The sequence below is a fragment of the Acidobacteriota bacterium genome (assembly GCA_021161905.1).
GTDB lineage: Bacteria > Acidobacteriota > B3-B38 > Guanabaribacteriales > JAGGZT01 > JAGGZT01.
The window spans coordinates 1-57,671 of record JAGGZT010000064.1 but is presented as its reverse complement, the minus strand read 5'-3'; the positions used below and the strand labels follow the sequence as shown (position 1 = coordinate 57,671).

Annotated in this window: 47 protein-coding genes and 2 pseudogenes (1 of these 49 running past the window's edge); 35 read left to right on the top strand and 14 right to left on the bottom strand. The window is 51.0% G+C overall.

Annotated elements, in window-relative coordinates; translation table 11 throughout:
• The 14 genes and pseudogenes from J7L64_08985 to J7L64_08920 form a co-directional block, all read left to right on the top strand.
• A protein-coding gene (locus J7L64_08985) for a YicC family protein (GenBank protein MCD6452476.1) crosses the window boundary here: on the top strand, window positions 1-738 show its 3' portion. It extends 144 nt beyond the left edge of the window; only the last 738 of its 882 coding nucleotides appear in the window; its start codon lies off the left edge, out of view; the stop codon is at window positions 736-738.
• Between the two features lie 29 nt (window positions 739-767).
• Window positions 768-1,010 carry a DUF370 domain-containing protein gene (locus J7L64_08980; GenBank protein ID MCD6452475.1) on the top strand — a complete coding sequence of 81 codons (243 nt, stop codon included), beginning with the start codon at window positions 768-770 and terminating at the stop codon, window positions 1,008-1,010.
• Window positions 1,011-1,012: 2 nt separating this feature from the next.
• Window positions 1,013-1,666 (top strand): guanylate kinase, encoded by a 654-nt coding sequence (gmk, locus tag J7L64_08975; GenBank protein ID MCD6452474.1) that lies wholly within the window; start codon window positions 1,013-1,015, stop codon window positions 1,664-1,666.
• Window positions 1,667-1,678: 12 nt separating this feature from the next.
• Window positions 1,679-1,900: a DNA-directed RNA polymerase subunit omega gene (rpoZ, locus tag J7L64_08970; protein ID MCD6452473.1), complete on the top strand. Its 222-nt coding sequence runs from the start codon at window positions 1,679-1,681 to the stop codon at window positions 1,898-1,900.
• Window positions 1,901-3,102 (top strand): annotated as a pseudogene (gene coaBC / locus J7L64_08965) (bifunctional phosphopantothenoylcysteine decarboxylase/phosphopantothenate--cysteine ligase CoaBC).
• Window positions 3,099-3,755 (top strand): uracil-DNA glycosylase, encoded by a 657-nt coding sequence (locus tag J7L64_08960; GenBank protein ID MCD6452472.1) that lies wholly within the window; start codon window positions 3,099-3,101, stop codon window positions 3,753-3,755. The pseudogene coaBC and the gene J7L64_08960 overlap by 4 nt, the downstream one beginning before the upstream one ends.
• On the top strand, window positions 3,745-5,868 hold the full coding sequence (gene priA, locus J7L64_08955; GenBank protein MCD6452471.1) for a primosomal protein N': 2,124 nt from the start codon (window positions 3,745-3,747) through the stop codon (window positions 5,866-5,868). The genes J7L64_08960 and priA overlap by 11 nt, the downstream gene beginning before the upstream one ends.
• Before the next feature lie 23 nt (window positions 5,869-5,891).
• Entirely contained in the window at window positions 5,892-7,436 is a 1,545-nt protein-coding gene (gene guaA / locus J7L64_08950) for a glutamine-hydrolyzing GMP synthase (protein ID MCD6452470.1), read from the top strand.
• A 3-nt stretch (window positions 7,437-7,439) separates the two neighbouring features.
• A pseudogene (locus J7L64_08945) lies at window positions 7,440-10,921 on the top strand (DNA polymerase III subunit alpha).
• A gap of 67 nt (window positions 10,922-10,988) precedes the next feature.
• The gene (locus J7L64_08940; GenBank protein MCD6452469.1) at window positions 10,989-11,951 is read left to right on the top strand and encodes an acetyl-CoA carboxylase carboxyltransferase subunit alpha; all 963 of its coding nucleotides are present in this window, start codon (window positions 10,989-10,991) and stop codon (window positions 11,949-11,951) included.
• A gap of 108 nt (window positions 11,952-12,059) precedes the next feature.
• Window positions 12,060-13,010: an ABC transporter ATP-binding protein gene (locus J7L64_08935; protein ID MCD6452468.1), complete on the top strand. Its 951-nt coding sequence runs from the start codon at window positions 12,060-12,062 to the stop codon at window positions 13,008-13,010.
• Window positions 13,007-13,777, top strand: coding sequence for an ABC transporter permease subunit (locus tag J7L64_08930; protein MCD6452467.1), 771 nt, complete (start codon window positions 13,007-13,009; stop codon window positions 13,775-13,777). The genes J7L64_08935 and J7L64_08930 overlap by 4 nt, the downstream gene beginning before the upstream one ends.
• A gap of 2 nt (window positions 13,778-13,779) precedes the next feature.
• Window positions 13,780-15,354, top strand: coding sequence for a GldG family protein (locus J7L64_08925; protein MCD6452466.1), 1,575 nt, complete (start codon window positions 13,780-13,782; stop codon window positions 15,352-15,354).
• The gene (locus tag J7L64_08920) at window positions 15,351-17,108 is read left to right on the top strand and encodes a DUF4340 domain-containing protein (GenBank protein ID MCD6452465.1); all 1,758 of its coding nucleotides are present in this window, start codon (window positions 15,351-15,353) and stop codon (window positions 17,106-17,108) included. The genes J7L64_08925 and J7L64_08920 overlap by 4 nt, the downstream gene beginning before the upstream one ends.
• Here the strand turns inward: J7L64_08920 and maf are convergent.
• A complete protein-coding gene (gene maf / locus J7L64_08915; protein MCD6452464.1) occupies window positions 17,092-17,676 on the bottom strand; it encodes a septum formation inhibitor Maf in 585 nt (194 codons plus the stop codon). The two genes, J7L64_08920 and maf, sit on opposite strands and share 17 nt — an antisense overlap.
• Before the next feature lie 69 nt (window positions 17,677-17,745).
• On the opposite strand from maf, the gene J7L64_08910 reads away from it, so the two are divergent.
• A complete protein-coding gene (locus tag J7L64_08910) occupies window positions 17,746-18,672 on the top strand; it encodes a hypothetical protein (protein ID MCD6452463.1) in 927 nt (308 codons plus the stop codon).
• A 48-nt stretch (window positions 18,673-18,720) separates the two neighbouring features.
• Here J7L64_08910 and tatC read toward each other — a convergent pair whose 3' ends face one another.
• Window positions 18,721-19,551 (bottom strand): twin-arginine translocase subunit TatC, encoded by an 831-nt coding sequence (gene tatC, locus J7L64_08905; protein MCD6452462.1) that lies wholly within the window; start codon window positions 19,549-19,551, stop codon window positions 18,721-18,723.
• Window positions 19,551-19,790, bottom strand: a complete 240-nt coding sequence (tatB, locus tag J7L64_08900; protein ID MCD6452461.1) for a twin-arginine translocase subunit TatB — start codon at window positions 19,788-19,790, stop codon at window positions 19,551-19,553. The genes tatC and tatB overlap by 1 nt, the downstream gene beginning before the upstream one ends.
• Window positions 19,791-19,935: 145 nt before the next feature.
• On the opposite strand from tatB, the gene J7L64_08895 reads away from it, so the two are divergent.
• The 11 genes from J7L64_08895 (at window position 19,936) to waaC (ending at window position 30,887) form a co-directional block, all read left to right on the top strand.
• On the top strand, window positions 19,936-21,174 hold the full coding sequence (locus J7L64_08895) for an O-antigen ligase family protein (protein ID MCD6452460.1): 1,239 nt from the start codon (window positions 19,936-19,938) through the stop codon (window positions 21,172-21,174).
• A complete protein-coding gene (locus J7L64_08890; protein MCD6452459.1) occupies window positions 21,171-22,697 on the top strand; it encodes a S41 family peptidase in 1,527 nt (508 codons plus the stop codon). Before J7L64_08895 ends, J7L64_08890 begins: the two co-directional genes overlap by 4 nt.
• Window positions 22,694-23,377: a deoxyribonuclease V gene (gene nfi, locus J7L64_08885; GenBank protein ID MCD6452458.1), complete on the top strand. Its 684-nt coding sequence runs from the start codon at window positions 22,694-22,696 to the stop codon at window positions 23,375-23,377. Before J7L64_08890 ends, nfi begins: the two co-directional genes overlap by 4 nt.
• Before the next feature lie 70 nt (window positions 23,378-23,447).
• A complete protein-coding gene (locus tag J7L64_08880; protein ID MCD6452457.1) occupies window positions 23,448-24,728 on the top strand; it encodes a 3-deoxy-D-manno-octulosonic acid transferase in 1,281 nt (426 codons plus the stop codon).
• Window positions 24,729-24,746: 18 nt separating this feature from the next.
• Window positions 24,747-25,832, top strand: a complete 1,086-nt coding sequence (gene lpxK / locus J7L64_08875; GenBank protein ID MCD6452456.1) for a tetraacyldisaccharide 4'-kinase — start codon at window positions 24,747-24,749, stop codon at window positions 25,830-25,832.
• A complete protein-coding gene (locus tag J7L64_08870) occupies window positions 25,829-26,731 on the top strand; it encodes a hypothetical protein (GenBank protein ID MCD6452455.1) in 903 nt (300 codons plus the stop codon). Before lpxK ends, J7L64_08870 begins: the two co-directional genes overlap by 4 nt.
• A complete protein-coding gene (gene waaF, locus J7L64_08865; GenBank protein ID MCD6452454.1) occupies window positions 26,721-27,791 on the top strand; it encodes a lipopolysaccharide heptosyltransferase II in 1,071 nt (356 codons plus the stop codon). Before J7L64_08870 ends, waaF begins: the two co-directional genes overlap by 11 nt.
• Window positions 27,778-28,350 (top strand): D-glycero-beta-D-manno-heptose 1,7-bisphosphate 7-phosphatase, encoded by a 573-nt coding sequence (gene gmhB / locus J7L64_08860; GenBank protein MCD6452453.1) that lies wholly within the window; start codon window positions 27,778-27,780, stop codon window positions 28,348-28,350. Before waaF ends, gmhB begins: the two co-directional genes overlap by 14 nt.
• Window positions 28,347-29,372, top strand: coding sequence for a bifunctional hydroxymethylpyrimidine kinase/phosphomethylpyrimidine kinase (locus tag J7L64_08855; protein MCD6452452.1), 1,026 nt, complete (start codon window positions 28,347-28,349; stop codon window positions 29,370-29,372). The genes gmhB and J7L64_08855 overlap by 4 nt, the downstream gene beginning before the upstream one ends.
• Window positions 29,347-29,847, top strand: a complete 501-nt coding sequence (locus J7L64_08850) for an adenylyltransferase/cytidyltransferase family protein (protein MCD6452451.1) — start codon at window positions 29,347-29,349, stop codon at window positions 29,845-29,847. Before J7L64_08855 ends, J7L64_08850 begins: the two co-directional genes overlap by 26 nt.
• Window positions 29,844-30,887, top strand: coding sequence for a lipopolysaccharide heptosyltransferase I (gene waaC, locus J7L64_08845; GenBank protein MCD6452450.1), 1,044 nt, complete (start codon window positions 29,844-29,846; stop codon window positions 30,885-30,887). Before J7L64_08850 ends, waaC begins: the two co-directional genes overlap by 4 nt.
• Here the strand turns inward: waaC and J7L64_08840 are convergent.
• The 9 genes from J7L64_08840 to J7L64_08800 all read right to left on the bottom strand — a co-directional run bounded on the left by J7L64_08840 (window position 30,874) and on the right by J7L64_08800 (window position 42,891).
• On the bottom strand, window positions 30,874-31,932 hold the full coding sequence (locus tag J7L64_08840; GenBank protein ID MCD6452449.1) for an asparaginase: 1,059 nt from the start codon (window positions 31,930-31,932) through the stop codon (window positions 30,874-30,876). The genes waaC and J7L64_08840 overlap by 14 nt on opposite strands.
• A gap of 23 nt (window positions 31,933-31,955) precedes the next feature.
• A complete protein-coding gene (locus J7L64_08835) occupies window positions 31,956-33,479 on the bottom strand; it encodes an Rne/Rng family ribonuclease (GenBank protein MCD6452448.1) in 1,524 nt (507 codons plus the stop codon).
• A 2-nt stretch (window positions 33,480-33,481) separates the two neighbouring features.
• The gene (locus tag J7L64_08830; GenBank protein MCD6452447.1) at window positions 33,482-36,058 is read right to left on the bottom strand and encodes a TIGR03960 family B12-binding radical SAM protein; all 2,577 of its coding nucleotides are present in this window, start codon (window positions 36,056-36,058) and stop codon (window positions 33,482-33,484) included.
• Between the two features lie 51 nt (window positions 36,059-36,109).
• Window positions 36,110-37,198 (bottom strand): rod shape-determining protein RodA, encoded by a 1,089-nt coding sequence (rodA, locus tag J7L64_08825; protein ID MCD6452446.1) that lies wholly within the window; start codon window positions 37,196-37,198, stop codon window positions 36,110-36,112.
• Window positions 37,195-39,027 (bottom strand): penicillin-binding protein 2, encoded by a 1,833-nt coding sequence (mrdA, locus tag J7L64_08820; protein ID MCD6452445.1) that lies wholly within the window; start codon window positions 39,025-39,027, stop codon window positions 37,195-37,197. The genes rodA and mrdA overlap by 4 nt, the downstream gene beginning before the upstream one ends.
• Complete coding sequence (gene mreD, locus J7L64_08815; GenBank protein ID MCD6452444.1) at window positions 39,024-39,506, bottom strand: rod shape-determining protein MreD; 483 nt, start codon at window positions 39,504-39,506, stop codon at window positions 39,024-39,026. The genes mrdA and mreD overlap by 4 nt, the downstream gene beginning before the upstream one ends.
• Window positions 39,503-40,324, bottom strand: a complete 822-nt coding sequence (mreC, locus tag J7L64_08810; GenBank protein ID MCD6452443.1) for a rod shape-determining protein MreC — start codon at window positions 40,322-40,324, stop codon at window positions 39,503-39,505. Before mreC ends, mreD begins: the two co-directional genes overlap by 4 nt.
• Before the next feature lie 20 nt (window positions 40,325-40,344).
• Window positions 40,345-41,355: a rod shape-determining protein gene (locus tag J7L64_08805; protein MCD6452442.1), complete on the bottom strand. Its 1,011-nt coding sequence runs from the start codon at window positions 41,353-41,355 to the stop codon at window positions 40,345-40,347.
• 66 nt (window positions 41,356-41,421) lie between these two features.
• Window positions 41,422-42,891: a FecR domain-containing protein gene (locus tag J7L64_08800; GenBank protein MCD6452441.1), complete on the bottom strand. Its 1,470-nt coding sequence runs from the start codon at window positions 42,889-42,891 to the stop codon at window positions 41,422-41,424.
• 158 nt (window positions 42,892-43,049) lie between these two features.
• On the opposite strand from J7L64_08800, the gene J7L64_08795 reads away from it, so the two are divergent.
• The 3 genes from J7L64_08795 (at window position 43,050) to J7L64_08785 (ending at window position 45,891) form a co-directional block, all read left to right on the top strand.
• Window positions 43,050-44,978, top strand: a complete 1,929-nt coding sequence (locus J7L64_08795) for a peptidyl-prolyl cis-trans isomerase (GenBank protein ID MCD6452440.1) — start codon at window positions 43,050-43,052, stop codon at window positions 44,976-44,978.
• Window positions 44,979-45,041: 63 nt separating this feature from the next.
• The gene (locus tag J7L64_08790) at window positions 45,042-45,290 is read left to right on the top strand and encodes a hypothetical protein (protein MCD6452439.1); all 249 of its coding nucleotides are present in this window, start codon (window positions 45,042-45,044) and stop codon (window positions 45,288-45,290) included.
• 55 nt (window positions 45,291-45,345) lie between these two features.
• On the top strand, window positions 45,346-45,891 hold the full coding sequence (locus J7L64_08785) for a DUF4382 domain-containing protein (protein ID MCD6452438.1): 546 nt from the start codon (window positions 45,346-45,348) through the stop codon (window positions 45,889-45,891).
• Here J7L64_08785 and J7L64_08780 read toward each other — a convergent pair.
• Both J7L64_08780 and J7L64_08775 read right to left on the bottom strand, forming a co-directional pair.
• Entirely contained in the window at window positions 45,885-47,189 is a 1,305-nt protein-coding gene (locus tag J7L64_08780; GenBank protein ID MCD6452437.1) for a hypothetical protein, read from the bottom strand. The genes J7L64_08785 and J7L64_08780 overlap by 7 nt on opposite strands.
• A complete protein-coding gene (locus J7L64_08775; GenBank protein ID MCD6452436.1) occupies window positions 47,159-50,233 on the bottom strand; it encodes a hypothetical protein in 3,075 nt (1,024 codons plus the stop codon). The genes J7L64_08780 and J7L64_08775 overlap by 31 nt, the downstream gene beginning before the upstream one ends.
• Before the next feature lie 359 nt (window positions 50,234-50,592).
• On the opposite strand from J7L64_08775, the gene J7L64_08770 reads away from it, so the two are divergent.
• From J7L64_08770 to J7L64_08745, 6 genes are all read left to right on the top strand, one after another.
• Entirely contained in the window at window positions 50,593-52,635 is a 2,043-nt protein-coding gene (locus J7L64_08770) for a sigma 54-interacting transcriptional regulator (GenBank protein ID MCD6452435.1), read from the top strand.
• Entirely contained in the window at window positions 52,632-53,378 is a 747-nt protein-coding gene (locus J7L64_08765) for a DUF72 domain-containing protein (GenBank protein ID MCD6452434.1), read from the top strand. The genes J7L64_08770 and J7L64_08765 overlap by 4 nt, the downstream gene beginning before the upstream one ends.
• Window positions 53,379-53,430: 52 nt before the next feature.
• Window positions 53,431-54,156 carry an MBL fold metallo-hydrolase gene (locus J7L64_08760; protein MCD6452433.1) on the top strand — a complete coding sequence of 242 codons (726 nt, stop codon included), beginning with the start codon at window positions 53,431-53,433 and terminating at the stop codon, window positions 54,154-54,156.
• Window positions 54,157-54,272: 116 nt separating this feature from the next.
• The gene (locus J7L64_08755) at window positions 54,273-56,564 is read left to right on the top strand and encodes an N-6 DNA methylase (GenBank protein MCD6452432.1); all 2,292 of its coding nucleotides are present in this window, start codon (window positions 54,273-54,275) and stop codon (window positions 56,562-56,564) included.
• A gap of 119 nt (window positions 56,565-56,683) precedes the next feature.
• Window positions 56,684-57,358 carry a hypothetical protein gene (locus J7L64_08750; protein ID MCD6452431.1) on the top strand — a complete coding sequence of 225 codons (675 nt, stop codon included), beginning with the start codon at window positions 56,684-56,686 and terminating at the stop codon, window positions 57,356-57,358.
• Between the two features lie 4 nt (window positions 57,359-57,362).
• A partial coding sequence (locus J7L64_08745) for a hypothetical protein (protein ID MCD6452430.1) occupies window positions 57,363-57,671 on the top strand: 309 nt, incomplete at its 3' end.

The window sequence follows — 57,671 nt, the reverse complement described above, 5'->3', positions numbered from 1 at the left end:
ATTCGAGGAGAGGTCAAGAAACGGATATCCCGGGGGAGGATCGATATCTTCGTTTCCTTAAAGCCTATCTCGGGCAAGGTCCTCACCCTGGAGGTAAACGAGGAGGCAGTGCGCGAGGTTGCGGATTCCCTCAAAAAGCTGAAGAAAGAAGCGAAGCTCTCCGGGAAGGTGGATATAAACACCATCCTCCGTCTGCCCGGCTTGATAGAGCTGAAGCCCAAAAAGCTTGAAGATAGCGACGAATTGAAAAAAGCGGTCGAGGAAACCCTTTCCTCTGCTCTCTCCCTGTTGGAAGAGGCGCGGGTACGCGAGGGAGAAGCGCTCTCTCAAGCCATTGCGACCTCCATCACCAAGATAGAGGAAGAGGTAAGGGGAATAGAGGAAGGGGCGCCCAAAATACAGGAGGAGCTCTATCAAAGGCTTAAAGAGAGGCTCTCCGCCCTTGCCCCAGAGGTCTCCCTCGATGAGAAACGGCTGTTTGAGGAAGCGGTTTATTACACCGATCGCTTCGATATAACCGAGGAATTAACCCGGTTAAAAGCCCACCTTGCTGAGATGAGGCGGCTCCTCTCGGCAACTGAGCCGGTGGGCAGAAAGCTTGACTTCCTCATCCAAGAGCTGAACCGGGAAACCAATACCTTGGGTTCTAAAGTAAAAAAGCTTGACTTCACCAAGGGTGTATTATCCATAAAATCGGAGATTGAAAAGATAAGGGAGCAAGCCCAAAATATAGAATAACCCTAATATAAAACAGGGGTTAAGCAAAAATGAGGCTGGTAAATATAGGCTTTGGGAACGCAGTAACGGCAGAGAGGGTGATAGCGGTGGTCGCACCCCACTCTGCCCCTATAAAAAGGATGCGGGAAGAAGCACGCCGGGAAGGTAGGCTCATTGATGCCACCGGGGGAAAGAAGACCCGTTCGGTGATCGTAACCGATAGCAACCACATAGTTCTCTCCTCGGTGCATATAAATACAGTGGTAGCCCGGCTACAGGAAGAGAAGAAATAAGTATGGCTGAGAAGAGGAACCGGGGGGGAAAGAGGGAGGGGATAGTGTTTGTCCTTTCTGCCCCCTCAGGAACGGGTAAAACTACCTTAAGGAAGGAACTTCTCGCCCTTTTCCCCGATATCTTCTTCTCCGTATCAGCTACCACCAGAGCCAAAAAGCAAGGAGAAAAGGAAGGAGTAGACTATCACTTCGTCTCCCGGAATGAGTTTCTCTCCCTGATAGAAAAGGATGAACTCCTTGAATGGGCTGAGGTTCACGGAAATCTCTACGGTACCCCCAAAGCTCCAGTGGAAAAGGCGACCTCATCGGGGAAGGATGTTCTTCTTGAGATAGATGTTGAGGGAGCACGGAAGGTAAGGGACAAGATCCCCTCCGCGGTGACCATCTTCCTCCTTCCCCCGTCCTATTCCGAGCTCGAAAGACGAATAAGAACAAGAATGCGGGATAAGGAGGAGGAGATAAGGATAAGACTCCGCCGAGCAGAGAAGGAGATTGACTGCTACCCGGAGTATGATTATATTGTAGTAAATGACGAGCTCGCTTCTGCGAGGGAGATCTTAGCCTCGATCGTAAGGGCAGAGCGAGCAAGAAGAGAAAGAATGGACCAGGTGGCGAAGGAGATATCCGCTACCTTTCCTGGAAGGGATGATAATTGAGGTGAGGAAAAAATGACCGAGAAGAAGGTTGATCTCTTTAGCAATCGTTACCTTTTCGTAACCTTGGCTTACGAGCGATTGAAACAGTTGGAAATGGGGAAAAAGCCCAAGATAGAAACCGATAAGAAGAAGCTGACCTCCATTGCCCAAGAGGAAGTAGCCCGAGGGTTATTCTCCTACTCGGTGCTCCCCAAAGAAGAGGAGAAAAAAGAAGAGGAAGAAGAAACGGAATAGGTGGGGGGATTATTGGGTAAGATAGTCCTTGGAGTAACCGGTAGCATCGCCGCCTATAAAGCGGTTCACCTCCTCAGGGAGTTGGTAAAGGGGGGGGAGGAGGTAGTGGTGGTACTCACCACCAATGCCAAAAGATTTATTTCCCCTCTCACATTCGAGGCGCTTTCGGGCAACAAGGTGATGGATGATCTTTTCCCCGAGCCCTCCTCACCTGAGATCGCCCACACCTCGCTGGCTGATTCCTGTGATCTCCTGGTGGTGGCTCCAGCAACCGCAAACATAATTGGCAAGTTCGCCTCTGGAATAGCCGATGACTTCCTCTCCACCTTCTTTCTCTCAACCGATGCTCCGGTGATCATCGCCCCGGCGATGAACCACCGGATGTGCGCCCACCCGGTAGTTCAGGAAAATATCGAGCGATTGAAAAAGCGTGGGGTAGTCTTTGTCGAGCCAGAAGAGGGCTATTTAGCCTGCGGTGCTGAGGGGAAGGGCAGGCTCGCCTCGCCCGAGCGTATCGCTTCGGTTTGTTTTGACATCCTCGGTAAAAAAAAACACTTAAGGGAATCCCCTTCGTCATAACCGCCGGTGCCACCAAGGAGTGGCTTGATCCCGTCCGTTTCATCAGCAATCCCTCCTCTGGTTTGATGGGCTTTTCCCTGGCGGAAGAGGCACAAAGGAGGGGAGCAAAGGTCATCCTTATCGCCGGCACCACCCATCTCGTCCCTCCTTATGGGGTAAAATTTATCCCAGTAAATACCACCACCGAGATGAGAGAGGCGGTGTTATCCTCACTTTCCCCAGATTCGGTACTCATTATGACTGCTGCAGTCGCCGATTTCCGCCCAAAGGAGAAGGCAAAGGAAAAGATCAAAAAAGAGGGGAAAGGCGAGCTAACCCTGAAGTTAATACCCACTCCGGACATCCTTGCCGAGATTGGGGAAAAGGGTTTAGGAAGACTGCGCGTGGGCTTCGCTGCTGAAACAGAGGATATCGTGGGGAAGGCGAGAAAAAAGCTCTCCCGGAAAAACCTCGACCTCATAATAGCAAACGATGTCTCTTCCTCTGAAGCCGGTTTTTCCTCTCCCTTCATCCTGCCGGTGATAATTGAACGCGAGGGGAAAATACATCGCTTCCCCCGAATAAGAAAAGAGGAGTTCGCCCGGCATCTCATCAATATTATCGAGGAGAGGTTAAACCGATGAAGGACGATCCGATCATCCAGCTCAGGGAGCATCTAAAATTCTATCGCGAGATCGGTGTTTCTTTCCTGAAGGTTGAGGGAAAGAAGGAGCGCCTTTTAGCGCTTGAGAAGGAGACTTTATCCTGCCGTCGTTGCTCCTTGTGGAAGACGCGGACCAAACTCGTATTCGGAGCAGGAAGCCCTGATGCAGAGCTGATGCTCATAGGCGAAGCTCCGGGCTACAACGAGGATAAGGAGGGACTTCCCTTCGTAGGGCAAGCGGGAAAACTTTTAAACCGTATCCTCGCCGCCATAAACTTATCCCGAAAGGAGGTCTATATCGCCAATGTGCTCAAATGCCATCCTCCGGGAAACCGCGACCCAAAGCCTGAGGAGAGAGAGGCTTGTAAGCCCTTCCTTCTTAAGCAAATAGAGATCATCAAACCAAAGATAATACTTGCCCTCGGCGCTCACGCCGCCCGCACCCTTCTTGAGACCGAAGCGCCCATCTCGGCACTCAGGGGGAGGGTGTGGTATTTCGCCGGCATCCCCTTGATCGCCACCTTCCATCCAGGCTTTCTTCTCCGCAACCCGGGAAGAAAGCGGGATGTCTGGGAAGATGTAAAAAAGGTACGAGCGTTCCTCGATGAGGGAAGATTCCCCAATGAAGGATAAGATCGCTGAAGTAGCCTTCCCCCTTCCTCTCCTAAGTTCCTTCGACTACCTTATCCCCGAGGCTCTGAGGGGGAAAATAAAGCGGGGAATGCGGGTGGTTGCTCCCCTATCGGGAAAACCCGAGTTCGGCTTCGTCCTTCGGGTGAAGGAGGAATCGAGCATTCCGGAAAGTGAGCTCAAGGAGATAGAGGAACTCCTCGATGATGAGCCGCTCCTTCCCTCCCACCTCATCGAACTTGCCCTGGAAGGAGCAAAGAGATACTTCGGCTCCCCGGGGCTCTATCTCAAGTCTGCCCTTCCCGAGCTCCTCTCCCGAAGAAGCACCCCTCGATACTCGCTGAGCGAAGAGGGCAGAAGAAGGCTCTCCTCAGGAAAAATCCGGGAACGAGAAGGAGAGATCCTCGCCATAATCGGCGAAAAGGAACTCTCCCTCCGCACTCTAAGGCAAAGGTTCAGGGGAAAAACTATCGACCACTACCTGGCAAAACTGAAAAGGGAAGGGCTTATTGAATGTCGTTATCCCATCACCGCAAGAAGGGCAGGAAAACAAGAAGAAGAAAAACCCTTAGAGAAAAAGGAGAAGAAAGCTCCTCTTGCTGAAAACATCTTTAAGAAAAGAAAACCTCTTCTCCTTTTAGGAACGAAGAAGAAACGGAGGGGTAAATACCTCGAGCTCGTGGAAGATATAATCTCCCAGGGGAAGGGGGTGCTCATCCTTCTTCCGGAAATAAGTCTTCCTTTCTTCTCCCTTCTTTCCTCCCGGTTCGGGAAGCTCGTGTCCTTGATCACGGTAAGACTGACCCCAAAACAATATCTCGATGAATGGCTCAAAATAAAGGACGGAAAGAGAAGGATCGTAATCGGGGCAAGGACTGCCCTATTTGCTCCCATCCCCGATTTAGGGCTGATCATCGTCGATGATGAAGAGGACCAAGCACATTACCGGGAGGAAACGCCCCGTTACAATGTGCGAGAACTCGCCCTCATCCGGGGGGAGCTCGAGGGGGTACCGGTCGTCCTCGGCTCCTTCTTTCCCTCTTTCGAATCCTACTTCCGAGCAGAAAAGGGGGAGTTCACCCTTCTAAAACTGGAGGGGGAAACACCTCCCCGGATCGAACTCATCGATATGACTTCCGAGTTCAAAAAGAGGGGAAGAAAGATCCTTTCAGAACCGCTTATCGCGAGGATGAAGGAGTGCCCGGGAAAGATAATCCTCATCCTCGATCGAAAAGGGTATGCCTCTTTCCTTATGTGCCGTGCCTGCGGTTTCATTCCCCGTTGCCCTAACTGCAGTGTGAGCCTAACTTATCATAAAAAAGATGGCGTCCTCCGCTGTCATTACTGTGGAGAGGAAAAAGCCCCCTTGAAGGTCTGCCCTGAATGCGGGGAAAGGTTCATCCACTACCTCGGCGAAGGAACGGAGAAGCTGATGGGAGAAGTAGAAAAACTCTTTAGCGGGAGGAATATAATAAGGGTAGATACCGATGTGGTGAAAAAACCCGAGGATATCGAACGAGTATGGGAGGAGATGAAGAATCTGTCGCCCCCCCCGATAACCGTGGGCACAAGGCTCGCTCTAAGAGAGGAGTTTGCCGAAGGAGCGGAGCTCATCGCCTTCTTAAACCCGGATCCCGCCCTTAATCAGCCCCATTTTCGAGCAGGGGAGAGGGCTCTTCAGCTCATAGGCAAAGGGGCTTGCCAGGCAAAGGAGGTCTTCATCGAGACCTACCATCCGAAACACTATGTGATGAAATCCGCCTCTTCCCTCGATTGGGAGAGCTTCTACGAGGAGGAAAAAGCGCTGAGGAGGGTTATGCGCTACCCCCCCTTCTCCCGGTTGATAAGCATTGTGATAAGCGGAAAGGGAGAAGACCACACCTTGAAGAAGGCGGAACGCCTCGCTTCAACGATGAGGGGAAAAAGAGGGAAGAAGGTGGTTATTCTCGGTCCTGCCCGGGCAGGTCTCTTCCGGCTTCGGGGGAGGTTTCGCTATCAAATCATCTTAAAGGGAGAGGAAGAGGAGATCCGTAGTCTCCTTCTTTCCACCCTCAGGGAGACGAAAATCCCCCCAGCCGACCTCTCAATCGAGGTAGACCCGGAACGCCTCCTGTAGTAAACTTACCCTTGAGGGGAGAGATGGAGGAGAAGGAAAGAATAGTTATCTTAGATTACGGGGCGCAATACAGCCAACTCATTGCCAGGAGGATAAGGGAGGAAGGGGTATATGCGGTAATCCTCCCCTACTACTCCTCGCTTAATGAAATCACCTCCTCAAATCCGGCGGGGATAATTCTATCCGGCGGTCCTGCCCATGTATTTGAGCCCGGGGCACCCCTTGCCGATCTCAAGCTGTTCGACCTGGGAGTGCCCATCCTGGGCATCTGCTATGGAATGCAAATCATTGCTCATCTTCTCGGGGGGAAGGTAGGATCAGCAAAAGGGAAAAGGGAATACGGTAATACGGGGGTTGAAATACTCTCCAAAAGCCCTCTTTTTTCCGGGCTATCCAATAAGATCACCGTTTGGATGAGCCACGGCGATGTAGTTCTCGAACCCCCAAATGGATTTTCGGTGATAGCTAAAAGTAAGGAAGGAACGATCTCCGCCATAGCCAACGAACAGAAAAGGATATACGGGGTTCAGTTCCATCCCGAGGTCACCCATACCCCGGATGGAAGGAAGATACTGGCAAACTTCGCCAAGAAGATCGCCAAGGCTCCTGCAAACTGGACGATGAGCGCCTTTGCCGAGAGGGCGATAGCCGAGATAAGGGAACAGGTAAAGGATAAACGGGTGCTTGCCGCCTTAAGCGGGGGAGTTGATTCTACCGTTACCTCCGTCCTCATTCATCGGGCAATAGGGGATCAACTCGTTTCCATCTTCGTCAACACCGGGCTCCTTCGGGAAGGAGAAGCGGAGGAGGTGCTCTCGTTCTTAAGAGAAAAGGTGGGACTTAAGGTGCGCTATCGCGATGAGACAAAGCGTTTCCTCTCCTCCCTGAAGGGGGTGCTCGACCCGGAGGAAAAACGGAGGAGAATAGGCTACACCTTCATCCGTACCTTCGAAGAAGAGGCGGTAAAGCTTGGGGAAATACCCTTCTTGGCTCAGGGGACCCTTTACCCCGATGTCATCGAGAGCCGTCCTGTAGCCGGACCCTCTGCTACCATCAAGACCCACCACAATGTAGGAGGTCTCCCTCAGGACCTCAAATTCAAGCTGATAGAACCGCTCCGCTTCCTCTTCAAGGACGAGGTAAGGAGATTAGGAGCGGAGCTTGGTATTCCTGAAGAGATCCTCAACCGCCACCCCTTCCCCGGACCAGGGCTTGCCGTCCGCATCGTGGGAGAGGTAACCGAGGAAAGGCTCTCCCGCCTGAGGAGGGCGGACGCCATCTTCATCGAGGAGCTCAAGAAGGGCGGCTTTTACGACAAGGTATGGCAGGCGTTCGCTGTGCTCCTTCCGGTGAGCTCGGTTGGGGTTATGGGTGATGAACGGGCATATGGAGAGGTGGTAGTGCTCCGCGCTGTCACCTCGGAAGATGGAATGACCGCCGACTGGGCGGAGCTTCCCCTCTCTTTTTTAGGAAGGGTGGCTAATCGAATCGTGAACGAGATTCCGGGAATCACTCGGGTTGCTTACGATATCAGTTCGAAACCCCCAGCCACTATCGAATGGGAGTAGAGGATGGATGAGGTAAGGTTTGTCCATCTACATAACCACAGTGAATACAGCCTACTCGATGGAGCGATCCGCCTTCCTGAGCTCATTGAGACGACGAAAAAACTCGGGATGAAGGCGGTGGCACTTACCGACCACGGAAACCTGTTCGGTGCCGTCACCTTCTCTCATCTGGCGCTTGAAGCGGGGGTAAAACCGATAATAGGAAGTGAGGTCTATATCGCTCCGGGAAGCAGGTTTGAGAAAACCCAGATTCCCGATAAAAAAGGGGAGCCCTGCTTTCACCTCCTCCTTTTGGTGGTGAACCACAAGGGATACAAGAACTTGGTGAAGCTGGTAACCGCCGGCTACCTCGAGGGATTCTATTATAAACCGCGGATAGACAAGGAGCTACTCGCAAATCATTCGGAAGGGCTCATTGCCCTTTCCGCCTGCCTTCAGGGAGAGATACCTTACTATCTTCTCCGAGGAGATGAGAAGAAGGCGGAAGAATGTGCCGGTGAGCTTTCCGAAATAATGGGGAGGGGAAATTTCTTCCTTGAGATACAGGATCACAGTATTCCTGAAGAGCGGGAGGTGGCGAAAAAGCTCATCGGGATGGCAAGGAAGCTCGACCTTCCCTTAGTGGCTACCAACGACTGCCATTATCTCAAGCGTGAGGATGCGGTGGCTCATGATGTACTTCTCGCCATCCAAACGGGAAGAAGCATAAGCGATAAGGAAAGGCTTCGCTTTACCGGCGATCAGTTCTACCTCAAATCGCCGGAGGAGATGGCGAAGCTCTTTGCTGAGATCCCCGAGGCGCTTGAAGCTACGGTGGAGATAGCGGAAAGGACCCACTTCGCCCTAAACTCCGCTGAGCGCTCCTATCATCTACCTCGCTACGAGGTTCCTTCGGGCTACACCCTGGATAGCTACCTGGAGAAGGTGGCGCGAGAGGGATTTTCCAATCTCCTTCATCAACTTCAGGAGCGGGAGAAAAAGGGAGAGTTAAAAGCCTCCATAAGGGAATATGAAAAAAGATTGGAGCAGGAGCTCGCAACCATAAGGGAGACCGGGCTTTCTGGCTACTTTCTAATCGTCTGGGACTTCATCCAATTTGCGAAGAAAAAAGGGATACCGGTAGGACCGGGAAGGGGCTCCGGGGCAGGGAGCTTGGTCGCTTACGCCTTGGGGATCACCGAGATAGACCCGATAGAATACGGGCTTCTCTTCGAGCGCTTCCTGAACCCGGAACGGGTGAGTCTTCCCGATTTCGACATCGACTTCTGTATGCGCCGTCGGGGGGAGGTCATCGACTATGTAACCAGGAAGTACGGTAAGGAGAATGTCGCCCAGATAATCACCTTCGGTACTATGGCAGCGCGGGCAGTGGTGCGAGATGTGGGGAGAGTGCTCGATCTCCCCTACGCCGAGGTGGACCGAATAGCTAAGCTCATACCCTTCGAGCTCGATTCCTCGCTTGAGCGGGCGGTAGGAGCGGTTCCCGAACTAAAGGAGCTGGTCGAGAAGAACCCCCAGGTGAAACAGCTTATCGAGATCGCCCTGAAGCTCGAGGGGCTCACCCGCCACGCCTCAACCCACGCCGCTGGGGTAGTCATCACCCCGGAACCACTCACCGAATTGGTCCCCCTCTATAAAGGAAGCAAGGGTGAAATCACCACCCAGTACGCTATGGGAGACCTCGAGCGGTTGGGGCTCCTCAAAATGGACTTCCTCGGACTCCGCACCCTCACCGTGATTAAAGAGACAATAGACAACATCAGGGAAACGAGGGGCGAGGAGCTCGATATCAAGAAAATCCCGCTTAATGATAAAAAGACCTTCGAACTTTTCTCCCGAGGAGATACCTCAGGGGTATTCCAGTTTGAGAGTATGGGGATGAAAGACCTCCTCCGCCGTTTCCGACCCGAGCGGTTCGAGGATCTGATCGCCCTGAACGCCCTCTACAGACCAGGACCAATAAAGAGCGGGATGGTGGAGGAGTTCATCGGGAGGAAAAATGGAAAGATAAAGATCACCTATGAGCACCCTGACCTTGAGGAGATACTCGCTGAGACCTACGGAACCATCGTCTATCAGGAACAGGTGATGCGCATTGCCTCCAAGCTCGCTGGCTTCTCCCTCGGTGAAGCTGATCTCCTCCGCCGGGCGATGGGAAAGAAAAAGCACAAGGTAATGAAGGCACAACGGGAGAAGTTCATTAAAGGGGCGAGGCAAGAGGAATACGGGAAAAGAAGGCAAAAAAGATCTTCGATTGGATGGAACAGTTCGCCAGCTACGGCTTCAACAAATCCCACTCCACCGCCTACGCCCTAATAGCTTACCAAACTGCCTATCTTAAAGCCCATTATCCGGTGGAGTTTATGGCAGCGCTTCTCACCTCGGAATGCGATAACACGGATAAGCTGGTAAAACACATAAATGAATGTCGAGAGATGGGCATAGAAGTCCTCCCTCCGGATATAAATGCGAGCTACGCCACCTTCACCGTGGAGGGAAAAGCCATCCGCTTTGGCCTTGCCGCCATAAAGAATGTAGGGGTGTCCGCTGTATCCTCAATCGTCGAAGCGAGAAAAGAGCTCGGCGCTTTCAAAACTCTGGAGCAGTTCTGTAGCTATGTCGACCTTCGTTTGGTCAACAAAAGGGTGATAGAGAGCCTGATCAAAGCGGGAGCGTTCGATTCCCTCGGGGTCTCACGGTCAAGGCTTCTCGCCGGTTTAGACAAAGCAATAGAACGGGCACAGCGGAGGCAGGAGGAGCGGGAACGGGGGCAAACAAGTATGTTCGATGTATTCGCCGAGGAGAGAGAGGTTGAAGAACTCCCCAATGTCCCAGAGTGGAACGAGGCGAAAAGGCTCGCTTATGAGAAGGAGGTACTCGGCTTCTACTTCTCAGGGCATCCCTTGACTAAATACCAGAAAGAGCTTCAAAGCTTGAAACATCATTCAACCCAGGAGGTGATTCCAGAGAACAAGGGAAGGGAACTCATTTTAGCCGGGGTTATCTCTGAGGTGAGACGGCTCACCACCAAGAAAGGAGAACCGATGGCGGTGATCGTGGTCGAAGACCTTGAAGGGAAGGCTGAGGTTCTCATCTTCCCTAAGGTTTACGAAGAGGCACGCCATCTCATTCAACCAGAAAAGGGGGTGCTGATAAAAGGGCGGGTGGATACCAACAAAGAGGATAAGGTGGAACTCCTTGCCTCTGAAGTAATACCACTCACCGAGGCAAAGGAGCGTCTCGCGCGAAGATTGGTGGTGGAGATCGACCTAACCAAAATTAGTGAGGAAGGACTCCTCAGCTTGAAAAAACTGATAGGCGAAAGACCTGGTGAATGTGAGCTACTGCTCAAACTCATTGCCCCAGGGAAATTTGAAGCTTTTGTAAAAGCAGATAGATCACTCCGCATATCTCCAAAACCGGAGGTAATTGACAAAATAGAAGAACTTATCGGGAGAGGTAAAACTACCCTCCTCTTCGAATAGGTTTTCTATCCTTGACAATCATCCCCCCTTCTGGTAAGTAATGTAAGTCTGATGTAAAAGAGGTGAGATGAGAAAAGCAGCTGGAGATTTTGAGGTCCCTCTTATAGAGCTTGAAGCAAAGCTCGAGGAGCTGTCTTCCTATACTGATCCCACCCCAGAGATAATAAAGAAAAAGGAAGAATTGGAGGCAGAACTTGAGAAGAAGCGGAAGGAGATCTATGGGAATCTCACCCGATGGCAGAAGGTCCTTATGGCGCGCCATCCGGAACGCCCTTACACCCTGGATTACATTGAGCTTCTATTCGACGATTTCCTCGAGATCCATGGAGACAGAAGGTTTGCCGACGATCCGGCAATAGTAGGGGGGATCGCCTTTTATAAGGGGATGCCGGTAGCGGTAATCGGCCACCAGAAGGGGCGAGACATCAAGCAACGGCTTCACAGGAATTTTGGACAGGCTCATCCTGAGGGATACCGCAAAGCACTTCGCATTATGAAGCTCGCCGAGAAATTCGGGCGACCAATCATCTCCTTCGTGGATACGCCGGGAGCTTTCCCAGGGATCGGGGCAGAGGAACGAGGTCAGGCTGAGGCTATTGCCTATAATCTAAGGGAGATGGCAAAGCTCAAGGTTCCCTTCCTCATCATTGTAACCGGGGAAGGAGGCTCTGGTGGTGCCCTGGGGATCGGGGTGGGAAACCGGGTATTGATGCTTGAGTACGCCATTTACTCGGTAATCTCCCCTGAAGGATGTGCTGCCATCCTTTGGCGAACCCAGGAGAAGAAAGAAGAGGCGGCGGAGAACCTACGGCTTACCGCCCAGGATCTTTACAATTTTGGGGTAATAGATGAGATAATCCCCGAGCCACCTGGTGGTGCTCAAGCCAATCCCCGGGAAATGGCAGAGATCCTCGATGGATATATAGAACGGCATCTCAAAGAGCTCTCCAAGCTATCCCCTGAAGAGCTCAGGGAACAACGGTATCAACGATTCCGCAAACTCGGCGTATTTGAAGAGGTTCCTCCTTAATACTTATCCTTAAAACCCTCACCCCTTACAATTTTTCCTTCAATTTCCTGCTTATAAGCCTTATTATCTAAAGAAGAAGGATATGCTTACCTTCTCAAGGAGGCGGCAATGATAGAAGTGGAAAATCTCACCAAATACTACGGGAGTTTCCCCGCGATAAAGAATATAACCTTCAAGGTAAAACGGGGAGAGATCCTCGGCTTCCTCGGTCCAAACGGAGCGGGAAAGACAACCACGATGCGGATACTCGCCGGCTTCTTCCCCCCAACCTCTGGAAGGGCAGCAGTAGCGGGATACGATGTGTTCGAAAAATCGCTCGAGGTGCGAAAGAGGGTGGGCTATATGCCAGAGACGGTTCCCCTTTATAAGGATATGACGGTGAACGAATACCTCAATTTCGCTGCTACGGTAAAGGGGGTTCCCTCGGATGAAATCGAAAAGAAAGTGGACAAGGTAATGGGGGAATGCGGCATAAAAGATGTGAGGAACAAACTGATCGGCACCCTGTCCAAAGGATACCGGCAACGGGTAGGGATAGCCCAGGCATTGGTGAACGATCCCGAGGTGCTCATTCTGGATGAACCCACTATCGGTTTGGATCCCAAACAGATAATCGAGATCAGGGAGCTAATCAAGGGGTTAGCCGGAGAGAGGACGATTATCCTCTCCACCCACATCCTTCCTGAGGTCAGTATGGTCTGCAGTCGGGTGATCATCATAAACGAGGGGGAGCTGGTAGCGGTTGACACCCCGGAGAACCTGAACAAAAAGCTCTCCGGGAAAAGCGAGCTCAGGGTAGAGGTCGCTGGCGATAAGGAGAAGGTGGTGAAAAGCATCCGCTCCATCCCTGGGGTGGTAAATGTGGAGGAAAAGGAAAAACGGGGGGAAAACTCCTACCTCTACCTCATCGAGGCGGAAAAGGAACGGGATATAAGAGGGGAGCTTGCCTCTAAGATCGTCTCCTCTGGGTTCTCCCTCCTTGAGCTCACCCCGGTAGGACTCTCTTTGGAGGATATCTTCATCAAGCTGGTAACCGAGGAAGGGGAGGTGGTCCAATGAGAAACTTCGCTGCAATATTTAAAAAGGAGCTGAGGACCTACTTCACCTCCCCCATCGCCTATGTGGTAATGTTTATCTTCCTCCTTCTCGCCGGGTTTTTCTTTTATTCGGGATATGCCTATTTCAATCTGATAAGCTTTCAGGCGATGAGGAGTGCCTATGCGATGGCGGGGGTGAATGTGATCGATTGGGTAGTAAGGCCATTATTTGGCAACATAAGTGTATTCCTGATGTTGATTATGCCGCTTCTCACTATGCGCCTCTTCTCCGAAGAGAAGAAAACCGGTACCATCGAGCTTCTTTTCACCTATCCTATTCGCGATTCGGAGCTTCTCCTCGGGAAGTACATCGCCTGTCTCACCGTCTTCCTCGTAATGTTGGGAGCGACCCTCGTTTACCCTTTGATGATGGCTACCTTCGGCACCCTCCCTTGGGGACCAGTCCTATCAGGGTACTTGGGGCTCATTCTCTTAGGCGCCTCATCCATCGCCTTAGGGATATTTGCCTCCTCTCTCACCGAGAACCAGATCGTGGCAGCGGTGCTTGCTTTCGGGGTACTCCTTTTCTTCTGGGTCATCGGCTGGGCGGCGAACTTCGTCCCCCCAAAGGTGGGAAATGTGCTCACTCAGATATCCCTCCTCCAGCACTTCGACAACTTCGCCAAAGGGATAATCGACACTAAAGATATCGTCTACTACCTCACCCTGATCCTCTTCTTCCTATTTCTCACCCTTCGTTCACTTGAATCTAAGAAATGGAGGGGCTAAAGATGAATCGCTTCTTTCAGATAGGACTTTTAGCCGGTTTGATACTCATTGCTGCCGGTTTCTTCATCTATACCATAAGAGGGGAACTTACCCGACTTCCCCTCGGGCTTCTCCTTGCTGGGGCAGCTCTCGTCCTTGGCTATCTCGTGTTCAACTTCGAGGAGATAAGAAAATATCTCCTTAGACGATCCACCAAGTATGGAGCGAATGTGGCGCTCCTCATCCTCATTGTGCTCGCCATCATTGTGCTGGTCAATGTGCTCGCCTCAACCCACAACAAGAGGTTCGACCTAACCGAGGAGAAAAGGTACTCTCTCTCCCCCCAAACGGTGAAGCTTCTTAAAAGCATCCCGGGTGAGATCGAGGTAATCTGCTTCTACACCCAGGGAAACCGTGCTCGAACCCGGATGGAAGACCTCCTCTCCCAGTACCACTACATCAACAAGAAATTCCACTACCAGTTTCTCGACCCCGATCGTAACCCAGCAAAGGCAAAAGCCTATGACATAAAGTTCGACGGCACCACTGTCCTCCGTTACGGGAAAAATGTGGAGAAGATCGTTGGAGCAAGCGAAGAAGAGGTAACCAACGCCCTGATCAAGGTAACCAGAAAGAAGGAGAAGGTGATCTACCTCCTTGAGGGCCATGGGGAACATTCGATGGAGAATTACGAGGCTGGCGGGCTCTCCACCTTGAGGGAGGCGCTCATCAAGCAGAACTATGTGCCAAAGAAACTAATCCTTCCCGAGAAAAAGGAGATCCCCAGCGATTGCGACCTTCTCATCGTCGCTGGTCCTAAAGTCGATCCCTTCGACTGGGAGATAAAGGAGATCACGAATTACATCGACCAAGGGGGAAGTGCCATCTTCCTCTTGGAACCGTTTGCTACCCCGAAGCTGGTCGCTGCCCTTAAGAAGTACGGTTTTGACATTGGGAACAATGTCATCGTCGACAGGTTCAGCCGGGTACTCGGCGGAGACTACCTCATCCCGGTAGTCTCAAGCTATCTCTCCCACGACATCACTAAGGGTTTCAACATTATGTCCTTCTTCCCCTATGCGAGATCGGTAGGAAAAGTAAAAGAACCTCCTGAGGGGGTTACTATTCAAGCCCTTGCCCAAACCAGCCCCCAGAGCTGGGGAGAGGTCGATGAGGCGGCGCTTCGGGCGGGCCATGCCTCATTCGATCCAGGAAGGGACCTGAAGGGTCCCGTTCCCCTCGCTGCTGCTGCTATAATCGAGCCCAAAAAGGAAGCAGGAGAGGGGGGGAATAAAGAAAAGGAAGAGGGAACAAAACCGGAAAGAAAGGCACGGGTGGTCGTCTTTGGCGACTCCGATTTTGCCACCAATACCTATATCGCCCAGCAGGGAAACGAGGACTTCATCCTTAACGCAATAAATTGGGCAGCCCAACAGGAGGAGCTCATTTCCATCCGACCGAAGAACCCCAAGAGTACCCCGGTTACCCTCACCTTGACCCAGGGTAGGCTCATCTTCTTCATCCCGGTGGTGATAATGCCCGGAGCGGTCGCCATCATCGGGCTGATAGCGATAATGCGAAGGAGGAGGAAAAGATGAGCTTCAAGAAGACGATCATCTGGGCATTCATCCTCGCCCTGGTAATAGGGGTCTATTACTTTGAAAAAGAAAGGGCGGAAAAAAAGGAGAAGAGGGAGCTAAAGGCAAAGGAACTTACTGATATCAAAGAGAAGGACATCATCGGGGTGACCCTGATCACCCCGAGGGAAAAGATAGTGGTAGAAAAGGATAAGACGAAACGGGTCGGCTTTAACATCGTTCAGCCGATAGAGACGAAGGCGGATACAGAGGCGGTCTACCGGCTGGCAAGGGCGGTTATCGACCGCGACTGGGAGAAGGTAGTTGCCAAAAAGCCCAAAGATCTTGCTCAATTCGGACTGGACAAACCCTACATCACCTTCACCGTGAAGACAAAGACGAAAAGGTTCACCATTCTCATAGGAGACGACAGCCCGGTGGGTTATTCCGCTTACGCTAAGATCAAGGGGAAGCCGGAAGTAATTATGGTGAGCCGTTCTATGAAGAACGAGCTCGATAAGACCTTGTTCGACATCAGGGATAGAACCCTCCTCCCCTTCAGGGCAGAAGATGTCCGTAGATTCCGCCTCTTCCTCAAGCAAAAGGAGATAGCTGCCGAAAAAGATAAGGAAGGGAAATGGGAACTTACCTCTCCCCTCAAATTCCCTGCGGACGAGGAACGGGTAACCTCCTTCCTCAATGAATGGGAGAAGGCTCGGATCAAGGCCTTTGTGAGCGAACATCCAAAAAGCCTCATCCCTTACGGACTGGAGAAACCTGAAGGAGAACTTTCCCTCTTCATCGGTGAAGGACTGGCGGAGCAAAAGCTCCTGATCGGGAAGAAAAACGATGATGATACTGGCTACTATGCAAAACGAGGAACGGGAGATACCGTTTTCGTTGTCCCCAAGGAGCTGATCGAGGACATCCCCCTCGCTACCATAGAATGGCGCGATAAGCATCTACTCTCCTTTGATCAGGATAAGGTAGTGCGCTTCGAGGTAGAAGCAAAAGGGGAGCGTACTGTGGTCCAGAAAAAGGGAGAGGACGAATGGGAACTCACCTCACCGATAAAGGTAAAGGGTGATACCTGGGAGATATCGGGACTTCTCTCCAATGCCCGGTTCAGCAAGGCGAAAAAACTCATCGACAACCCAGGAGAAGATGCAACCTACGGCTTCGACAGGCCTAAGGCTTCGATCGCCATCTACCTAAAAGGGAAGAAGAAACCGCTTAAGCTCATCATCGGCAAAAAGAGCAAAACGCCAGAGGGCTATTACGCCAAAACCAACCGGAAAGATGTAGTATATCTCCTGGAAACAGAGGATGGTGAACGGTTCATCAAGACGAGCTTCGACCTCAGGGATAAGGTGATCTTCTCCTACGAGCATGATAATCTCTCCCGCTTGGAGATAACCTTTGGGAATGAACGGGCAGTAATAAAGAAGAAAGGGGAGAGCTTCGTCGTCACCGAACCAAAATCGCTTCGGGGAAAGAGGACCGAGGCGGAAGACCTCGTCTGGGAGCTCGATACGGTCAAGATGCGGAAGATAGTGGAGGAGAAACCAGTAGATCTCTCCCGCTATGGCCTCTCAAAACCAAAGGCTCGAGTGAAGGCACAGCTCAAAAAGGGGAAACTTCCCGAACTTCTGATCGGGGCTGAGGCAGTAGCCGGGGAGAAGGTTTATGCCAAGCTTGCTAACTCCCCTGCGATCTATCAGATAGATTATTCGATATACGAAGGGATAAAGAAGTTATTTAAGAAGGAGAAATAAGGGAAAGACCGGCTCTTTTCGCCAACTGGTAAAGAAGGGGAAGGGGTAGCCCAACTACATTAGTATAACAGCCATCGATACGCTCTATGAAGAGGGACCCTAATCCCTGAATGCCATAGGCACCCGCTTTATCCATAGGTTCGCCGGTCCTTATATACCAATCTATTTCGGCTTTTGAGAGAACGGTAAAGCGGACGAGCGTCTCCTTATGGTCGAGGAGAAGCTCTCCGCTTTCTTTCTTATAAAGGGCGACGGCGGTTATCACCTTGTGTGTTCTCCCTGAGAGTTTTTCGAGCATCCTCCTTGCCTCATTCTCATCTTCCGGCTTCCCCAACACCTCCCCATCTATCACCACCACCGTATCGGCAGCGATGACGAACTCCGCCTTCACCCTCTCTGCTACTTGAAAAGCCTTCTCCTTCGCTATCCTCCGAGCGAAATCTGCTGGTTCCTCTCCCTCTCTTTTCTCTTCAACAATAGAAGCGGGAACAGGTTCAAAGGTCACCCCAAGCATCTTAAGGAGCGATATCCTCCGAGGAGACGATGAAGCAAGAACTATCCGGCTCATACTCCTCCCTCTCTTAGTTTAAAAGCGGGAATATGATATCATAAAAAGAACTAAACGGAGGGGAAGAAAATGACGAGGAAAATATGGATTATTGTCCCCCTGCTCTTCGGTTTGAGCTTGTTCCTTCCTCCCTCTTCTGAGGCGAAGAAGGAAAAACCCCATCTCATCATCGTCTATTCCTCCTCAGTTAGGGGAAGCCTCCGTCCCTGTGGCTGCAAAATACCAGCAGGAGGGATAGCAAGGAGATCTACCTACATCAAAAAGGTGCAAAGGGAATACCAGGGCACCCCCATTCTCATCCTTGATGGAGGAAACTTCACCACCGCCTACACCCGAGAAGGGGAGATAAAGAGCCTCTATCTCACCCGGGCGATGTCCCTGATGGGTTATACCGCAGCAAATATCGGGCAAAGGGAGTTTCACCTCGGTAACCCCCTCTGGAAGAAACTGAGGAAGGAGGCTCGCTTCCCCCTCATTTCAGCCAACATCGAGGAGAAGGGGAAATACCCTTTCCGCCGTTTCCTGATAAAGCGATTCCCTAAGGAAGGGATCAGTGTGGGCATTACTGGCATTCTTCCTCCAGTAAGACGCCTCTACCCAGGGGACGAAACCTCAAGAACCACAAACCCAGAAAAAGCATTGGAAGAGCTCATCCCAGAACTGAGGAAATCCTGCGATATAGTGATCCTTCTTTCGGCAATGAAGATGACAGATAGCGAACGGCTGGCAAGAGAGGTTCCCGGTATAGACATCATCGTCGGTAGCTACTCTTTCAACCTCACCAAAGAGCCAAAGACGGTAAATAACACCTACATCCTCTACGGGGGAAGCGGGGGCAAGAATCTGGGCCTGATCTTTCTCTACCTAAATGAAAAGCGGAAGATCCGCTTATTACGCCATAAATTGGTTCTCCTTGATCCAAAGATAAAGGATGATCCGATGATGCTTAAGCTCATTAAACAAGCAGAAGAGGAGATCAACCGCCCCCCAAGGTAGAAGGCGAAGCTTAAAGAATCCTTAAATAAAATCTTCTTTCAAGAAGTATCAGCCGAGGGGGGAAGAGTCGTCCTTATCGTCCTCACCCTCTTCATTCTCCAAATCCTCCTCTTTCTTCTTGGGATAGATCTCTTCTTCCTCTCCGCTTTCTTCTTCCTCGTCCTTACCGAAGAGCTTAGCGATCAGGATGCCCAGGGCGTATAGTCCGAGCATCGGCAGGGCAAAGGTGGTCTGGGTAACCACATCTGGGGTGGGGGTGATTACCGCAGCGATGATAAAGACGATGAGGATGGCATATTTGAAATTGCGGATCAGAAACCCCGGGCTTACCAACCCCAACCGGGAGAGGAAGAAGATCAGTACCGGCGTCTCAAAGACTAAACCCAAACCCAAAAGGATGGTGCTGAGAAGGGAGAGATAGCTCTTGGCCGTGATCACTTGGCGGAACTCCATTCCCTGAGTGAGGAAGAAACGACAAACCATAGGAAAGGCGATGTAATAACCAAAAGCACCCCCAGCAATGAAGAAAAGGGAGCCAAAAATGATGAAAGGAAGGGCGTATTTCCGCTCCTTGGGGTAAAGAGCGGGGGAGATAAACAACCACAATTCAGTAATAACAACCGGAGAAGCGAGAAAAAGGGCGGCAAGGAAGGATATCTTCAAATAGAAGAAAAAAGGCTCGGCAAGGGAGGTATAAGCAAGTCTATCCTCTCCTGGGGGGAGGAACTGGAGAGCCGGGCGGGCGAGAAATTTATATATCTCCTTATGGAAGAACCAGGCGATCAAAAAAGCGATGGCAATCGCTATTAAGGAAATAACCAACCTTCTCCGGAGCTCGTCCAAGTGCTCCAGGAAGGACATCTTCTTCTCGTATCGCATCAATCATCCGTATTGGGAAAACCTTCTGGCTTGTCCTTCTTTTTCTTAAGTCTTTCCTTGAGCTCCTCCGCTTCGATCTCCTCTTCGATGCTTCGTTTTAGGTCGTTGGAAGCACGCTTGAACTCCGCCAAACTCCTCCCCATTGCCTTCCCTATCTTGGGAAGCTTTCGCGGACCAAAGATGATCAAGGCGATAACAAAGATTAAAATCAGCTCCGGCATACCAATGGAGCCAAACATCCCACTCCTCCTCAGGCTATCAAAAAGCCCCTCCTCCCAAATGATAGGAGAAGGTCTATCTTATGTCAAGCGGTTTTATCCGGAGGAAAAAACCATTTTACTAAATAAAATCAACTTGTTATAATCCTTTCACCGAGGGGGGCAGATGTTAAGAAAAGGGGGTATACTTAGTAGAGTAGCGGTTGGTTTCCTCTTTCTCTTTACCTTCGCTACCGGAATCTCAATAAGTGCTGCTTATGGAAGCTTTTTCCTCTCCTTTTTATTTCTCTCTATTCTCCTCTTAACCAGAAGGATAAAACTCTATCCCTCTCCGTTGGATGCAGCTTTTCTCCTTTTTGCCCTCTTCTCTCTCCTCTCCATTGGGAGCTCCTTGTCCCCAAAAGAGAGCCTGGTTGAGGCAAGAGGGCTATTTCTCATCCTCATCTTCTATCTCTTCTATCTCCTGGTAGATAAAGAAAGCTTGGCGGAATGGCTCACCATAACTCTCATTCTCGCGGGAACCATCGCTGGAGGCTACGGCATCGTACAACGATTAACCGGCTTCGATTTCCTCGGACACTACCAGAACCGGGCAACTGGTTTCTTCAGCCTCCATCTAACCTTAGCCGAGTATCTGGTGATCATCCTTTCCCTCACCCTCGGCTTACTCCTCTATACCGAGGGGATAAGGAAACGGGTTATCCTTTTTGTTGCACTCGTGGTAATGCTTTTGGGTTTCACTTTTACCTACTCTCGAGGAGGGTGGATCAGCCTGACAGGAAGCTTCCTCACCTTAGGATGGCTCAAAAGCCGGCGGGTGCTTGGGGTCATCCTTCTCATCATCATCGGGGCAAACCTTGCTCTCTTCTTTCTCCCCTTGGGCAGGGCGAGCCTCATCCTCCGTTCATTGGTGAGATTGAAAAAGGGAGAAGAAACCGGATTTATGGGGGCTTATCTACAATCGAATCGGGAACGTCTTTTGATGTGGCAGAGCGGATTTGCCATCCTTGGAGCAAAGCCCCATCTTCTTCTCACCGGCATCGGTATGCACGCCCTTCCCTCAATCTACCCCGAATTCCGCGCCGAAGGGACAACTCATAAGAACCTATGGCACCTTCATAGCAATATAATGCAGATGCTGGTCACCCGGGGAATGTTGGGGCTCACCGCTTTTCTTCTTATATTCATCCTCTATTTCAAATCAGCGCTTGCTGGTTTTCGCCTTGCGGAAGGGGGGATAGCTAAGGGAATCATCGCTGGTGGGATCGCTGGTACCGTTGGTTTCTTCCTTGGTGGGCTGACCGAATACAGCTGGGGGGATACCGAAGTCCTGATGACCCTTTACGCCATCCTCGGCTTAAGCTTAGCCACCGCGAAACTAATGAAAAAGGAGAAGCGAAGTTGAGAAAAACCCTCATCGCCATCATCATAACTGGAAGCTTCTTCTTAGCCTTTGCTTTGGAGAAGGAGATCGTCCGATTCGCCCGCATCTTCGCCGAGGCGTTGGCGGTAGTCGAGGATAACTATATGAGCCCAGTTCCCCCGGATAAGGTAGTATATGGGGCTATACGGAAGATGCTTCGCAGTCTCGACCCACATAGCAACTTCCTCGATAAAAAGACCTTCGATAGACTGAAAGAAAGCCAAGGGGGAGCCTACTACGGCGTAGGACTTACCATAGGAATGAACAACAACGGAGAGCTCACCGTCATTTCCCCCATCGAGGGAGGACCAGCAGCATCCCTCGGCATTCAGGCGGGAGATGTGATCGTAGCGATAAACGGGGAGAGCACCAAGGGGATGGATTTAAACCAAGCAGCGGTCAAGCTAAGGGGTCCCAAAGGGACCAAGGTAGAGATAACCATCAGGAGAAACGGCGTCCCCGAGCCCCTCACCTTCACCATTGTAAGAGCAGAGATCTCGCTCCGTTCTATTCCCCTCTCCCTTATGCTCGATAAGAACACAGGATACATAAGGATCGTCCAATTCACCGATACCACCGCTTCCGAGTTCGAGAAGGCTTGGGATAAACTGGAGAAAAAGGGGATGAAGCGCCTCATCCTTGATCTCAGAGGAAATCCGGGGGGATTGCTCGACCAGGCGGTAAGGGTGGCTGACTTCTTCATCAAAGATGGGGTAATCGTATCCACGAAAGGACGGATCCCGGGAAGCGCCCAGACCTACAACGCCTCTTTAGCCAACACAAAAAAGGACATCCCCCTCATCGTGCTCATTGATAGAGGCAGTGCCTCTGGGGCTGAGGTGGTAGCTGGTGCGATCCAGGACCACGACCGGGGTCTCATCGTGGGCGAAAGAAGCTTTGGAAAAGGACTGGTCCAAAGTATCTACCCCTTAAGTGGCGGTACTGCCTTAGCCCTAACCACTGCCAAATACTTCACCCCCAGCGGAAGATGTATCCAACGGGACTACTCCAACCGAGAAAAATACTTCACCGAAAGGGAAGAGGAGAAAAAGGGACCCGCTTTCAAAACAGACCTCGGTCGCACCGTCTATGGAGGCGGGGGAATCATCCCCGATTACGAAATAAAACCAATCCCCTTCTCCCCCTTCACCCAGCGTCTTTTGAGCCGGAATTTCTTCTTCGAGTTTGCCAATGATTATATCGGGAGACATCGGGAAGAGATAGATAAAGGCTTCTCGCCGGACGAGAGGGTACTTGCTGAATTCAAACAGTTCCTCTCCTCCGCCAAGATCGAGTATTCTCCCGAGGAATTCAAAAAGGCGAAGCCTGAACTCTTGCTCCTCATAAAAGAGGAGATATTCCGCCATCTATTTGGCTTTGAGGAGGCGGTAAGGGTTGCCCTTTCCTTCGATATCCAGCTTGAAAAAGCGATCTCCCTATTTCCTGAGGCGGAAAAACTCCTCACTCGCCGTCTTGAGCTTGAGAAGGAAAAGCCACCGAAATGAATATCAACCCCCTCCACCCCTTTGAGGTGAGCCCGGAACAGGCGATCGCGATACAGAGGGAACTCTCCTCAAAGCTGATCATCAAGCCTCTCGAGAAAAAGGTCGAATTAATCGCCGGGGTCGATGTGGCTTATGAGAAGGAGGAGAAAAGGATGTTCGCTGGCGTGGTGGTCCTCTCCTTTCCCTCGCTCTCCCTGATAGAGGAGGTCTGGGCGGAGGAGGAGGTCCGTTTCCCCTATGTCCCGGGACTTCTCACCTTCAGGGAAGCGGAAGCGATCTTAAAAGCGCTATCCCGCCTTGAAAACTCTCCCGATCTCTTTATTTTCGATGGTCAGGGGATCGCTCATCCCCGAAGGATGGGAATCGCTGCCCACCTGGGGGTAATCATAGATCGCCCAAGCATCGGCTGTGCCAAGAGCAGATTGGTGGGGACCTTTGCCAAGGTTCCTGAAAGGCGGGGGTCATACTCCCTCCTTTACTATCGAGGGAAAACAATAGGCGCAGTGGTGAGGACGAAGGACAGGGTAAAACCACTATTCGTCTCCCCAGGGCATCTTATCGATATCGAGGGGGCGATCTCTTTCGTGCTTGCCTGCTCAAAGGGGTATCGCCTTCCTGAGCCGACGCGCCAGGCTCACCTTTTCGTAAACCGGGTAAAACGGGAAAGGAACGAGGGGTAGTTTGACTTCCCTCCTCCAATCCACTATTATAATCCTGAGTGACAACGGGGGGAGATAAGGGAAAAGGGCGATGCTCCTTCTTTATACCATCATCTATACGACGGCTCTTATTCTTCTTTCCCCTTATTTCCTATTAAAGGAGCTCTTTTATCCCAAATACCTTCAAGGGCTGAGGGAGCGACTGGGAAAACTTCCCCAAACGCTCAATAAAGAAGGGAAGCCATCCATCTGGATCCACGGGGTATCAGTAGGAGAGGTGCTCGCTGCCAGGGGGCTTGCTAAAAAACTAAAGGAGAAATATCCCGAGACCCCGCTGTTCATCTCGGCGACCACCATCACCGGGATGGATATGGCGGAGAAGAACTTCAAGGAGAAAAGCGGTTGTTTCTTCTTTCCCCTGGACATCCCCTTTGCCCTGGAACGAACCTTCTCCCAGGTGAAGCCGAAGCTTTGCATCCTGATGGAGGGGGAGCTTTGGCCCAACTTCTTAGCCACCGCCAAGAGGTATGGGGCGAGGGTGGTTCTGGCGAATGGAAGGATTTCCGATCGTTCCTTTAAACGCTATCTCCTCATTTCGCCCCTCTTTCGAAAGGTGCTCAAAAACATCGATCTCTTCTGTATGCAAACTGAGGAGGACAAAAAAAGGATAATCGCCATCGGCGCTCCAGAAGAACGGGTAGTGGTAACAGGAAACCTAAAATTCGATTCGGACGAGCTTCTAAGCTCGGGGAAGGATGTGGAAAAGCTGGCTGAACTTCTCGGCTTTTCCGACGGCATCCCCCTTCTGATCGCGGGAAGCACCGGCTCCGGTGAGGAGGAGATCATCCTCCGTGCCTTTGCCCGGGTGAAGGAAAAACACCCTAAGGTGAGACTCCTCATCGCCCCAAGACATCCTGAGAGGTTCGACGAGGTAGAGGAACTGGTGAAGAGATTCTCCCTTCCCTACATCCGAAGGAGCCGAATCAAGAAGAAAGAAAGGGGAAAACCGGTCGTCATCCTCGATACCATCGGTGAACTCGCTCCCCTTTACCGCTATGGACGGGCGGTGTTCGTCGGCGGAAGCTTGATACCCAGGGGGGGACACAACATCCTGGAACCAGCATCCCAGGGCAGACCGGTGATATTTGGCCATCATATGGAGAACTTCCGCGCCATCGCCTCGATGGTACTCGCTGAAGGTGGGGCGATAGAGGTAAGGAATGAAGAGGAGCTGACCCGGGCTTTTCTCCTTCTCATCGAGGATGAAAACCGGTTCCACAGGATGGGTGAGGCGTCCCGGGAGGTGGTAAGGAAGAATAGGGGTACCATCGAGCGGACAATCAAGAGCATTGCCCCTCTCCTCTCATCATAATCTAAGTGGGAGGAAGCACTGATTCGGGAACTTCTCTTTGAGGAAGAAAATAGATTTCATCCTCTGGTACTTCCCCTCATCCCTCTCTCCTTTATCTACCGTGGCTTACTTAAACTAAGGGAGACAATCTACCAAAAGGGGCTTATTAAAGAGGTGAGGCTCCCCCTTAAGGTGGTAAGCATAGGGAATATCACTATGGGAGGAACCGGGAAAACCCCCTTCACCATCTATCTCGCCCGTCTCCTCTCTGATTATGGGATAAGATGCGCCATCCTCTCTCGAGGCTACCGGAGAAGGGGGGGAGGGGCGGAGCCCCTCGTCCTCACAGACGGCGATAACCTGAGACTGACGGTAGATATGGCAGGGGATGAACCGTTCCTCCTCGCCCAAAGGCTACCAAAAATCCCCATAGTCCTCTCTCAAGATAGGGGAGAGGGGGGGAAACTCATCGAGAAGCTCTTCAATCCCGAGGTGATAATCCTCGACGACGGCTTCCAACAAAAAAAACTGAGAAAAGACCTCGACCTCCTTCTCATAGACGGGAGGAACCCGTTTGGAAACAGCTGGCTTACCCCGGCAGGTGCCTTGAGGGAACCGGTATCGGCGATAAGAAAGGCGGATGGCATCATAATAACCCGGGGGGAAGAAAGAGAACTTCCTTCAGTGAAAGAGAGGATCGCACCATTTAAAAGAAAGGAGACCCCCATCTTCCGGGGAAGGATCAAGGTGGAGGGGGTTTTCCCCCTCGGGGAGAAAAGGGGGATACCTCTCCAAGATATAAAAGGACTTCCCGTCATCGCCTTCTCCGGGATCGGGAACCCCGCCTCTTTCGAGGAAACCGCTTCCTCGCTCGGTCTCAGGCTTATCTCCCATCGTCGCTTTCGCGACCACCACTGGTATCGAAGAAGCGATATCTCCTCCCTCATCGCCGAAGCGGAGAAACGAGGGGTAAAAGCACTCCTCACCACGGAGAAAGACGCCGTGAAGCTTACGGAGACTGCCCCCTCCAATTTCCCCATCTTTTATCTTAAAATAGGGATGGAAATAATCGATGAGGAGGAATTCCTCTTTTTCCTCCTTTCTCGTTTGGGGTTAAGAAGGTGAAGGAGATTCGGGAAAACATCTTAGCCAAGCTATTCACCGCGATAGCCTACCTTCTTCCGCGGAGATGGGCGCTTTCCTTGGGACGGATGGTAGGCTGGCTCGTCTACCTCCTCGATAAGAAACACCGGGAGGTCTGCCTTAAAAATCTCTCCATCGCTTTCGGTGACTCCCTTCCCAAAAAGAGGAAGGAGGAGATAGTAAAAAACACCTTTCGCAACTTCGGCGCCTTCCTCTTTGAACTACTCCGCCTCCCCCGGATGAGCAAGGATGATCTCCTCAAGATAGCCGAGGTGAAGGGAATCTCCCACTTAAAGAGGGCTTACGCCAAGAAAAAGGGGGTTCTCCTTTTTACCGCCCATTTAGGAAACTGGGAGCTAATGGGCATCCACCACGGAGCACTTGGGCTTCCCTTGAATGTGGTTGCTCGCCCTCTGGACAACCCCCTCCTCGACCAAATGCTTATCGAGAGGAGAAAGCTCACTGGCAATCGGGTGATAACCAAGAAAAACGCCTTGGGAGAGATCGTCCGGGCACTCAAGAGGGGAGAAGGTGTGGCGCTCCTCATCGATCAGAATGTCCAGCGAAAGGAAGGGGTGTTCGTTGACTTCTTCGGAAAGAAAGCCTGCACCACTCCAGCACTTGCTGCCATCGCCTTGAGAACCGGAGCAGCGATAATCCCTGCCTTCGCCATCCCCACCGATGGCGATAAATACCTCTTCATCTATGAAAAGGAGCTCTCCTACAAGAAAAGCAGGGATTATCAGAAAGACATCCTGGATATAACTCATCGAGCAACCAAGATAATCGAGAGGTATATCCGCCTATACCCCGATTGTTGGCTCTGGATGCACCGGCGATGGAAGACGAGACCACCGGAGGAGGAAGAGGATGCCTCATAACCCTATAGATAGAGAGCGGGTGAAGAGACTCCTCATTCGGGGGACCAACTGGATAGGGGACGCCGTCATCACCCTTCCCGCTATCGCCGCCATCAGAAGGAACTTCCCTTCTGCCCATATATCGATCCTGGTTCGCCCCTGGGTCGCCGATATCTTCCGGGGCTCCCCATTGGTCGACGAGGTAATAATCTTCGATAAAAGGGGAGAGGATAAAGGAATATCGGGGCTCTTCTCAGTGATAAAGCGGGTGAGGAGAAAGGAGTTCGACCTTGCCATTCTCCTCCAGAACGCCTTCGAGGCGGCGCTCATCACCTTCCTCGCTGGCATTCCCGAACGCTGGGGCTACGCAACTGACGGAAGAAGTTGGCTCCTTACCCGGGCTGTCCCCCTAAGTGAGGGGATAAAGAGGAAGCATCAAGTCTATTATTATCTCGAGCTTTTGTCTTCGCTTGGGTTGGAGACAGGACCTCCAGAGTTCCACCTCGCCCCATCGGACGAAGGGAGGAAGAAGGCTGAAGCCCTCCTCTCCTCTTCTGGGGTCGATTTTTCCCATCCCCTGGTGGGGATAAGTCCTGGTGCTACCTATGGTTCCGCCAAGAGATGGTATCCGGAACGGTTTTCTGCTGTTGCTGAAAGACTGATAAGGGAGTTCCAGGCGGAGATCATCATCTTCGGCGGAGAAGGGGAGCGGGAGATCGCTCATAAGGTAGTGAAAAACATCAAAGGGAAAGCGACCGATATCTCCGGTATGACCGATCTTTCCACGCTCATCGGCGCTCTATCACTTCTCGATCTTCTAATAACCAATGACAGCGGTCCGATGCACCTCGCCTCCGCTCTCTCCATACCCGTGGTCGCCATATTCGGACCCACCGACCCTGCCACTACCTCTCCCTTCGGCGACATCCACAAGGTAGTGCGGGTTCCAGTCCCCTGCAGTCCCTGTCTCCTCAGGCATTGCCCTAAAGATCATAGATGTATGAAGCTCATTACTGCGGAGATGGTGTTTGCCGAAGCGGCGAAAAAACTTGAGATGAAGGAGAGTTATGGGCGAAAATAAAGCGGTATTCTTGGATCGAGACGGAACGATAAACGAAGAGGTTGGCTTCATCGACGATCCGGAAAAACTAAAGCTCATCCCCAAAGCAGGGGAAGCGCTCAAGAAGCTTAAGGACGCCGGTTTTCTCCTCGTGGTGGTAACCAACCAATCAGGAATCGCCCGAGGCTACATCACCGAGGAGAAACTGAAGGAGGTCCATAAAAGATTGAGAAAACTCCTTTCTTCCTACGGGGTAGTGCTCGATGGTATCTATTACTGCCCCCATCACCCGGAAGGACTACCCCCTTACCGGGAGAATTGCCCCTGTAGAAAACCAGCGCCGGGGATGATTCTGAAGGCGAAAGAGGAGCTTGGGATCAATATCAGCTCGTCGTTTGTGGTGGGAGACAAACCGGAGGATATCGAATTGGGAAAGAAGCTGGGGATGAAAACGGTCCTCGTCCTCACCGGCTTCGGAAAGGGATCGAGGAAGAAACTCGAGGATAAAGGGATCCTCCCTGACTTCGTGGCAGAGGATGTAGGAGAAGCGGTGGAATTTATTCTGGGGAGAAGGGAATGATAATGGAAAAAAGGAAGTTAAGAGAACGCCTTCTTCGGATAATAAACCGATTTCCGGAAAAAAGGGTGATCGTGGTAGGAGACTTGATCGCTGATGAGTTCGTGGAAACGATGACCGAGCGTATCTCCCGGGAGGCACCGGTACTCATCCTCCGCCATCTCGCATCGCGCATCGCCCCCGGGGGTGGAGGGAATGCGGCATCGAATATCGCCTCTTTGGAGGGAAAGGCCATACCCATAGGGGTGGTGGGAGAGGATGAAGCGGGGGAAAAGATCATCTCTTCTTTTTGGGAACGGGGGATGGAGACGACCGGCATCATAACTGAGCCTCGCTATCAAACACCGCTTAAAACCCGCATCTTAGCGGGTGGCATCCATACCGCAAAGCAACAGGTACTGAGGATAGATAAGTGGAGACCACTTCCCGATTCCTCCGGGTTGAGGGATCGGATAGCGGAACGACTCCTCACCAAAATAGAGGAGGCGGATGCGGTCCTTATATCCGACTATGGCTTGGGTATCCTCAACCCATCGTTCTTTCCCCTGATAAGAGAGGAAACTCGAAAGAAAAAGATACCTCTCACCCTTGACTCCCGCTACAACCTTTTGCAATACCCTGGAGCCACTGCGGTCACCCCGAACGAGCCCGAGGCAGAGGGGGCGCTTGGGATGAGGCTGGAAAACGACGATGACCGAGCACTCGAGGCGGGAGAGAAGCTCCTTGACCTTCTTCCGGGAACCGAGGCGGTGCTGCTCACTCGGGGAAGCAAGGGGATGATCCTCTTCGAACGGGGGAAGAAACCGGCGAAGATAGAGATCTACGGGACCGAGGAGATAGCTGATGTCACCGGTGCCGGTGATACCGTCATCGCCACCTTTACCTTAGCCTTGGCTTCCCGGGCGAGCTTCTACGAGGCAGCAAGACTCGCCAATTACGCCGGGGGTATCGTGGTGATGAAGCGAGGAACAGCCACCGTCAGCCGTGAGGAGTTGATCGATGCGGTCAAGAGGGATCTCCGGTGATAAGCTGGTGGAAAGGGATAGGCTCAAGGAGATCGTAGCCGAGCTCAAGAAGAAAGGGAAGAGGATCGTCCTTGCAAATGGTTGCTTCGACCTCATCCACATCGGACACATCCGCTACCTCAAGGGGGCGAAGGCGGAGGGGGATATCCTCATCGTCGCCTTAAACTCAGACGATTCCGTTAGGAAGCTAAAGGGACCCCCTCGACCAATACTTACCGCCTCTGAACGGGCGGAGATACTCAGTGCCTTCCCTTTCATCGACTACATCGTGATCTTCGACGAACTGACCGTCTCCTCCCTTCTTCTCGAGCTCAAGCCCGATGTCCACGCCAAGGGGACCGACTATACGGTAGAAACCGTCCCGGAACGGGAGATAGTGAAAAGCTACGGGGGAAAGACTGCTATTGTTGGCGATCCCAAGCTTCACTCCACATCTGAGCTCATCGCCCGAATAAGAGACCGGGTAAGAAAATGAACCCCAAAAGGATCCTCATCGTGAGGCTTAGTGCCCTGGGCGACATCATCCATACCCTGCCCGTCCTTCCTCCACTCAGAAAAAGGTTTCCTGAAGCAGAGCTGTTCTGGCTGGTAGAGGAAAGGTTCTCTCCCATCCTTCAAGGGAATCCATATCTTTCCGGAATAATCGCCGTTGATACCAAGAAGGCGCGCCGTTCCCCCCTCTTTGGAATAAAGGAACTCTTCGCCTTGAAGAAAAGGCTATCTTCGCTTGCCTTCGATATCGCCATCGACTTCCAGGGCTTGGTAAAATCGGCGATGTTCGCCCTCCTCTCTGGGGCAAGGCTTCGCTTGGGCTATGAAAAGGGGGACTTGAGGGAGCCCTTTGCCCGTTTTTTCTATCACAAAAGGAGAAACTCCCTCACCACTGAGCGGCACATTGTGGATAAACACTTGGGGCTCCTTTCCCTCCTCGGGATAGAGGAGATAGATGAGGTAACCTTTCCCATCCTTCTTTCCCAAAAAGAGGAAGAAAAGGGGGAGCGCTTCCTGAAAAAGGCTGGGGGAAGGTTCATCGTCCTAAACCCGGCTGGTGGCTGGGAGAATAAACGTTATCCCCCGGAGGGGCTGGCTAAAGCTGGGGATATTATAGCAAAAGAGACGGGAATACCCATTTTCATCTCCTACGGACCCGGGGAACGGTCCCTCGCTCTTGAGGTGAAGGAAAGGATGAAGGAGGAGGCAGAACTTCTTCCCGAAACTGGCATAAGGGAGCTTACCGCTATCATCAAACGGGCAAACCTCGTTGTTTCCGCCGATACCGGACCCCTCCACTTGGCAGCCGCCCTCTCCGTTCCCACGGTGGGGATCTACGGTCCTACCGATCCCTTACGGAATGGACCTTATTGTGATGGGATTACCCTCTACAAGAAAATAGCCTGTAGCCCTTGCTATAAAAGAAAATGCCACCCTCTACCACCCCCCTGTATCTCCGCCATCTCTCCTTACGAGGTGGCAGAGGCGGGGTTAACCCTCTTAAACAGGACTAAGAAAGCTTAAACTTGGAGATATCGAAGGAGGGACGGACCTCTCCCACCACTTCACCCCGGTTGTTCTTGACCGGTGGGTGATGGAAGGAGGAGAGCTTCTTAAATTCGCCCTCTGAGAGAACCCCCAGTTGATGAAGCAATTCCACCGCCACTGGTGGGACTGCTCTCTTCCAGGCTCCGTCCTCTATCTTGAAGGCAATACCGACCCCTTTCTCCTCACCGGGAAGAACACCGGGAAGAAGCCCGATCCCGTAAAACGCCTCTGCCCCTACCTTTGCCACCACCTTGGGGAAAGCTACCTTCATAAGCTCGGTATCCAGCCTTCCGTGGGTCCCTCCGACCATCTCCGGATGTTCCTGCATTGCCCGGGCGATCCGGGAAAGCGCCTCAGCCCGTGGCTGAGGAAGGAAGGAGGGATCAGCAAGACGAGCATAGGCGAGGGCAGCGAGCTTAAGGGGAAGAGCAAAGGTGGGAACACCACAACCATCTATCCCTATCTCTATATCATCCGGGGATACTCCGATGATCTCGGCTAAAGTGCGTCGGTTCTCCACCTGTATCGGATGCTCTGGCTTTATGTAGTTGGAGAGGGAATAACCATTTGCCACCGCTCGAGCGAGCATCCCTGCGTGCTTTCCAGAACAACAGTTATGTAATGAAGTAAGGGGAAACTCCCCTCGCTTTATCCGAGCGCTCGTCTCCGGATCGTAAGGATAATGGGTACCGCAAAGAAGAGAATCCGCCTCGAGCCCAATCTTTTTGAGGATTCCCATCACTGTTTTCACGTGAAACTCCTGCCCACTGTGAGAGGCAGCCATAATCGCAAGCTCCTTATCGGTAAAGGAGAATCTCCTATCAAGCCCCGCCTCAACTAAGGGGAGGAGCTGAAATGGCTTCGCCGACGAGCGGAGGTAAACAACCCGCGAGGAATCGCCCATTCGGTAAAGCTCTTTCCCTTTCGAATCAACGACACTTATGATGCCGAAATGGCGTGATTCCACAAGATTACCCCGAAAAACAGAAACCAATGGGAAACAGGTAGTATCATTGCCCATTTTCTCTCTCCTTAAGACTTTCTTCAAATGAACCTCGCCCCACTCCTCGTGGGAAGAATGTCAAACTGCTCCTCGTGAAGGAGGGGATCCTCCTTTAAGAGGAGGACCGCTTCAAGCTCTTTCTCCATAGGGGAAAGGACCTTCTCCTTCCTTTCCTTCAAATAGGAGATAACGCTTGGATGCGCTCGGATGATAATGGTATCGCCGGAAAGGCGCCCCTTGAGCTTGGCAAGGTCAGTCAGTATCTGATGACAGATGAGGTTGATCGCCTTGATCCTTCCTAGCCCCTTACAATGAGGGCAGGGTTGGCAAAGAAGCTGCCCCAAACTCTCCTTAACCCTTTTTCTGGTGATCGCCACCAATCCAAATTCCTTTAGGGGAAGAAGCCTGCTTTGAGAGCGGTCCCGAGAAAGCTCAGCTTCCAGCAGACGGAGGAGCTCCTGCTGATGCGCTCGCTTCTCCATATCGATGAAATCAACCACTATTATCCCCCCAAGGTCGCGGAGGCGTAGCTGACGCGCCACCTCCCGTGCCGCCTCGAGGTTGGTGCGGAACACGGTATCTTCAAGATCAGTTCGCCCTACATACTTCCCCGTATTTACATCGATCGCCACCAATGCCTCGGTTTCATTTATCACGATGTAGCCACCGGATTTAAGCCACACCCGGTTCTCAAGCGCCTTTTCAATCTGTGGTTCCACCCCAAGCTCCTCGAATATCGGCTTCTCCCGGATATACAGCTTAACCTTAGGTAAAAGCTGTGGTTGGAACTGCTCGAGGAACTCAACCGCTCGCTGGTAATCCTCCTCAGTATCCACGATAAGGGCGGAAAACTCAGGAGAAAAGATATCCCGTAATACCTTAAGGAAGACATCCGGTTCCTCATAGAGGAGGGCAGGAGGTTTTGCCTTATCCGCCCTCTTTTTTATTTCCTCCCAAGTGTGGAGAAGGTATTTGAAATCGGGCTTGAAATCGGAGAGCTCCTTCCCCTCTCCAGCAGTCCTCACAATGAGACCTACCCCTCGCTTCTTTATCCGGGAAAGGAGCTTCCGCAATCTGCTCCGCTCCTCAGCCGACTTTACCTTCCTCGAGACCCCTAAATGGTCTATCGCTGGCATAAGCACCAAATACTTCCCGGCAAGGGTGAGATAAGCGGTTATTCGCGCCCCCTTGGTGCCAAGCGGTTCCTTGGCTACCTGTACCAGGATCTCCTGCCCCGGTTTCAAAAGCTCATCTATCGATGGGGAACGATAGCGTGAAGAGCGCCTCTTCCTCTTATTTCCTCCCTCTATTGCCTCTTCGAAATCGTAGTCGGCGAGGCTTTCGGTTACATCGGTGACATAGAGGAAGGCATCCTTAGCAAGACCTATATCCACAAAGGCAGACCTCATCCCGGGAAGAACCCGGTTTACCCTCCCTTTGTAGATATTACCCACAATACTCTTTTTCTCCTTGTCCTCCACCAGGATCTCGGATAGCTCCCCATCCTCGAGGATAGCCACCCGGGTCATAAAGGGGGAGGAATTGACTATGATCTCCTTAGTCATTCTCACATTACCTCGAATGGTGAAAGTTCTCTCTCTTTAACCAATATCGACAACCGCTCCCTTACCCCGAGAAGGGAGGGATAAGAACCTCCGTAAATAAGGGAAAGAAGCTCCTCCGGACGAAGGCTCCCTTTCTCCGTGAGCCTGAGTTCAAAGAGAAGCCTCCCCTCCTCATCGACCTCAACCCGTCTCACCAAGGGACGAGCGTCTATCTCTCGCTTTTTACCCTTTCTCTCCCGGGAAAGGATAACCTCCTTCCTTTCCAGAAAACGAGCGATATGCTCTCGATGATCGGACAGGGAGAGCTCCGGGAGAAACCTCCTTACCAAGGGATCGTTGAGATAGAGGAGATAACGGGCTAAATTGATTATCGAGGAAAGGGAAGCGGGCTTTCTTGACAGCCGAATTATCTTAAGAAAGCGGATACCAGGGGGAGAAGAGCCATTCAACCTCTTCTTGACCTCCTCCGGGGAAAGCTCGCTGGTAGCAACAAAGTCGAGGAACTCCTCCCATCCCTCAAACCCCACCGGGAGGGCGGGTCCAAAGGAGATTAAGGGGAGAGGATGAAATCCCTGGCTAAAAGCGAGGGGGATATCCGCTCGCCTAAAGGTGCGGAGGATTGTCCGCATAAGCTCTAAATGGGAGAGAAACCGAAGAAGATCCCTCTTCTCAAAGCTCGCCCGATAATAGTAGCGAGGGCTCTCTTCTCCTTCATTCTTCCCCGTTTCATCCTTCTTCAATATCACTTTCTCCTGCTTCTTTCCCTTCAAAAAGGGTCTATCCCTAAACTCCGGAGGGCAAACGGAACAACGCTTACAGCGGGAAGGATGACAGCGGATGCTCTCCTTCCCTTTAAGGGCGAACTCGAGCTCCTCCTCGAGGAAAGAGCGAGAGACGCCGGTATCTATCACCTCCCAGGGGAGCATCCCTTCCCTTCCTATCTTCCGATAAAGGAAAAACTCAGGATCTACCCCAACCTCAGAAAAAGAAGAAAGCCAGGCATCGTAATTCAATTTATCCGTCCACCCATCGAACCGGGCGCCCCGTTGATACGCCCGAAAGATCACCTCAGCCAATCTCCTATCTCCCCGGGAGAGAACCCCCTCGAGGAAGCTCATCCGTACATTGTGCCATTTGAAACGAACACGAAGTGGGGAAAGCTCCTTTCTTAAAAATGCTTGCTTCTCCTTAAGCCTTTTCACCTCCTCCATCGGCAACCACTGAAACGGGGTATGTGGTTTGGGGATAAAGGAGGAGACGCTTACATTGATCTCTCCCCTTCCTCCTGCCTTAAGCATCTTCCGGGTGAGTTCAACTATCCCGGCGACATCCTCATCCCTCTCGGTGGGAAGCCCGATCATAAAGTAGGTTTTTATCATCCGCCAGCCCCGGGAGAAGGCAACCCGCACCGCTTCGAGGATCTCCTCTTCGGAAAGCCCCTTGTTTATCACCCGACGGAGCCGTTCACTACCCGCCTCCGGAGCGATGGTAAAGCCGGTTCGCCTAACCCGTTCTATCAAGGAGGCGACATCGCCGGTTAAGGCGCTTGCCCGGATCGAAGAAAGGGAGAGGGATATCCTCTTCTTCTCGAGCTCAGCCATAAGTGAGGGAAGAAGACGATGAAGCTGGGAATAATCCCCGGGACTCAAGGAGGATAAGGAAAGCTCATCGTACCCGGTCTCAACGAGAGCGGAGATGGCTTCCTCCTTCACCTTCTGCCAGCTTCTTTCCCTCTCTGGATGGTAGATATAGCTCGCCTGACAAAAACGACACCCCCGGGAGCAGCCCCGAGCGATCTCTATCGCCACCCGGTCATGGACGATCTCCGCATAGGGAACGATCAGCCTGGTTGGGAAAGGGAAGCGATCAAGTTCATATACCGTCCTTTTCCTTACCCGCTCAGGCACCCCAGCCCGCGCTGGCTTTGGAATAAGGAAACCGGTTTTTTCATCCTCCACAACCTCATAGAAGGAAGGGACATATATGCCCTCGATCTTCCCCAGCGCTTCGATCATCTCCTTTCTCTTCGCCCCTTCCCTCTTGAGCTCTCGGTACTTCTCGATGAGCTCGAGAACCACCTCCTCCCCGTCTCCAATCACCATAAGGTCGATGAAAGGGGCGATCGGCTCCGGGTTAAAGAGGGAAGGACCACCAGCGATGATGAGGGGATCGCCCTGGGAGCGCTCTGAGGAGAAGAGCGGGATGCGGGCAAGATCAAGCATAAGGAGTAGATTGGTGTAATTAAGCTCGTATTCCAAGGAAAAACCGATAATATCGAAGGAGGAAAGAGGAGACCTGCTCTCTAAAGAAAAAAGGGGGAGCTCTCTCTTTCTAAGTGCCTCCTCCATATCGGGAAGAGGGGCAAAAACCCGTTCACAACAGGCATAGGGAAGAGCGTTTATAAGGTGGTAGAGGATGCGGAGCCCCAGATGGGACATACCGATCTCATAGGCATCAGGGAATGCTAAGAGGAAACGCACCTCCGCCCTCTTCTTCGCTGCCTGGTTCCACTCCCCACCAGCGTAGCGAAGGGGTTTTCTTACCTCTGAAAGAAGCTCGAACAAAACCCTTTCTTCCATCGAGGGGAAATTATACCCCCTTTTCATTCGTTATCAATAAGCTAAATTCCACTAATAAGCAAACCTTCTTATTTTAACATTTAGAGCGAGGCCAATGCCAGCCAGAGAACTCACCACCGAAGAGCCACCGTAGCTCAGAAAGGGTAGGGGGATTCCGGTAACCGGCATCAGACCAATAACCATCCCTACATTGACCAGAAAATGGAATAAGAAAAGGAACAAAACACCCGATACGATCAAAGAACCTGCCGGATCGTAGGCAAGGCGGGCAATGGAAAGGAGCCGAAGGAGGATGACGAGATAAAGCCCCATCACCCCGAGCACCCCTAAGAAGCCGAACTCCTCCCCCAGGAGGGAGAAGATGAAATCGGTATGCTGAGAGGGGACGAATTTGAGTTGAGACTGTGAGCCGGCACGAAGCCCCTTCCCGAGAAGGCCACCCGAGCCAACGGCGATCCGCGCCTGGAGTATCTGATATCCGGAAGAGCGAGGATAGGCTTCGGGATGAAGGAAGGTGATGATCCTCTCCTTCTGATAATCCTTGAGGACAAAGAACCAACCCAATATAAGGGAGATGATGATGACACCGGCTATTACCGCTACTACCTTCGGCTTAAGCCCAGCAATAAAACTCATCCCGAGGAATATGGGGAGATAGGTGAGAGCGGTACCCAAATCGGGCTCAAGAGCGATAAGGACAAAGGGGACAAGAAGGACTACTCCTCCCCTGATAAGGCGGGAAAGAGAGAGATAACGTCCTTCGTCCTGGGAGTAGATATAGGCAAGAAGGAGGATGAACACCATCTTCATAAACTCAGATGGCTGAAACCTTAAGGGACCGAAAGCAATCCAGCTCCTTGCGCCTGATATCCGCCGTCCAAAAGGGAGAAGTATGGCGAGGGCGATCACCCCTAAAAGATAAAAATAGGGGGAAAGAAGAAGGAGAAGGTGATAATCGAAAAAGAGGAGGATTATCATAAGGGAAAGGCCAATTCCAATCCATACGAGCTGATCTCGATAGTAGGGGATCCCTCTCTCTGCAGTAGCGCTATAGATAAGGACCACTCCGATCGCGAGCGTCGCCATAATGGAAAGTATCAAAGGAAGATCAATCCCCTTTACAACTTGGAAGCGGCTCATCTCTCCTCCTTCGAAAGGGCAAGCTTGAGGGGTTCCTTCTTCGCTATCTCCTTAAAGTAGAACTCGAGGATCTTTCGGGCAATCGGCGCTGCAGTTACCCCACCAAGCCCTCCATGCTCCACGAATACGGTAACTACCACTTCAGGGTCATCATAGGGAGCAAAGCAGGTAAACCAGGAATGTTCCCTCATAGGCTCCGGCAGATTCTTCCTATCCATCCAGGACTTATAGGCAACCACCTGAGCAGTACCCGTTTTCCCCGCTATCTCCACTCCGGGCATCTTCGCCCGCCAACCGGTGCCCGCCTCCTCAACCACCCCCCTCATCCCGCGGGAGACAACAGCGATCGCCTCTTGTGATACACCAAGGTTCCCTACCACCTCTGGGGCAATCCTTGAACGCCTCCTGCCATCAAAGGAGATGACTTCGCGAAGGAGATGGGGACGAAGGATCCTCCCCCCATTAGCCAATGCTGCGGTGAAAACAGCGAGTTGAAGAGGGGTAACCGTTACCCCTCCCTGACCAATGGCGACCGATACGGTCTCCCCCAGAAACCAGGGTTCGTGGAAGAGGCGCCTCTTATACTCCGGATCGGGGATAAGCCCCGTAGATTCAAAGGGAAGGTCGATCCCAACCCTATGCCCGAAGCCGAACTGCCGGGCATAATGAGCGATCTTCTCTATGCCCAGCTTAAGTCCCAGTTCATAGAAATAGATATTACAGGAGTGGACGATAGCTTGATGAAGATCGATAAAGCCGTGTCCTCCCTGCTTATGACAGTAAAAGGGATGTTTATTCACATATAGCACCCCGGAGCAGAGAAACTTTGTCCCCTCGGTAACTACCCCGGCATCAAGGGCGGCAAGGGCGATAACCAGCTTGAAGACCGAGCCCGGGGGGTAGATCCCCTGAACCGCACGGTTGTGCAATGGGTGAGCAGAATCGTTCGCCAACTTCCGCCACTGGGCGGAAGAGAAACGAGAGGAGAAAATGGAAGGGTCATAACTGGGACTGGTAACCAGCGCCAAGATCTCCCCCGTCTTTGGGGAAAGAACCACCGCTGCCCCCTTTCTCCCGTTGTATAGCTGGTAGATGTAACGGGTGAGTTCGGCATCCACGGTGAGGACGAGGGTGGAGCCAGGCTTTGGTTCTTCCCGAAACAGGGTTTCAACCAGGGCTCCCCGGGAATCGACCTTTTGCCCCAACACCCCATCCTCCCCCATCAGATAACGGTTATAATACCGCTCCACCCCCGCCTGCCCCACCAAATCCCCAAATTTCGCTTTGGGAAAGAGCTTCCTCTTAAGTTGGGAAGCGGATACCTCACCTACATAGCCGAGGACCGCGGAGAGGGCTTCGCCGTAAGGATAATCGCGCTTCGGCTCAACATCCACGATGAGCTCAGGAAGAAGATGCCTCCTCGCCTCGAGGTAGGCGAGCTTCCTTAAGGAAACATCCTCCGCGACGATCACCGGAAGGAAGAGGGGGACCTTGCGGTAACGGGCAAGACGACTGGAAAGGGAAGATGGGGGGATATTTAGCTCCCGGGCAAGCCTCAGCACCCTTCCTCGAGGAAGACGGTAGCTATGACGAAAGAGGGCTATGTTATAGGAAGGACGATTACCGGCAAGCACCCTCCCTTCCCTATCGAGTATCTCTCCCCGGGGAGCCCTTATCGGCACCCGATGAAGATAGTTGTACTTGGAGAGTTCCCGGAAGTATCCCCCCTTTATCAACTGAAGGTACCAAAAATTGGCTAAATAGAAGCCAAAAAGGAGAAGAATCAAGATAAAGATAAGCCGGAAACGGAGCTCGTAATCTCTTCTCATCCCTTTCCCCTCCGATAGAGTTCAAGGACAAAGAGGAGGAAAAGGGCGAAAAGCCCATTGAGAAGGAACCGGAAGAGGAGGAAATAAGAGAAGAAGTGAGGAGTATCAAAGGAGAAGATGAGCGAAAGGAATTTCACCAAAAGGAGGTTGAGCATCACCGCTCCACCGACAACCAGCCCTTCCAAATAAGGCTTGGTGAGGAAAAAGCGATACCCGAGCTCCCCCACCAAAAAGCCAACGGTGGCGTAAGAAAAGGCGTAAACCCCGACCAAACCGCTCCCTAAGATATCAGCCGTCAAGCCTACAAAAAGTCCAATGAAGAGACCAGAAAGGGCTCCCTTCCTCAAGGAAAGATGGCAAAGAGCGATTAAAGGGATATTAAGGAGCTCAAAACCGGGATGGAGAAATATAGGAAGCTCAATTTGAGCTGTAAAGGCGACGAAGAAAATCGCCACCAGGTATAAAACTGAACGGATCATCCCTCCCTTTCCACTATAATCAATACCTCCTCCAGCCTATCGAGGTCAACGAGCGGAAGAAGAAAGATCTCAGGAAGGAGTTTTCCCCTTCTTCTCCTCACCTTTACCACTCGAGCGAGGGGAAGTCCCTTAGGGAATATCCCATCAAGTCCTGAGGTGAGGATCAGCCTTCCCGGTTTCAACTCCTCCTCCCTTCCCGAAAAATAGGCGAAGGTGAGCAACCTTCGTCCCCTTCCCAAAACCACCCCCATACCTCTTCCCTCGCTAATCCGGGCAGCTACCCCACTATTTGGATCGGTGATCAGTTGGACCACCGCCTCGCTGAAACTCGCCCTGATCACCTTCCCTACCACCCCACGAGGGGCGATTACCGGCATATCAACCCGGACCCCGTCCCTTATACCACGATCGATGATGAAGGTCTTCCCCACACCTCCTCCCCTTCCGATGACTCTGGCAGTAACCGTCTTTCCTAAAATCTTCTGTTTAAGACCCAACAACGAGGTTAGTCTTCTGTTCTCTGCCTTTATCTCGTCGAAAAGGAGAAGTTTCTCCTCGAGCTCCTTTACCCTCGCTTTAAGAAGGAGGTTCTCCTCGTAAACCCTCCTTCCCTCTAAATACCTCTCCTTTACCTCAACCAATCGGGCTAAAGCGGAATGAGTTATTTCTCCTAATCTACCTATCGGAGGAAGGAGTAGTCGGGAGAAAAGCCACCCCCCATCAGCCACCTCCTTGGATATCGAGATGACAAAGAGAAGAAAAAGAAGGGTAAGAGCGAACAAAAAAAACCGCCTTTCTTTCAACGATTCAAGCTTCATCTAACAGTTCTTCCGGATGTTCAGTTGACGGCGATCCTCTTAAGAAGCGCCTGATCTTCAAGAAGCCTCCCCGTTCCCAAAACGACCGCCTCCAAGGGCTTTTCAGCATAAAAGACCGGGAGCCCAGTCTCCTCCCTTAGCCTCTTGTCAAAGTTCTTGAGCAAGGAGCCTCCTCCAGAGAGGATTATTCCCCGATCAACGAAATCGGCAGCGAGTTCGGGTGGGGTCTGCTCTAAGGTGTGTTTCACCGCTTGAATAATGGCGTTGACCGTCTCGGAAAGGGCTGCCCTTATCTCTCCATCCGATACGGTCACCGTCTTCGGTATCCCCTCGAGAAGGTCTCGCCCCTTTATCTCAAGGCGACTTTCCTCCTCAAAGGGGTAAGCGGAACCTAACTCTATCTTTACCCGCTCGGCAGTTACCTCGCCGATGAGCAGGTTGTACTTCTTCTTAATATAGTTGATTATCGCCTCATCCATCTCGTTGCCGGCTACTCGGATCGAGGTAGAACTTACAATACCACCGAGGGAGATGGACGCCACCTCGGTGGTACCGCCTCCGATATCGACGATCAAACTACCGGTCGGCTCATCAACAGGAAGTCCGGCGCCAATAGCTGCCGCCATCGGTTCCTCCACCAGATAGACCTCAGACGCCTTCGCCTTAAGCGCCGCATCCCGCACCGCCCTCTTCTCTACCTGGGTTATCCCCGAGGGGATAGCAATAACCACCCGAGGGCGAACCCAAAGTCCCCGCCGGTATGCCCGCTTGATGAAGTAGGTAAGCATCTCCTCGGTGAGGTCAAAATCGGCGATAACCCCATCCTTTAAAGGACGAACGGCAATGATCCGTCCCGGGGTTCTACCCAACATCTCCTTTGCCTCGGCACCAACCGCTTCCAGTTTGCCTGTCTCCTTATTCACCACCACCACTGAGGGCTCAGAGAGAACTACCCCTTCCCCCTTGACATAGATCAGGGTGTTAGCAGTTCCCAAATCTATCGCTATCTCTGAAGCAAGAAAAGAGAACAAGGACTTCCTCCCTTCTAAGGATATAAAAGCCCCCTTTACTCTATTTACCAATAGGGAGCTTAAGCCTCAATATACCTCTACATATACCTCTTTGGTCACCACCGTCTTGTTCCCGCTTGGGTCCTGAGCCACGAAGACGAGCTTGTTCTTCCCCACCTTGTACAGGGTGACAAAATCCTTAAAACCGCCATCCTCATCCACATCTATTCGCTGACTGTTCACCGTAAGCAGTACCCCTGGCTCCGTCTTGCCGGTAACGAGGAAGATATTCCCGAAAGGAATAAGCTCATCAATTGAAAGGACGGGTGGGGTCTTATCCTCGTTGGAGAAGCTCCCCTCTGCCTTCCTCATCCTGAACTTCAACTCATCACTGAACGGGCTCCTCTCTCCATTCGCCCCTATCACTGCCACCCGCCAATAGTAAAGTCCCGGGGAAAAACCTGAGAGGGCTATCCAATTGTTCTGCACCTGCTTCCTTATCACCGGCTTGGAGAACAGGGGGGTCCGCGATACCTCGAGGATATACCCTTTAGCCCCAAGAACCTCCTGCCAGCTAAAGTTGACCTTTATCTTCCCTATCTCACCCCCCTTCCCTAAAAATTGGCGCTCATGAACTGGAGAAAGGAGGATCGGAGGAGGAAGCATCTTCTTCTTCCCGCTAAACCCCTTGGTTACCAGCACCTTAACCCGCTCGAGCGAAGAAAGAAGTAGTCTCTTCCCCTTGTGTTCTACCTCAGCCTCCCCCTTCAACACAGCCACCTCTGCCTCCTTCCTTGCCGGATTGAACCGCATCCGCGCCTTCGCCTCTCCGGTAACCACCGTCTTCGCTGCATCGGAAACAATGCTCGAATAACCAGCGCCACTTCCTTTAACAGTAGCAAGATCCACCGTACCCGAGCTCAACTTAACTGATACCTCCCGGCTCTTGGATACCGGGTCCTCGTAGCTCTTCTGGATAACAACTAAGGAATCCGGTTGAATGGTATAACTTGTACCGTCGAAAAAGAGCACCTGAGCCAGGGAACCGGCTGCTGTCTTCACCATATCCCCGGGAGCCAAGGGAAGCGCCCTCTTAGCTCGAATCTCCTCCCAAGCCACCTCCCCTTTCCTTTTAACCTGAACCCTACCCTCAAATGAGGTGAGATAGGCGAAGCCTCCCCCACCTTCTCTTCCATATCTGGCGAGGAGGCTTGTTGCTTCTTCCCGACTATTTTTGGCGTACTCAAAAGCATTCTTGTAGTCCTCAATCTTATAAGCAGTCTGGGCTCGGAGTAGAAGCTCTTGGGGCTTACCCAAATAGCTCTCCGCTTCCTTGATCCTCTTCAATTGACCGAGCGCCTCTGCTGCCGCTCTTATCTCCCTGCGGGCACGCATCTTGGGAGAGTTTCTCATATGGGAACGATAAAAGACATACCCCACTCCCCCCAGAATCACCGAGAGCACCACCACCCAGATGATAATGGTACGGTAAGAGACGGTGAACCAGTCAATAGAGACACCCCCTGTTTTATAAACCTTTCTCTTCTTCTCCTCCATCTCGGCTATCCTTGGTTTGTAATGTAACAAAAAGGGGAAACGATTTCAATATCATTTTCTGGAGAAAGCATATCATCAAAACAAATTACTTGCTTTCCTCACCTTATTTTAATTAAAATTAACTGTAAGAGAAATTCAATTTTGAAGGAGCGAGGATAATGCTTAAAACGGTAAGGAAGCACAGTCGGTCGTTCTTGATGAAGTTGATCCTCTGGGGTGTAGTTGCCTCGTTCATCCTTACCATCTTCCTTGTCTGGGGAAAGGGGCGAGCGGGCATTTCAGGGAATCCCAATGTGGTAGCCAAGGTAGGGGATACCCTGATCAACAATCAAACATTCATCCGGCTCTATCGGAATCAACTCTCCCGCATTCGAGGCTCCCTTTCCGGGGAACAGGGGAAGTTGATCAAGAGGATCGTCGCCTCCCAGATATTGAACGGATTGGTCAATCAAGAGCTACTCGTTGCCGAGGCGAAAAGACTCGGTCTATTCGTCACCCAAGAGGAACTTACCGACCGGATATTGAACGATTATGGCTTCAAGGTAAACGGGAGGTTTATCGGGGAAAAACAGTATGCGGAGATACTTCGGCACTACGGCTACACCGTGGCCGAATTTGAGGAAGCGGTCAAGAAGGAGATTTTAGTGAACAAGCTTCAGAACCTCCTCCTTGATGGAGTGGTGGTTACCCCGGAGGAGGTTAGGCGGGAGTTTATGAGGAGAAACGAAAGGGTGAAGTTCAGCTACATCCTGGTTTCTCCTGAGGAATTCCTCTCCCAAGTCAAGGTGTCGGATAAACAACTTGCCCTTTATTTCGAGGAGAATAAAGAGCGGTATCGTATCCCGGAAAGGAGGAAGCTTTCCTTCCTTACCCTTACCCTTGCGAGTCTATCCTACCAACCCAAAGTAAACGACGATGAAATAGAGCGTTATTATGAAAGGAACATCGAAAACTTCCGCACCCCGGAGAGAAGAAGAGCCAGCCAGATCCTCTTCCGCCTTCCCAAGGGCGCTTCACCAACAGAGGAAGAAAAGGTGAAAAAACGAGCTGAGGAGGTACTTGCCAAGCTCCGTGCCGGGGGCGATTTTGCTGAGCTTGCCAAGAGGTATTCTGAGGATGAGGGGACGAAGAACTTAGGCGGTGACCTCGGTCTCGTCGAAAAAGGAAGGCTCCTTCCTGAGCTCGACCAGGCACTTTTCACCATGAGGCTTGGTGAGGTGAGCGATCTCATCAAGACCAAGGCGGGTTATCATATCCTCAAGTTAAACGAGATAAAGCGCCCTTCCCATAAATCGGTGGATGATCCAGCGGTGAGAAGCGCTATTAGGGAGGCAATAAGGGCGGAGAAGAGGAGGGCTCGTCTCGCTAACTTGGCGAAGGAGATATGCACCGTAGCAAAGGAGAAAAAAGGAGATCTTGCCAAGGCGGTTAAGTCTCTTAACCTAACGGGGGTAAAGGTAGAGACGACCGATCTCTTCAGCAAGGATAGAAGCATCGAACAGATGGGAATAGCCTTCCCCGCAGCAGAGGTCGCCTTCTCCCTAAAAAAGGGGGCTCTCTCTGAACCCATCCCTTTGAGAAATGGATATGCCATTGTAAAGGTGCTCGATATAAAGCCCTCCTACATTCCGAGGCTCAGTGAGGTAAGAGAAAGGGTTGAGAAGGACTTCAGGTTCTCCTTGGCGAGGAGACTCGCCGAGACCGAGGCGAGGAAGCTCGCGAAACAAGCGAAGAGATTTGGGGACTTAACCCCCTTAGGTAAAGAGGTGAAGGAAGTAGGTCCTGCCACCAGGGATCAGGGATTTGGAGAATTGGGAGACGCCCCGATCCTTATCAAGAATACCTTCTCCCTCAATGTAGGGGAGATAGGGGGACCTATTCCTGTCGATAAGGGATATGTAGTGATCAAGATAGAGGAGAAGGAAAAACCTTCCTCTGAAGAGTTCTTAGCGGTAAGGGAGCAACTTGCCCGGGAGCTCACCAACAGACGACAGCTTGCTCTTCTTACCTCCTTGGTAAACAGATTAAGAGAGGAGACAAAGATAAGTATAAATAGCGACCTTTTAGAAAAGATCATTGGGGGTTAAAATCCCAAACCCGAGGGGAGAGGACTTAATATTTAACCAACCTTAAAATTATAGGAGGGAGCGATGAAGCTAAGTAAGGTAGGCTTGGGCATCTCTTTGGGTATCGTCGGGGGTTTAGCGGTATTTGTTGCTACTATCTGGATCGCTGCTTCAGGGAAGGGAGGGGAACATCTCAGGTTACTCAACCGGTTCTACATCGGTTACACCGTTAGCTACCTGGGAGCGGTGATTGGGCTCATCTACGGGTTCATCGATGGGTTCATCGGAGGGTTCTTGATCGCTCTGTTCTACAACATATTCGCCAAGAAATGAGGCGATCTTCTCCATCAAGTGCTCCCCTCCTCCGAGAGCATTAAGGAGGGTGGAGGTGAAGAGATTTCTCCTCATCATTTTGGCAATGGGGTTAATCCCTTTTGCCTGTGAGGGGTCAGTTACTGGTCCTATGGGGGAGGGGAGCGTCTTTCTTTTCCTCACCGATTCCCCCCTAAACGGGGTAACCAGTGTAAAGGTGAACATATCCACGATCGAACTGCACCGCTCAGCCAAAACAGGTGCTGAGGCGGGAACGGTCATCCTTCCCCCGCCGGAAGGACCCATCGACCTGCTTTCCCTCTCAGGGAGGGAGGTGCTTCTCTCCTCGGGAGAGGTGCCGGCAGGGCACTATACTCACATCAAGCTTGAAATCTCCTCCGGAACAGTAGTGGACGGAGGTGAAAGTTACCCTCTGGAAGTGCCAAGCGATAAAGTGATGATCCCTACCCCCTTCGAGGTAAAAGAAGGAGGGACGATTAGCATTCTTCTCGATTTCGATGCAGAAAAATCGGTTAAGATAACAAAAACCGGAGGAGATAACCCTCGCTATCTCCTCCGGCCAGTGATCAAACTGGTCTCAATAGAGAATAACCCTCAGTGAACGGTAGCACCCGTATCCAGTTTGAAGTAGAAAGGATAGGTCCTCCTCTTCTTCTTCCGTTTCTGATAGGTTCGGGCGAGCTCCATAAAGATCCCTAAATCGCGGTCGATGTCGTACTGGGTTCCATCGAAGTAAAAGTTGCGGATGGGGAGCCCATCATAATCCCGGCTCACCGAGGGATAAATCGCTTCACAAGTGATGCCGTTCATACAGGTGAAGGGACTGATGTCTATGATCCCATCCGCCCCTTTATGATAGAGGTAGATCGTCTTTCCTATAGAGAGAACCATCTCCCCAAGGCATCCCTGCGGTGGAAGATAGGGCTCGGAATAGCGCATTAGCTCATCCGCCTCCGGCTCCTCGTAGCCTACGAACTCCTCTTCAAACGGCTTCCTCAGCCTGTGCTCGTCGTGCTTCTGAACGAACGCTTTTATCTTGGCAAAAAGCATATCCTTCGAGAACCGCTTCCCCATCATCCGCAGGTTCTTCTGCTGCTCCCAATTGGTATACCAGATCCATTCCGACACATCGGAGAGCCACGCCTCCCCTCCATGCTCCTCGATCTTGCGTACCAGCTCCTCGTTGCTAAACCGGTTTAGACGGCAGAATATCTCTCCCACCACCCCGATAAGAGGCCGGGTAGGGTCGTATTTCGCCGGAATCATCCGGAATTTATCACGAGAGCGGGTAAGGGATTCCAATATATTGTTGAACTTCACCTTGAGCTTCACCCCGGGTTGCTCCAACACCCGGCAGAGATCGTGGATCGCCTCTTGATAGACCGCATCGGTATCCCCTTTGTGGATCTCATAAGGACGAGTTTTTAAGAGCATCTTCCTGAGAAAATCTGAGGCAACGAGCGCCCACCAACCGGTGCGCATCAATTCCCCTGCCTGAGCTCCCACCTCATCGTAGCCGTTCTCTGAGCTCGGGTCAAAGACGATCACCTTTTCGTATCCAAGCTCCCTGAGAATCCTCCGAAGATACGGGGCATACTGTCCAAAACGGCAGGGACCAGTAGAGGTGGGCATAAAGAAAACGGTTTTCTCCGGAACAAAGCCAGGAAGCTCGGTCACCTTCATCAACTCCCCCATAGTCACCTTTGCTGGATAGCACTCATCGCCTGAGGTGAACTTTGCCCCAAGCTCCATCGCCCTCTTATCCGACTCCGGAGATATCTCCGCATCCACCCCTATCGCCCGGGCGGCGGCAGCAAACGCCATCGCCCCCCCCCAGGTCATCCTGGGGATATAGACCTTCTTTCCCACTAAGAAGCTCTCTCTTCTTTCTTCCACCATCTGAGCACTCCCTTGCTGTCTAAATATGCCTCACACCGGGTGATGAACCCGGCATCGTTCGAATGCCCATCAAACTGAAGGGCAAGGAAAGGTCGTCCCGATGCCTTATCCACAAACTGCTTCACATAGGAATCGGGACCGCATTTGAAGTTGGTGATATAGATTATATGAAGATGTGGTTTGTCCTTGATAAACTTAGCGGTGGCTAAGATCCTCCGCCCGTAGTTCCAGAACATATTGGGGTTCACATCCCGAATGTCTATATCCTCTAAATCGAGGAAATCATAAGGGATAACATTGACCCCGTTATAGTCGCGAAGCTTGCCCGGAATGTCTAAATTCTGCTCCTTGTCGTAGATGTTGTAGGGACGCCCCACGAGAATGATTCCCTGCTCTCCCTTCTCCTCAAGAATGCGGAGCGCTTCCCGCCCTGCTTCGATGAGCTTCTCGTTAAACCGCTCACGGGCGCGATAGGCGGCATCGAGCGCCTGCTTAACCTTCTTCCGTCTGATACCGAACCGCTTCATCTCCCTCGCGAGCACCTCCTCGATATGCTCCCTACCCAACCGGAAGCGGAGGGTGGGATGGAAGATCCTGTCCTTATAGGGCTCAATCCTCGGGGAAGCGGAAAGGACAAAGGGCAGGGTCATCCCCCAATTACAGACATAGGATTGGGTGTGGGTGAACTTGGTCTCTACATTGATTAAGTTGGGGACGAAGACGAAATCAACCCCTGCATCAAGAAGCACTTTCACATGTCCATGAGCCACCTTTATCGGGAAGCAGGGCTCGGCGACCACCGCCTCCACCCCTTCGTTCACTATCTTCTTATTGGTAGGATCGGAAAGAAGGACCCGGAAACCGAGCTCGGAGAAAAAGGCGTTCCAGAAGGGGAACCAATCGTAGGTGTACATCGCCCGGGGAATGCCGACTACCGTTTCTCCCCCGCGATTCGGATCGTAATCCTCAAGGAGCCATTCCTCTCGCATCTTGATCAAGTTGGGGATGACCGGCTCCCGCTCCAGCTTCACCTCCTTCCGATACCGCTCGGAGCATTTATCGCCCCAAAAAGTCTTCTCTCCCTCCACCACAAACATCTGGATATCGCAATAGTTGGTGCAACCATGGCAGGTAAACTCCTTGAGCTCATATTTCACCTTGGAAAGGTCATAACCGCGGAATTTGGTCTTCTCTCCAGTAGCTTCCACCTTCTCCTTAGCGAGGAGTGCTGCTCCAATTGCCCCCATAACCCCGTTGTGAGGAGGGACGATGATCTTCTGTCCCAGCACCTTGGAGAAAGCGGCGGCAACCGCATCGTTGTAAGCGGTTCCTCCCTGGAAGAAGATGACCTTTCCGATCTTCCTTCCCCGGACTACCCGGTTGATGTAGTTATAGACCACCGAATAGGCGAGCCCGGCGACGAGATCGACTACCTTCGCCCCCTTCTGGAGATAGGCGTTCACATCCCGCTCCATAAACACGGTGCACCGCTCACCCAAACGGATGGGGGCTTTGGAGCGGAAAGCGAGCTCAGCAAACTCTCCAACGATGTTTATGCCAAGCTCCTCTGCCCGCTCCTCAAGGAAGGAACCGGTACCAGCGGCACAGGCTTCGTTCATCGTGAAATCGACTACGATCCCCTTATCAAGGGAGATGTACTTTGAATCCTGCCCCCCGATGTCAAAGATGGTATCCGGCTCAAGGTCGAGTAGCTTCCTCCCGATGAAGAAGGAACCGGTCTTATGTGCGGTTATCTCGTCTCTTATGGTGTCGGCACCAATGAGCTTTCCGATAAGCTCCCTGCCAGAACCAGTGGTGCCGACACCCTTTATCTCTATCTTATCTCCTATATCCCGTTCGATCTCCTTCAGCCCCTCAGCCACCACCTCGATGGGGCGCGCCTTCGTCCTGGTATATATCGTCTTTATAACCTCACCCTCCTCATCGATCACCGCCAAATTGGTGGAGACTGAACCGATATCTATCCCCAGATAAGCGGGAACTTTCCCCTTCTTCCCCTCAAAGGAGTAAGGCTTAACCCGCTCCCTTAAGAGGATAAGGTTCTTCCTGTCGAGCGGTTCTTGGGTGGGGAAGTTGAATTCCACCTGCTCGATGTATTCCCTCAGCCTGCCGAAATCCTCAAGCACATTAGCCCGGGATGTGGCTATCGCCTCCATATAGGCAGCACCTATCGCTTCTATCCAGGCGTAATAAGGCGGGATGAAAAGCTCTCCCCGAGGGATATCGAAGACATCCTCAATCGCTGCCACCACCCCTTTATTCGCCGCCATACCGCCGATCATCGCCACCTTAGGCACTACCTTCTTCCCCTTGGTTATGCTCCCCTTGAAGTTCCGCGCCACCGCCTCGCAGAGCCCTTTAAGTATCTCGGGTGGAGTGTATCCTTTCTGCTGGGCGTGGATCATATCCGATTTGGCGAAGACGGAACATCTTCCCGCTATCTTCGCTGCCTTTTCGGTGGAAAGGACGATCTCTCCAATATCTTCGACCTTGTACTTGAGCCTTATCGCCTGCACATCCATAAAAGAGCCGGTGCCAGCAGCACAGTCTCCGCTCTTCTCGTAATCAACGATCCCCAAGCTACCCGATGATTCATCTGGCTCCAGACGGAGGTACTTCGAGACCTCGCCCCCCATCTCAAAGACGGTACGCACATCGGGATAGAGGAACTCCATCCCTTTGGCTATCGCTTTGAACTCGTTCTCATAAGCGACACCAAGAAGCTCGCTTATCAACTTACCCCCAGAGCCGGTGAGCCTTACCCCTTCTATCTTCTCCCGCGGGATGACCTGAAAGAGCTCCTTCAGCAGGTCTTCAACTATCGCTACCGGACTTCCCTTTATCCGTTGATAGGAGGTGACGAGGAAGGGTCTCTCCTCCTTGCCCACCTCGGGGGAACCGTTCGGGAGATAGAAAAGGGGACGGGCTGCGAGATCAGAGAACCAGCTGCGGTCCTCCTTATCGCCGACGACCGCCAACTTAACGCTTATTGAGCCAACATCAATCCCAATCTTTACTCCCATTTCACCTCGCTCCTAAATATCTATTTTCTCAGAAAATTATTGCCTAACCTATCCACTTCGTTTTATTAAGCAAAAAATATGCCATTAAGTGGAAAACCCGAAGAGCGAAAAACCGCTTTAAATAGAACCGGTTCCCCAAAGGTCCCTCGGGGAGAAAATCCTCCCCATCGTCAGCGGAGCGCTTTTGTGTCTTTTTGACACAGCACCCTCGCAAAACTCGATTGTTTTGTGTTAAAATGATACATAAATCTGGGATGAACTAAAATAATGTGCCAAAAAGAAACAAAAATTCCTCTCCTTCCTTGACAGATAAGGAGAAGACGATATATCATACCCCCATCAAGGAACAGGATAAAGGGATGAACAAACAGTTAGCTGAACTCCTCCGAAAACTCCGGATGTACGAGGAGTGGGAGGCGATAATAGCCGGGATAAGCCCTGAGGTCTGCTCGGTGATCGACCTCGATAAGTTCCTTCAGGCAACGGTGGATAAGGTGGGAGCAATGATGGGGGCAGACCGTTGTGATCTCGCCCTCTCCGAGGGAGGAAAGCTCGTCATCCGCTATCAGTACCGCGCTTCAGCCGAGGTTCCGAGTTCACTTAATCTTCCCCTAACAGGAATAGACCAGCTTCTGAAGAAAGAAAGCCTTAAGGGAAGAAACCCTATAGTGATAACGGATACCCTTTCCTCTCCTCTTCCCTCATCGCTCAGGGAAATCGTTTGCGAAAAGCTTAAAACCCGTTCTCTCCTCCTCACCCCTATTGTCTTCCGAGGGGAGCTACTCGGGATAATAGGGCTCCACTTCTGCCATAGCCGGGAAATTCCCCAAGAGGAAGTAAACCTCCTTCGCTCCCTCGCCTCCCAGATCGCCATCGGCTTCAAGTATACCGAGCTCTATATGGAGAAAGAACGAGAGGTGAGGGTGGCCAAGGTGCTTCTCGAGATCGCCTCGGAGATAAACAGCAAGCTCGACCTCGCCGAGATGGCCTCCTTTCTCATTGATAAATGCCTCGAGCTTTTAAAGGCTGACTACGGCGCTATCGGCATCTTTGAGGACGGAGGAAAGAGGCTCGCCTTCAGCCCGGTAAGGGGAAGGGGGGGAGAGGAGAAACTACTTCAAAAACCCATAATCTCGATTGAGGAAGCTCCACTGCTTAACGACTACCTATCGTCGGGAAGGGCGATCCCCATCAAGGAGGGAGAGGGAGGAGAGCTCGCCAATCTTCTCCTCAAGCGAACCTTCTCCAGCGAAACAGGGCTAATCGCTCCGATAACGAGCGGAGGGAACCCTTTAGGTGCTCTTATCCTCATCTGGCGGAAGGAAAAGGAGCTCAGCCCTTATGAGCTTTCCCTAATCGAGGGAATAGCGAGCCAGGCATCGGTCATCCTCGAGCGGGAGAGGCTTTCCACCGAGCTCACCGCTCTTCGCCGAGAGCTTAAAGGGATGCGGGCAAGCGAGATCATCATTGGGCGGAGCCCAGAGATAAGGAAGTGCTTGGAAATGGCGCTCAATGTCGCCGAAAGCGATACCACCGTGCTCATCCAGGGGGAGAGCGGAACGGGCAAAGAGCTCCTCGCCGATCTCATCCAGAGGAATTCGGGAAGAAAGGACAAACCCTACATAAAGATAAACTGCGGAGCGATCCCGGAGACCCTGCTCGAATCGGAGCTGTTCGGACATGAGAAGGGGGCGTTCACCGATGCGAAAACGCGGAGAAAGGGGGTATTCGAGCTCGCCCATAGGGGAACGCTCCTCCTCGACGAGATCGGCGAGATGAGTGCCTCTGCCCAGGTCAAGCTCCTTCGGGTACTGGAGACAGGGGAATTCACTCGCCTTGGAGGAAGCGAGAAGATAAGGGTGGATGTTCGGGTCATCGCCCTGACCAATGTCGATCTCGAGGAGGCGGTTGCCCAAGGAAGGTTTCGCAAGGACCTTTTCTTCAGGCTTAATGTCTATCCCATAACCCTACCCCCGTTGCGGGAACGGAAGGAGGATATCCCTCTCCTCGTCGACCATTTTCTCAAGGTCTATCAGAAGAAGGCGAATAAGTACATAGCAGGAGTATCGGAGGAGGCGATGCGGCTCCTTCGGGCTTATTCCTGGCCCGGGAATGTGCGCGAGCTGGAAAATGCCCTCGAGCGGGCGGTGATAATGGCGGGAAGGAGGATGATCACGGTAGAGGAACTGCCTGAGCGAATAAGAAGAGCAGGAGAAGGGGAGCGCACCCTCGAGCTTCCCCTTGGGGTCTCCCTCGAGGAGGCGGAGCGGAGGCTCATCCTCGAGACCTTAGCCGCTACCGGAAACGACAAAACCCGAACCGCAGAGATACTCGGCATCGGGAGGAAAACGCTCTACCGCAAGCTCACCCGATACGGCATCCCCACCAATAACGAAAGATGACCGACTATTACATAGGTTGTTCCGGCTTTTATTATCGGGATTGGGTGGGGAGGTTCTACCCCAAAGGGACCTCCCCGAAGATGATGCTCCCCTACTATGGAGAGAAGTTCAACACGGTGGAGATAAACGCCACCTTCTATCGGTTCCCGAGCGAGAAGATGATCCGCTCCTTAATAGAGCGGACCAAAGCCTCATTCCTCTTCTCCATCAAGGCAAACCGGCTCTTCACCCACCTGAAGAAGCTGTCAAATGTCGCCGGTTCCTTCGCAAGGTTTTACTCCCTGCTTTCTCCCTTAAAGGAGACGGGAAAGCTCGGCGCCATCCTCTTCCAGCTTCCGGAAAGCTTCCCCGCTAACCCCTCGCTTCTCTCCGATTTCCTCGCCATTCTCCCCGATGATGAGTTCGACATCACCTTCGAGTTTCGCCACCCAAGCTGGGAGAATGAGGAGGTGATCTCCCTGCTCAAGGCGAAAAACGCCGATTTCGCTGCAATAAGTGGACCAGGGATAAAACCCTTCACCATCCCCATCGCCCGCCATAAATACTTCCGCTTTCACGGAGCGACGCGGATGTATCATTACAACTACTCGGAGAAGGAGCTCAGGGAGTGGGCGAAGGTAATAAAGGGGATCTCGGGAAAGGTGAAGCGGATCTACTGTTATTTCAACAACGACCCAGAGGCATACGCCCCGAAGAACGCCTCTTTTCTCATCACCATCCTGAAGGAGGAAGAAGGTGGTTAAGGAAGGGAACTTCGTAAAATTCCTCGGCACCGCTGGCGCCAGGTTCGTGGTGATGCGTCAACTCCGGGCTTCCGGAGGGATGTGGTTCCATCTGGATGGGGTTCAATTCCTGATCGATCCTGGTCCTGGCACCTTGGTAAGAGCAGCATCAGCGAGACCCCGGCTTGAACCCGCCGATCTCTCCGCCATAATCCTCTCCCATCGTCATCTGGACCATTCAAACGATGTGAACATTATGATCGAGGCGATGACCAACGGCGGGTTCAAACCTAAAGGACTTCTTCTCGCCCCAGAGGACGCCTTAGAGGGGGAAGAACCGGTGGTACTCCGCTACCTCCGTCCCTTTCTTTCGCGAATAGAGGTGATGAAGGAGGGAGGAAGATACGAACTTCCTCCCATCACCTTCGAGACCCCCATCCGCCACCGGCATCAGGTGATGACCTATGGTCTGAACATCCACTACTCCGGAGGGACGATCTCCTACATCGCCGACACCCTCTTCTTCCCCGAGCTCACCGAGCACTACCGGGGGGATATCCTCATCATCAACACGGTAAGGCTCAAGCCAAACTCGCCTGAAGGACCGGAGATAATGCATCTAAACCTCGAGGATGCGAAGAGGATAATCGCGGAGGTGAAGCCGAAAAAAGCGGTGCTTACCCACTTCGGGATGACGATGATAAGGGCAAAGCCGTGGGAGCTCGCGGAGAAGCTATCCCGCGAGCTCGGGCAAGAGGTGATCTCCGCCCGGGATGGGATGAGCTTCTCTCTCCCTTAAAAGTAAGGTATAATAAGTTAGGCGTAATTCCGAAGGCAATGTTAAGACTAAAATAAAAGGGTAGATTAACATGAAAAATGTAAAAAATGGTAAATACAAAGGGGGAGGCAAATGAAATGCCAAATGAGTCAAAAATTCAAAAAATATTTTCTGCGCCAGATGTAAAACACGGATTATCTCTTTTTACAAGAGATGAAATAGACGCTATTGAGAAATTAATAATCGATCAGAATGGCAAGTATTTTATAAAATGCCAGATTAAAGATAGATACAAAATAGCTAAACCAGAAGAAATAGTTAGGCAACTTTGGATTTATAGGCTACTTACCGAATATGGTTATCCAAAAGAGCGAATAGATGTTGAAAAAGTCATCTATTTTGGTTCTCGCGATTCTGGTTTAGCCGATATTGGGGTTTTACATGAGGATAAAACCTACCCTTATATCATATTTGAAGTCAAGAGGCCGAGCAGAACCGCAGGATTAGAACAGCTTAAAAGCTATTGTAATGCTGAGGGAGCTCCCATTGGTGTTTGGTCCAATGGAAACGAAATAATAAGGCTTCATAGAGAAGAACCAAATATATTTAGAGAGATTCCAAGGATCCCAAAAGTTTCAGAAACTTTACGGGACATATTAACTGAAAGATGGACTCTAAAATGGTTGGAGGAACACGACGAGTTAAAACAGGGAAAAACAACTCTCAAGAAAATATTATTAGACCTTGAAGAGCTTGTTTTAGGCAATGCTGGTGTCGATCCTTTTGAAGAGATTTTTAAATTAATCTATGCCAAACTCTACGATGAATGGAAAGGAATTAATAATCCCAGCTACCAATTAGAATTCTTTGTTGGCGATAGAAGTCCTCAGCAGGCGAAAATAGCGATAAGCAATTTACTTGAAGGTGCTAAAAGAACATGGTCGGGCGTATTTGAACCCACTGAAAGAATCGAGCTAAGAGATGATCACTTAAAAGAGTGTGTCTCCTTCCTTGAAAAAATAAAATTATTCAATTCCAATCTTAGGATAATTGATGAAGCTGTTGAGTATTTAATACCACAGGTCTCAAAAAAGAAAGAGGGACAATTCTTTACTCCCAGGCCTATTGAAGATATGGTTGTAAAAATGCTCAATCCCAAATCTGATGAATTTGTAATTGATCCTGCTTGTGGCTCTGCTGGCTTTCTCCTTCATTCTGTTATGTGGATTGCTGGAGGGGTTATCAGCGGCAAACCTCTCCCACCTGCTGCCCAGAATTTTGCCCAAAATAACATCTATGGTATCGATTTTGCCAAAAAGCCAGTAAAAATAGCAAAAGCCATTAACCTAATAGTTGGGGATGGTAAATCCCATGTCTATAAAGATAATTCCTTGGTTCCTCAAAGCTGGAGCGACGAAACTAAGGCAGGATTGAGGCCAAGGCTTTTAAGATTCCCTGACGACCCAGAGAAAGATAGGGAGAATCAAAATAAATTCATTTACTTTGACTTTGATGTCCTAATGACCAATCCGCCATTTGCTGGGACAGTTAAAGAAAGAGATATTCTAAAACTTTATAATTTGGCTGAGAAAAACGGGAGATTGGTAAGGAAAATAGGCAGGCATATTCTTTTCTTAGAACGTTCTCTTCAGTTCATAAGACCTGGTGGAAGAATGGCAATTGTTTTACCTCAGGGCTTGCTAAATAATACCAATGCTGAATACATCCGCAGGTTTATTATAGATGAAGCAAGAATTTTAGCAGTTGTCGGCTTGCATGGAAATACATTTAAGCCTCATACTGGAACAAAAACGAGTGTTCTATTCTTGCGGAAATATACAGATAAAGAAAAACAAAGAATTCAGGAGATTAAAGCAAGGTATGAAGGAGAGTGGGGTGTATTTATAAAGAGATTAAGGGAGAAATACCAAAGTGTAAGCTGGAATACTCCAGTAGATGAAGAAGGCTTACCAGAAGAATTGAAATCCTTTATTGAAACTTATTTTGAAACGACAGAGGAGATTGAAGAGATTGAAAGTTCAGAAAATGAATTAGAGGAAATAAAAAGCGAAGAAGGAGAAAAAGGAAAGAATTTAAGAGACTTAATGAACGAACTTCAAGAATGGGAAGAAATTTTACGAGTAAAAGAAACCAATGAAGAAAAGAGAACTATACAAAAAGAAATAAGAACAGTGAAAAACAAGATGAGAAAATTAACAAAAGAGATCTCACAAAGAACTTTAGGTGGACAGATTTACCTGGTCTTGAACGAAGAAAGGATAACCGAACAATTTAAGAAATTCTGGCTTGATGGAAAGGTTATGAAAGGGATAGACTATCCCATTTTCTTTGCTGTAAATCAAAAACCACTTAAGACAATAAAGGAGAATACAGATATATTAAAGGACCAAATGGTGAATTCGTTCTAGATGAATATGGACATCCAAAAATTGACCATGATCTGGATGAGATAGCAGAAGAATTTACCAAATTTGCCAAAGAACAATTAACAAAAGGTGATACTGCATTTGATTTTTGGAGGGATTAAATGACCAAAAATATCAAAACTCAAGGAGAAAACTCGGCTTCACCTGATAAAATCCGAGAAGATGTTTTGACCTACTTATACGATAGATATAAAAAATCTCGTAGCGTAAAGAAACAAGCTGCAAGCATAAGTGAAATAAAAAAAGCTTTAAAACCTAAAGGGCACAAAGAGCAGAACATAGTGGGAGCAATTAGTTTTTTAGTAGACAGGGATTGGGTGAAGGAAATAAAGGAAAAGACAAAATTTTTTATAAAGGGAAAGCTGGCTGAAGGAGAGAAAGTAAAATACAGAATTAGTGACATTGGAATAGTACATTTTGAAGGTCCTTCAAGGTTTACTTCCCAAACCAAATTCCGTGGCATTAACATAACTAATATTCAGGGCGTAACTGTAGTTGGAAATAACAACATAGTCAGAAACGAATATTTGGACTTATTCAATTCTTTAGAAGAATTAGGGGAACTCATAAGAGGTAATAATCAATTAACAGATGAAGAAAAAACAGAGATACAAAGTGACTTAGAGACGATAAAAAGTCAATTGAGCAAAGCTACCCCTAACGAGAATGTTATAAATATTGCATGGAACAGCGTTAAAGAGAAAATTGAGAAAATATCTGAAACAGCTGATAAAATTTTGAAAGTGGCTTCTTTGATAAGAATATTCACTGGGTGAGAATATGGCTGTGGTAAGTGTTGTAAAATTGTCAGAATTGGAAGGGGCAAAGAGGATTGACGCGGAGTATTATCAGCTAGAGTATTTCGCTTTAATTAAGAAATTACAGTTTGTAAACGCAATTCCTATAAAGAAAATAGCAGTTCCTACCAAAAGAAAATTTAAGCCGATTGAGAACAAATTTTTTAATTATATCGAGATTGCTAAAGTTGACTTGAGTACAGGAGAATATAGTACTTCAAAAATTATTGGCAAAGAAACACCTGATAGAGCTCAGTGGATAGTTAAAAATGATGATATTTTAATTTCCACG

Coding starts and splice junctions, on each gene's coding strand:
- J7L64_08980 (MCD6452475.1), top strand. CDS start 768: ATGAGGCTGGTAAATATAGGCTTTGGGAACGCAGTAACGGCAGAGAGG.
- gmk (MCD6452474.1), top strand. CDS start 1,013: ATGGCTGAGAAGAGGAACCGGGGGGGAAAGAGGGAGGGGATAGTGTTT.
- rpoZ (MCD6452473.1), top strand. CDS start 1,679: ATGACCGAGAAGAAGGTTGATCTCTTTAGCAATCGTTACCTTTTCGTA.
- J7L64_08960 (MCD6452472.1), top strand. CDS start 3,099: ATGAAGGACGATCCGATCATCCAGCTCAGGGAGCATCTAAAATTCTAT.
- priA (MCD6452471.1), top strand. CDS start 3,745: ATGAAGGATAAGATCGCTGAAGTAGCCTTCCCCCTTCCTCTCCTAAGT.
- guaA (MCD6452470.1), top strand. CDS start 5,892: ATGGAGGAGAAGGAAAGAATAGTTATCTTAGATTACGGGGCGCAATAC.
- J7L64_08940 (MCD6452469.1), top strand. CDS start 10,989: ATGAGAAAAGCAGCTGGAGATTTTGAGGTCCCTCTTATAGAGCTTGAA.
- J7L64_08935 (MCD6452468.1), top strand. CDS start 12,060: ATGATAGAAGTGGAAAATCTCACCAAATACTACGGGAGTTTCCCCGCG.
- J7L64_08930 (MCD6452467.1), top strand. CDS start 13,007: ATGAGAAACTTCGCTGCAATATTTAAAAAGGAGCTGAGGACCTACTTC.
- J7L64_08925 (MCD6452466.1), top strand. CDS start 13,780: ATGAATCGCTTCTTTCAGATAGGACTTTTAGCCGGTTTGATACTCATT.
- J7L64_08920 (MCD6452465.1), top strand. CDS start 15,351: ATGAGCTTCAAGAAGACGATCATCTGGGCATTCATCCTCGCCCTGGTA.
- maf (MCD6452464.1), bottom strand. CDS start 17,676: ATGAGCCGGATAGTTCTTGCTTCATCGTCTCCTCGGAGGATATCGCTC.
- J7L64_08910 (MCD6452463.1), top strand. CDS start 17,746: ATGACGAGGAAAATATGGATTATTGTCCCCCTGCTCTTCGGTTTGAGC.
- tatC (MCD6452462.1), bottom strand. CDS start 19,551: ATGCGATACGAGAAGAAGATGTCCTTCCTGGAGCACTTGGACGAGCTC.
- tatB (MCD6452461.1), bottom strand. CDS start 19,790: ATGTTTGGCTCCATTGGTATGCCGGAGCTGATTTTAATCTTTGTTATC.
- J7L64_08895 (MCD6452460.1), top strand. CDS start 19,936: ATGTTAAGAAAAGGGGGTATACTTAGTAGAGTAGCGGTTGGTTTCCTC.
- nfi (MCD6452458.1), top strand. CDS start 22,694: ATGAATATCAACCCCCTCCACCCCTTTGAGGTGAGCCCGGAACAGGCG.
- J7L64_08880 (MCD6452457.1), top strand. CDS start 23,448: ATGCTCCTTCTTTATACCATCATCTATACGACGGCTCTTATTCTTCTT.
- waaF (MCD6452454.1), top strand. CDS start 26,721: ATGCCTCATAACCCTATAGATAGAGAGCGGGTGAAGAGACTCCTCATT.
- gmhB (MCD6452453.1), top strand. CDS start 27,778: ATGGGCGAAAATAAAGCGGTATTCTTGGATCGAGACGGAACGATAAAC.
- J7L64_08855 (MCD6452452.1), top strand. CDS start 28,347: ATGATAATGGAAAAAAGGAAGTTAAGAGAACGCCTTCTTCGGATAATA.
- J7L64_08850 (MCD6452451.1), top strand. CDS start 29,347: ATGCGGTCAAGAGGGATCTCCGGTGATAAGCTGGTGGAAAGGGATAGG.
- waaC (MCD6452450.1), top strand. CDS start 29,844: ATGAACCCCAAAAGGATCCTCATCGTGAGGCTTAGTGCCCTGGGCGAC.
- J7L64_08840 (MCD6452449.1), bottom strand. CDS start 31,932: ATGGGCAATGATACTACCTGTTTCCCATTGGTTTCTGTTTTTCGGGGT.
- J7L64_08835 (MCD6452448.1), bottom strand. CDS start 33,479: ATGACTAAGGAGATCATAGTCAATTCCTCCCCCTTTATGACCCGGGTG.
- J7L64_08830 (MCD6452447.1), bottom strand. CDS start 36,058: ATGGAAGAAAGGGTTTTGTTCGAGCTTCTTTCAGAGGTAAGAAAACCC.
- rodA (MCD6452446.1), bottom strand. CDS start 37,198: ATGAGCCGCTTCCAAGTTGTAAAGGGGATTGATCTTCCTTTGATACTT.
- mrdA (MCD6452445.1), bottom strand. CDS start 39,027: ATGAGAAGAGATTACGAGCTCCGTTTCCGGCTTATCTTTATCTTGATT.
- mreD (MCD6452444.1), bottom strand. CDS start 39,506: ATGATCCGTTCAGTTTTATACCTGGTGGCGATTTTCTTCGTCGCCTTT.
- mreC (MCD6452443.1), bottom strand. CDS start 40,324: ATGAAGCTTGAATCGTTGAAAGAAAGGCGGTTTTTTTTGTTCGCTCTT.
- J7L64_08800 (MCD6452441.1), bottom strand. CDS start 42,891: ATGGAGGAGAAGAAGAGAAAGGTTTATAAAACAGGGGGTGTCTCTATT.
- J7L64_08795 (MCD6452440.1), top strand. CDS start 43,050: ATGCTTAAAACGGTAAGGAAGCACAGTCGGTCGTTCTTGATGAAGTTG.
- J7L64_08790 (MCD6452439.1), top strand. CDS start 45,042: ATGAAGCTAAGTAAGGTAGGCTTGGGCATCTCTTTGGGTATCGTCGGG.
- J7L64_08780 (MCD6452437.1), bottom strand. CDS start 47,189: ATGGTGGAAGAAAGAAGAGAGAGCTTCTTAGTGGGAAAGAAGGTCTAT.
- J7L64_08775 (MCD6452436.1), bottom strand. CDS start 50,233: ATGGGAGTAAAGATTGGGATTGATGTTGGCTCAATAAGCGTTAAGTTG.
- J7L64_08770 (MCD6452435.1), top strand. CDS start 50,593: ATGAACAAACAGTTAGCTGAACTCCTCCGAAAACTCCGGATGTACGAG.
- J7L64_08765 (MCD6452434.1), top strand. CDS start 52,632: ATGACCGACTATTACATAGGTTGTTCCGGCTTTTATTATCGGGATTGG.
- J7L64_08760 (MCD6452433.1), top strand. CDS start 53,431: ATGCGTCAACTCCGGGCTTCCGGAGGGATGTGGTTCCATCTGGATGGG.
- J7L64_08755 (MCD6452432.1), top strand. CDS start 54,273: ATGCCAAATGAGTCAAAAATTCAAAAAATATTTTCTGCGCCAGATGTA.
- J7L64_08750 (MCD6452431.1), top strand. CDS start 56,684: ATGACCAAAAATATCAAAACTCAAGGAGAAAACTCGGCTTCACCTGAT.